The following is a 57,671-nucleotide window of genomic DNA, read 5'->3' on the forward strand; positions in this document are numbered from 1 at the left end:
TCTAGTTAACCTATATTAGGCAAAGCGTACTTTCGTTAATAACCCAAATTTTTATACCTCTTATTAAATTTAGATTCAGGTGTAAGAATGATGTAGTTATGTGAATTTTTATGATTTGCTTGGAAAGATTAAGAAAGAAGATGTCTTATCTGTATATTCAGTCTTAATATCTTATATTCAAACATATTATTATTTAGTTATATGTTTTTCTATTAGGAAAGGTATAGACGCTATGAAAAATTTTAAGATAAAAAGTTTTCTCAAAAAGCAGGTTATAGAAAAAATTATTATTATAGTAGGCTCTATTCTACTTATTTATTTGCTTATTTCTTTGTATTTTTTGAATCATTTCTTTTTTAGAACGGTAATAAACGGAGTAGATGTTTCTTTAAAATCATATGACGATATAGAAAATATATTCGGGGGTTATGTCAAGGATTATGAGTTAGTGATTTTTGAACGGAATAATGAGACAGAGAAGATAAAAGGGATTGATATTGGGTTAAAATTCAGTGAGAAGAATAGTGTGTCTAAAGTTTATTCTATGCAAAGATCGTTTGGGTGGTTTCCTTCTTTATTTAAAGAGCAAAAATATGAGGTAAATGATTTATTTGTTTATAATACAGAAGATTTAAGGAGCAGATTAATGGATTTAAACTGCTTAAATAAAAAAGTAACGGAACCGGAAAACGTTAGCTTTAAGTATATAAATGGCGCCTATGTGATGGCTAAGGAAGTGTATGGAAATAAGATAAATAAGATGAAGTTCATAAAAACGATAAAAACTGCCATATTAAATGGAGAAACAAAATTAGATTTAAATGAAAAGCAATGTTATGTAAACCCAAAGTACACTATTAATTCCCATAAAGCCGTGGAAACAAAGAATCTGTTGAATAAATATGTGAAATCAAAAATAACATATTTATTTGGGAGTGAAAAAGAAATATTGGCCGGAAGCACAATAAACAGATGGTTGACAGTGGATGATGAATTAGAAGCTATAATAGATGAAGAAAGTGTGCTGCAATATGTTCGGGCGTTGGGAAAAAAATATGATACAATTGGTGTAACGAGAGAATTTAAAACGGCTACTGGTAAAGTCATCGAGGTTAAAGGCGGAATTTATGGCTGGAAAATTAATGTGGACAAAGAGACAGAAGCATTGCTAGGACATATAAAACAAGGAGAAATTATTGAAAAAGAACCAATATATGCTCAGAAGGCTTTCTCCAGAGAGAAGAATGACATTGGTAATACATATGTGGAAATCAACATTACAAGACAGCATGTCTGGTTTTATAAAGATGGAAAAATGATAATACAGGGTCCGGTGGTAACGGGAAACCCCAGTAGAGGCAATGCAACAAAACTTGGAACATTCATGTTGAATTATAAAATAAAAGATGCAACATTAAGAGGGCCGGGGTATGAGTCTAAAGTAACTTATTGGATGCCTTTTTATGGAAATATAGGGTTACATGATGCAAGCTGGAGATATTCCTTTGGAGGAACCATCTATAAAAGAAGAGGTTCTCACGGTTGTGTAAATGCTCCGAAATATTTGGCTAAAATTATTTTTGAATATATAGAAGAGGGAACTCCTATTATTTGCTATGAAGAATAGAAGGAGAGTAGTATAATAATCATAAATATTTATTTGGGAGCAGACTAAGGCTAATTACATAGGAGGAATTTTATGGGCAAGAATTTAAAACTACTTTATTTTAGTGCAACCGATACAACAGCAAAGATTGTAAAAGAAATAGCATATGGTATCGGAGCACCGGCAAAGGAGTATGATATTACATTACCCGCAGACAGACAAAAAGAACTTAGCTTTCACAGGGAGGATGTGGTCATTATCGGAGTCCCTGTTTATGCTGGAAGGGTACCGGGATTTTTAACAGAATATTTCACAAAGGTAAAAGGAAATCAGACGAAGGCGGTTTTTATCGTTGTGTATGGTAACCGTGATTATGAAGATGCTCTTTTAGAGTTAAAAGATACTTTGGAACAGAATGGTTTTATTGGTATTGCCGGAGGAGCATTCATTGGTGAACACTCCTATACTACAAAGTTAGCAGCCGGAAGACCGGATAAGGAGGATTTAAATTCAGCCAGAGAGTTTGGCGTGAAAATAAAAGAAATATTGAATAAAGATAATCAGGATACGATAAAAAAACTAATTATAAAAGGAAATTATCCATATAAGGAAAGAAAACCTCAACAGCCTGTTGCACCTGAAACAAATGATAAATGTATTAATTGTGGAATTTGCGCAATGCATTGTCCTATGGGTGCCATTGATCTTTCGGATTTTGAAGTTGTTGATGAAACAAAGTGTATAAAGTGCTGCAGATGTATAAAAAGATGTCCTGTTAATGCAAAAGCTATTAAACAAGAAGCATTTATTCAATTTACCCAAGGTTTAATTGATAAATTTGGTGCAACCAGACGTGAGCCGGAACTATTCTTATGATTTTATTAAATGAACTTTGTTTTTGAAAGGGCTGTTTAAAAGCTGACAGGTTAGCTGATAAACAGCTCTATCTTTGTTTTTTCTGGAAATTAAAAATACAGATTCCGAAGATTAGTTATTAGTGGTATAATTAGTTCTGCAGTGCACGCAATTACAATGAACTGTAAGAAGACTAAAATTGAGAATAGCAAAAGTTCAAGGAGGACTACTTTTGAGAGAAAGACTAAATTATAAGCAAAACATATTAATAGGTTCGTTATTGTTTGGACTGTTTTTTGGCGCCGGTAACTTGATTTTTCCGGTAAAAATGGGACAAGCAGCCGGGAATAATATGCCATTGGCTACTATTGGATTTTTAATTACAGGGGTGGGATTGCCTGTGTTGGGAATTGTTGCCTCAGCCCTTTCGGAAAGTGAAAGTTTATATGATATGGGCAAACCCGTTAGCTCCATATATTCCATTGTTTTTACCTGCCTGTTATATCTGACAATTGGACCACTATTTGCTATTCCACGAACTGCTACAGTTGCATTTGAAGTAGGAATGCATCCATTTATAGGAGAAGAACAATTAAAGTTGGGATTGTTTATTTTTTCATTTATCTTTTTTGCGCTGACACTATATTTTTCGTTGAGGCCGGGGAGGATTTTGGATTGGGTGGGAAGATTCCTTACTCCTGTTTTTTTACTACTTTTATCTATTTTATTAATTGCAACCTTTGTAAAGCCAATGGGACAGATAAGTCCCTATCCGCCACAGGGAAATTATATTACGGAACCATTAGTTACCGGTTTATTAGACGGCTACAATACTATGGATGCGTTAGCCTCTCTAGCCTTTGCGATTATCATTATTTCTAATATAAAAAAGTTTGGTATTAAAGATTCCAATTCTGTTGCGATTGAAACCTGCAAATCAGGACTGGTTGGTGTGATTGGAATGGCAGTTATTTATGCCTCATTGTCATATATGGGAGCTACCAGCTTAGGAAGTTTAAACAGTGCTGAAAACGGAGGAATTATATTATCCATGGTCAGTAATCATTACTTTGGCTCTGTTGGAAAAGTATTACTAGCGGCTATTGTTGGAATCGCATGTTTAAAAACATCCATTGGATTAATAACTTCATGTTCCGAAATGTTTAGTACCATGTTTCCAAGAACGATTTCTTATAAAAAATATGCTGTAGTATTTACACTTTTTTCTTTTACAATTGCTAATTTTGGATTAAACAATATAATTCAGTTATCAATACCGGTACTTATGTTTCTTTATCCGTTAGCAATTACTTTGATTTTATTATCTTTATTGGCTCCATTTATACATAAACAAAGTGATATTTATAAATGGACAACGGGTTTTACAATTATTGCAGCGATACCTGATTTTTGTAAAGCGTTACCTGAAGCTGCGCAAAGTAATATGGTGGTAAAACAGATTGTTAAATTTGCTCATTTATATCTGCCTGGATTTGATTATGGATTTGGATGGATAATACCGGCTTTATGTGGTTTCCTTATTGGATTTATTATTTGGGGATTTCGTGCAAAAAAGCATCGGATCTAATACAAGTAAGAAAATATATAAATATCGGTTTTCTCTAATCAGGTATCCGCACTCGTCTACAGGGAAAACTTGACTGAAAGTAAGTGGACATTTGCTTCTATTTGTCTATTGGAAAAGTACTATTTTGTATGATATGATATTCACAAACAGGAAATTATGGAGGAAAATTAGATGTTAGAATTTAAATATGATACTCAATTATTGATTGAGGGAGATAACCTTGATGAAGATGCTATCAATGATTATTTTACAAACAATTTTAAAGGAGACTGTCTCCTGGCAGTAGGAGATGAAGAACTTATTAAAATTCATTATCATACTAATGAACCGTGGAAAATACTGGAGTACTGTTCATCGTTGGGAGAGATATATGATATAGTAATTGAGGACATGGACAGACAGGCAAGAGGTTTACACGGTTAAATGTATTTTTATCAGCGTGAAGGCTACAATATCAATGTTAAGATTACATCTGATGTAATATGTAAAGAGTATTTATATTAAGCGAGGTGAGTAACATAGCAAATTTAAGAAATGAGATAGCAGAAGCAATTGGAATTAAATATCCTAATGCCACACCTCATATTGAGTATAGATTACTGGATTCCACAAAGGAAGATGGGTATACTAGGCATTTAATTGAGTATGATTCTTATGGAGACAAAGTCATAGCTTTTCTTCTGCTTCCGGAAATACTTGATAAAAATCCAGCTATTCTCATCAATCACCAGCACAACAGGGAACATCATTTAGGAAAGAGCGAAGTTTGCGGTCTAGCTGGAAATCCTTTGCAAGCTTTTGGACCTGAATTGGCGAAAAAGGGATTTGTTGTGTTAGTTCCTGACTCAATATGCTTTGAGGAAAGACGTAAAAATGCACATGGAATAGAACCTCTTAACTGAATGACCTACAAGTGCAAAAAACATACGATAAAAATTTGAAGGTGACATAAAGGCTTCTCTTGCAATATCATTTAAATCAATCAAATTATCAATATTGCTTTCAATGTAATCAATAGATTTTTGTATACGTTCATAATAGTTCAATTTGAGCACTCCTTTAATATCTTAAGATAAAAATATAATACCATGTATTGACTATCAATGTGCGACTTTTTCTACCAAATTTCATATTCCGCTGTTGCATAGATGCAACTATTTATTGTACATTGTCTTAAACTTGTACTTAAGAATATTATCGACATAATCTGAAATAATAAGAAAGTAGTTGAAATCTGAACAAACAAGGAGGTGATGCCCTATGACTAGCAGCAAAGAACCCAATAGATTAATCCATGAGAAATCTCCATACTTATTACAACATGCATATAATCCTGTAAACTGGTTTCCATGGAGCAGTGATGCTTTTGAAAAAGCAAAACAGGAAGATAAACCTATCTTCCTATCTATTGGGTATTCCTAGCAGTTGGAAATGATTGTGTCTACATGTCATTGGTGTCATGTAATGGCTCATGAATCCTTCGAGGATGAAGAAGTAGCCAATTTATTAAATCAATATTTTATTGCTATTAAGGTAGACAAAGAAGAACGACCGGATATTGACAGTATTTATATGTCTGCCTGCATTAAGATAAACGGCAGTGGTGGATGGCCTTTAACAATTATGATGTTTCCAGATCAAAAACCTTTCTTTGCAGGAACATATTTCCCTAAAAGGTCAAGATACAATATGCCTGGGCTTATGGACTTATTAAAAAATGTTCATGGTAAATGGATAAAGGATAGAGAAAGCTTATTAAAATCTAGTGAAACTTTAACCAATGCCATCAAAGAAGAATATGCCATGGACTATTCTGAGAGGGTTACACCAGAAGAATTATTAAAGGATGCAACACAGACATTAATAAGCCATGGGGATAAAAAATTTGGTGGTTTTGGTCATGCTCCTAAATTCCCAACACCTCATAATTTAATGTATTTGTTACGAATAGCATATTTTGATAAAAATAAGAAAGCCTTAGAGTTAGTAGAAAAAACACTTACCATTATGTACCAAGGAGGAATTTTTGATCATATTGGTTATGGCTTTTCCAGGTATTCCACAGATCATCTATGGCTGGTTCCCCATTTTGAAAAAATGCTTTATGATAATGGGTTACTGACCATTGCTTATTTGGAATGTTACCAGCTTACACATAAAAATCAGTACAAAGAAATTGCAGAGATGACCATGGAGTACGTTTTAAGAGAACTTGCTGCTCCGGAAGGAGGATTTTACTGCGCTCAGGATGCTGACAGTGAAGGCGTGGAAGGAAAATATTATGTTTTTACCCCGGATGAAATAATTGAGATTCTAGGCAGGGAAGACGGAGAATATTTCAACCAATATTACGGAATTACGGAACATGGTAATTTCGAAGGAAAAAGTATTCCCAACAGGCTGCACATGGACTATGGCACTTTTAGTGAAGAAAAGGGAAGTTTGGAATCGGATAGAATTACGGGATTAAGAAAGAAAGTTTATGACTACCGCATACATCGTACAAGACTTCATAAAGATGATAAGATTCTAACCTCCTGGAATGGAATTATGATTGCAGCATTTGCAAAGGCTTATATGATTTTACGGGATGAAAAATATTTAGATGCAGCAAAAGCAGCGGAGCAATTTATTCAGGATAAATTAAGTAAGGACGGAAGATTATTTGTTCATTATAGAGAGGGTATATCAACAGGAGTGGGGCATATTGATGATTATGCTTTTTATATCTGGGCATTGCTTAGTTTATATGAAGCTACACTGAATGTAGACTATTTGAAAAAATCTCTTGATTTTACAAAGATAATGACAGAACAGTTTTTTGATTCGGAAAATGGAGGATTTTATTTGTATTCCGAAGAAGGGGAACATTTAATACACAGACCGAAAGAAGTATATGATGGAGCTATCCCGTCCGGTAATTCGGCAGCTGCTTATGTGTTGCTAAAACTTTCTCTTTACACGGGGGATATAGGCATAAGTGAAACAGCGGAAAAGCAAATAGAATTTATAATGAGACAAATTGCTGATTATCCAAGCAGCCATACTTTCTCTATGATGGCAGTTATGCTTCAATATTATTCCACAAAGGAATTAATTTGTGTGGCAGATAAGGATTGTCAACTAAAAGAATTACAAGAATTAATGGCTGAGAATTTTCTTCCCAATATAAGTGTGATTGGAAAAACATTGGAAAATGAAAGAAAATTAAAAACCATTGCTGAATTTACTGGCGGATATAGTATGAAACAAGGTATGCCAACCTATTACCTCTGTGAAAATCATGCCTGCATGGCTCCAACAACGGATATTCATGATTTAGAAAGATTATTAACTGAATAATACTTTTATAAAAATGGTGTTAGAAAAAATTCTGGCACCATTCTTTAATTCTGCACCGGGGCTCCAGTGAAGAAGATGTATGCTCTTTGATTGGAGCAGGTAAAAAAATATTATTTAGAAGTAGAGTGCCAAGAAGTCGATAATGTGACTTTTGACACTCATATAAACCATTTTTTCAAAGACAGCGGTTTTGACCTCTGATCAGGCGATTATAGAGTCTTACCAAGTTATAATAGGTAGCAGAATCTACTACACCCGTTACGGACTCGTTAAAGATTGTCTGATATGACTTTACAGCAGCTTCGGTGGCGGGACCAAAGGTACCATTTGTTTCAGGCGCATGGATAGCGGGGTATACCCGGGATATGGTATTTAACATATTCTGCACAGCGGTTACATTAGCTCCTGTAGAACCAAGGCTTAGCTCTTGATGCTCCCAGGGGGTCTGTATTCCCGCAATATCATTGCTTGACGTGACATATACATCATTTCCAAAATAAGATTGAATGATTGATAAATAGTTAAGTCCTGTATCGGCAAATCTTTTAGAACCCCAAAGAGAAAGCATATCCGGACAGTCGGCTGTGTCGCCTCGGCAGATTTGGGCAAGTAGAGGCTGAGAAATTCCCGGACTAGCTATAAAAAAGTTAAATATATAGTCTACAGCAGTATTCATGTTTAAATAGGTATTTCTTCCATATACCCATAACTGGTCGAAAGCGGTTGATGAAGTAATGTAAAAGGAATATCCCTGATTCATATACCAGTTGGTATAAATTCGATTCAAGGTAAATGATATTACTGATAAAATAATAGAATAAAGGGCTTCCATGGGCCATGTGGGATAGGAAATACTGGAAACAACGTTTTTAATATAATTCTTATACTCTACATAATAGTCATTTGCAGAAGGATCATCGGGAAGACCATCGTGTACAATAACATATTCTGGGATTGTAATCGTGGATATTTCTCCGGTTTCAAATTCATATTTAATGGAATCCTCCTTAACTTTTGGGGGAAAGGAACCATTTAAATAGTTGGGGCTTATATTTATAATTTTAGGTTCCTGCGTGTCGTCGTCTACTGGTGGAAGGACGACTTGCTGTATGGAAACACTATTTGGGAATATCTGTACACCGTCAATGATTACAGTTCTTAGGCCGGGTACCGAAACGACTAAAATGTATTCCGAATATGGTAAGGTGTCTGTTGGTGTCATACTGTACTCTAAAGATGGAGTAGGCAGCTCAAGAGCAGGAATTTTACCTGAGATATTTGTATACTGCCTGGTTAGTAATGTATTTGGATCACTTTTACTATAAATCTCTACGCTTGCGGTATCAATAGGTCTTGATCCAAGTTCACATATAACATGAATATAAAGTTTACCGTAATAACCGGTCTCTGATTGGGCGAGGCGAACCATTTGATTATTAATATCCATTTCATGCTCCCATCTGGATTGTATAATATATCGTGTTAGTTTTATATATGCCTGATTCTATTAAATGATTACCTGTACTTTATAAATAGGTATGGAAGTAATAGAAGGCTGATTGGACTTTTTAAGAATTATTTAGTAATTATTTTAATTTCTGTTCGAATACTGTTGAATATTGTCATTCATTTTCATATAATAAGGTAGACTTAGAATATTATGACATTGATCAGGGGGTAGAAGATTTGTTAAAGAAAAGAATATTATACATAGTAACAATAGTACTGGTGGTAAATATAATGAATCCCACGAAGGCATGGGCAGCCACTTCAGGAAAGAATATAACCTGGAAAAAAACGAATACAGAGTCACAAAGTAATAATTATTATGATGTGACTTTTAATCAGGACAAAATTTATGTTGCTGTAGGAGATGAGGGATCTGTTGTTAGATCAGCGGATGCAAAAGTCTGGAAGACAATATCCCTTAAAACAACGGATAATTTAAGAGCAATTGCAACGAATGGCAAACAATTTGTTGCAGTTGGCAGTAACGGTATGATGCTTCAATCTGTAGATGGAAAGTCCTGGACAAGAGGAAGCCTTAAAGTATCTTATACCTATGAACAAATAGCGCCTAAAATGAAAAATTATTATGAAAAGGTCTATCAGATTAATTGGAAGACGAAGGCAAAACAGTCCCAATTTCAATTTAAGGACATTATCTGGGATGGTAAGAAATATGTGGCCATTGCGCAATGGGAAGTAGATGCAGGCAGTTTGAAAAAAGGGCAGGAATATAACTATTCTTCTAAGAGTCTTCGTTTAAGCGGCAGTTTTGTTGTAACTTCTAAAGACGGGAAGAATTGGGACGCTAAATTTATGGATACGCCGGAGATTGAAAAAATCGTATATACCGGTAAACAATATACGACTATATCGGAAGAAACTGTATCCTCTTCAAAGGACTTAGTGAAATGGAAGACAACTACCCCTAATATTCGGGGTGACTTTAGCAATTTAATATACAGCAATGGGAAGTACCTGGCAATTGGCTGGGATGGCAATATATCAGCTCGTACGGGGACCATTTACACTTCAACAGACGGTGTTAAATGGAAAGCGGTTATTAATAAAGAGATATTGGGTTCGGGCATTGGTGAAGAGGATGATACCTATGGTAAGCCTAACGGTTTTTCAGATCTCATCATGAATAGTGTTATCTGGGACGGAAAACAGTATGTAATAGCAGGACATAAAGGCATGATACTTACTTCTTCTAGCGGGACGAACTGGAAAATGCTTAACGATAGCTGGAATGTGACCTTTGAGCCCTTTGGATTTAATGATAAGCCTGGACCCCAGGCCAATATTAACCAGATTATTTATGACGGGGAGCAGTATGTTTTAGTTGGAAATAATAGTACAATCCTTGTAACCTCAGATTTGAGAACAGGAACAGTAGTTCGCGAACGTCCCTCTGTGAATTTTACAGCGGTTACATATGATGGTGGGAGCCGATACTTAGCCCATGGTGATGAAGATACCATATGGGAATCTTCTAACGAATATAACTGGAAGCAGGTGACATTGCCGGATTTTGGGTATATTAAGGATCTGGTATACTGGCAGGGTATTGCATCCCATGAGGGAAAGGCTATAGCAGTATACCGTGTCAAAGAAGGATGGTTAAGCTATAGTAATGCTATGTATTACTATTCTGATAAGCCTGGTGATTGGAAGAAGATGAATTTCCCTAAAGAAGTAGGGGGTATCTACGGCGTGAATTATATAAAAGATAAATTCTATGTTTTTACGAATAAAGGGGTGATAACCTCTGAAGATGGTGTTAAATGGAGCGGTTTTAGTCTTACAAAAACTATGTTAAGAAATATAACTTTTAACGGTAAAGTATATATTGGACAAAGTGGAATCTCTGACATGACCACAAGTGATAATGCATTGTTTACTTCAAAGGATGGAAAGAAGTGGACTAAAATTGCGGTTAATAAGGGTGGTAAGAAATATTATCTGACGGCTGCCAGCGTTGTCTGGAATGGTAAACAGTTTGTAACCATGGGTGGATCATTATACGAATGGGGAGCAGGTTTTAGTGGTGAAAACGTGGTAGCCTTTTCAAATGATGGTACCACCTGGACGTTAAAAAATGCAGACGATAATTATTATAAAGATGGAACTTACGGAAATAAAACGTATATTGCCGTTGATGGTATCGGAGATATCTATTATTCTACCAACGGAATAGATTATACTAAGTCTGAGAAAGCTACCGGTCAGCCAATAAATAAGGTACTATGGGATGGAAAAAAATTTATTGCTGTTGGTGAGAAGGGTACCATATTAGTTTCTACCAAGGATAAAGACACAGTTTTGCCTTCTCAAGATAAATGGACAGACAGCAGCAGACCCTATTCCATAGTTTATTAAAGGAACTATTATAAACAGCTGTATTAACTATATTGCGGAGTTAGAAGAACTTAAGTCATGGACTGGTAAGCTCTTCTAACTCTTTTAAATATCCCATTGCTTCCTCCTTCGTTGTCCCGCACATTTCTTGTGAGGGTTTAAGACTTAAACATACTTTAGGTCTTTTAGTATCTCCGAATAATCTGCACTTTAAATCCGGTGTTAACTGGATGCAGGGAATGCCGGCAGGTTTACCCTCAGGCATCCCGGGAATAGGAGAGGAAATGGAAGGAGCAATACAGCAGGCAGCACAATTACTTCGACATTCCATAAGTCGGTCCTTTCTTAGTTTATATTTAAATAAGTTATTTTCTAATTATTTCAGGCCCTAGGACCAGTACTTTTGTATCTGGTCCTTTGTTAATGTATCTGCAAACTCTTCTTTAATCAAGAGGAACATCTTAAAATCTTTCAATATCATATAAAGAACCGCGCGGTCTTCAAATTCCACTCTTGAAAGAGGGAGAGAACTTTGTCTATATTCTTCTTCCAGATTATGTTCTAATTCTAATAACCCTTTGGCGTTATTGGATTCTGCTAAGGAATTCGCAATGCTTTCTATAAATTGTGCAATTGGTAAAACTTCCTTTGGTACAGTGTGAAGAGATATGATTTTCTCATAGATTTCTTTAAGTATCTGTAACTGATGTTTTCTCATCTCCATATAACGGATAAAGTATTCGGACTCCTGAAATAGTGTATTGTTCATATTTGTGTATGCGTATGTAATACCCAGATTAATATCTTCTTGTAATGGCACAAAACAATGATCTTTATAAGTACTTTTGTCTGATTCTCTAAGAAAATAAGCCATGCGAAATAATATTTTACGTAAATCGGATTCAATTCGCTCTTGAACTTCCCTAATTTGTTTTACATTACTTGACATAAATAAATTAATGAGTGTTCCAATTCCGGCTCCAATAAAAAGAAGGAGCGCTTCATTTGCAATCATATGAATACTGATACTCTTAGAGAGGATGTAATGAGTTGCAAGTACGGAATTCATAGCAATTCCATCCTGTAACTTTACAATAGAACAGCCACCAACAAACAAAAATAGAAACACACCAAAAGGAATCGTACCAAAGCCGAAGCTTAAAAAAAGAATAAGAGCCAGTATTGTGGCAAATAAAAATGCAATGATACGTTTTATGGAAATAAATATGGTTTCTTTCTTTGTATCCTGTATTGTTAAAAGGGTTATAATCCCCGCTGATATACTATAGTCCAGTCCTATAGAACTGGCAAGCAAGATAGCAAGAGTACTTCCTACAGCAATCTTACTGACTTTATTAAACTGTTTCATTGAATACTCCTTATTTTTAAAAGTTGTAATTTGCTTTAATCATACCATAAACTTTTGTTACCGCCTAGTCTTTATACCTTATAAAAAGCCTTTCAATATAACAAATATTTGAAAGATTTATTAATAAAAATTCCAGAAGATGTATACACTAAATTAGGCAGGTCATGCTATAGATTGGCAATTTGTGCTTGAGCGCAAAGTTGCTGTCGTTATTAAAAGGCGTCAAAGCGCCAGAATCGAGGTATTATGGCAGTTGATTTTAAAAACAGTGAGACCAAAGATAATTTAATGCGGGCATTTGCGGGAGAAAGTCAAGCTAGAAACCGATATACCTTTGGAGCTTCTTTTGCAAAAAAGGAACATCTTTATGTAATTGAGTCTATATTTACATTTACAGCCAATCAGGAAAAAGAACATGCGGAAATATTCTATAATCATTTGCAGGAATTAGTAGGGGAACATATACATGTGGACGGTAATTATCCTGTGGACTTACAGAAGGACATGATTGGTTTATTAAGGGCTGCCCAGCATAACGAATATGAAGAATACGGAGATGTTTATAAACATTTTGGTGACAAGGCAAAAGAAGAAGGTTTCTCAAAGGTAGCTAATTCCTTTTATATGATTGCTGATATTGAAAAAACTCATGGAGACCGGTTTAAAAGGTTTGCGGATATGCTTGAAAGAAATGAGCTGTTTGTATCCAATATAAAAACAGGCTGGATGTGTTTAAACTGCGGACATGTGCATTATGGAAAAACAGCACCGGAGAAATGTCCGGTATGTGACCATGACAGAGGTTATTTTATTCGCCTGGAATTGGCACCATATCAAAAATAAATGCACCAGCCGGTTATTATACAATTGAAAAAATGGATAATATAGAATATCTATCCTATCCCGTGCAATACTATGTAAAGTAGAAGTAATAAAAGAATTAATTAACATGAGTTATACAGTTAACTCTAAATCTTGCATATAGGTTCTTATTTGACTAAAAAATAAAAGTATCGTAAACTTTAAATAACGTTTACGATACTTTTTATTTTTAATTATAATTTAAAAAGGAAAAGAGTTGAAAGAAAGTAAGAATATAGAGAGGATGCCACAAAATGATTCTTTCAACTTGATATTTGTGGCAATATTAAATCTATAAGCAGAGTATAACATCTGTGAATAGATTTGATATGTAATGGGTGTATATATGAAAGTAACCAGAGATTTCTACCAAAGAAGCGCTGTAGAGGTGGCGAAAGATTTATTGGGTCTTGTACTTGTTCATGAAACCAAGGAAGGAATTACAAAAGGAATCATTGTGGAAACAGAAGCTTATATGGGGCCAAAAGATGCGGCTGCCCATTCCTATAAAAATATAAGATCCCAAAGAACAGAGATTCAATACGGAGAAGGCGGATATGCTTATATATATTTAATCTACGGTATGTATTACTGCATGAATATTGTTACCAATAGAGAAGAGATTCCAGAGGTTGTATTGCTGCGGGCTTTGGAACCTGTGGACGGAATCGAACTAATGAAACAGCGCCGTAAAACAGATAAACTTAAGAATCTCTGCAGCGGACCGGGAAAATTATGTGCTGCACTGGGAATAGATAAAAGTAATTATGGAATGGATCTGTGCGGAGACAGCCTGTATCTTGAATATCCAGACAGCATTTCCGGTAAAGAAGCTATTAATATTGTCTCTTCCAAACGGATTAATATTGATTATGCAGGAGAAGCCAGGGATTATCTTTGGAGATATACTATAGAAAATAATGAATATGTGTCTGTAAAGGATAAAAAAGTACTAAAGAAGTGAAAACTTTGAAAAAAATTTAACAAAACTATGGACTAATCAGTTTATTTATGAGAAAATAGGTGCGAATGCGTAATATGCATTATTATGTATATTGAAAGGAGTCTCAATATGATTTATTCACATGAAGTAGAAATGATGTGTCCAGTTGCACAAGGTGTAAACCATGGAGCAGCCCCTATTCCGGAAGAAGCAAAATGGGTAAAGGCAAAGGATGTAACTGATATTTCCGGCTTAACACATGGTGTTGGCTGGTGTGCACCACAACAAGGTGCCTGTAAATTAACACTTAACGTTAAGGATGGTATTATACAGGAAGCATTGGTAGAAACAATCGGATGTTCCGGTATGACTCACTCTGCAGCTATGGCAGCAGAAATTCTTCCTGGAAGAACTATCCTGGAAGCTTTAAATACAGACTTAGTATGTGATGCAATTAACACTGCTATGAGAGAACTTTTCTTACAAATCGTTTATGGAAGAACACAAAGTGCTTTCTCAGAAGATGGTCTGCCTGTTGGTGCAGGACTTGAAGATTTAGGAAAAGGACTTAGAAGCCAGGTTGGTACTATGTATGGTACATTAAAGAAGGGACCTCGTTATCTTGAAATGGCTGAAGGTTATGTAACAGGAATCGCTCTTGATGAAGAAGATCAAATCATCGGTTACCAATTCGTAAGTTTAGGTAAAATGACTGACTTTATTAAGAAGGGCGATGACCCTACTACAGCTTGGGAAAAGGCCAAGGGACAATATGGTCGTGTTGCTGATGCAGTGAAGATTATTGACCCTAGAAAAGAATAATAGAGGAGGATACATAAAATGGCTTTATTTGAATCATATGAAAGAAGAATAGATAAAATTAATGCAGTATTAAACAGCTATGGTATATCTTCTATAGAAGAGGCTGAGAAGATTACAAAAGCAGCCGGACTTGATGTATACAATCAAGTAAAAGGTATTCAGCCTATTTGTTTTGAAAATGCCTGCTGGTCTTACATTGTAGGTGCTGCAATTGCTATTAAGAAAGACTGCAGAAAAGCTTCTGATGCTGCTGCAGCAATTGGTGAAGGACTTCAGGCTTTTTGTATTCCAGGTTCTGTTGCAGACCAAAGAAAAGTTGGTTTAGGACATGGTAACTTAGGAAAGATGTTACTGGAAGAAGAAACTGAATGTTTCTGTTTCTTAGCAGGACATGAATCCTTTGCGGCTGCAGAAGGTGCAATCGGTATTGCTTTATCTGCTAATAAAGTTAGAAAAAATCCTTTAAGAGTTATCTTAAATGGTTTAGGAAAAGATGCGGCACAAGTCATTTCCAGAATAAATGGATTTACATTTGTTGAGACAGAAATGAATTACTATACAGGTGAAGTTAAAGAAGTATTCAAAAAATCCTATTCAAAAGGCGACAGAGCAAAAGTTAACTGTTATGGTGCTAATGATGTAACAGAAGGTGTTGCAATCATGCATAAAGAAGGCGTTGATGTATCTATTACCGGTAACTCAACTAACCCAACAAGATTCCAACATCCAGTTGCTGGTACATACAAGAAAGAATGTATGGAACAAGGCAAGAAATATTTCTCCGTAGCATCCGGTGGTGGTACAGGTAGAACACTTCATCCAGATAACATGGCAGCAGGTCCTGCTTCTTATGGTATGACAGATACTATGGGAAGAATGCACTCTGATGCACAATTTGCAGGATCTTCTTCTGTTCCTGCTCACGTTGAAATGATGGGACTTATTGGAATGGGAAATAATCCAATGGTTGGTGCTACTGTTGCAGTTGCAGTTGCCATTCAACAAGCTGCTGATGCAGGTAAATTCTAAGAAAATGCTTTATTTTGGGGATTTCTTAAATCGTAGAACGGTTTGGGAAGTCCTCTTTTTTTGTCTGTATGATTCGCACAAGACATACAAATAGAAAGACTTCAAATACGAACAACAGGATGCATTGATATCAAGCAATATTCTTTCTAGCGTGTTAAGCATCAAATAAATATAAAAGGAGAAGCCAGCAGGTAATCCCTACTGGCCATTTATGAAAAAGGAAGGTTACTATTAAAACTCTATAAATTTATTATATCGTTCATATATGTACTACGTTTGAATGGTAATTAAAAAGTTTATGAACAGTTAGAGGTGATAAGATGACAAAAGTTATTTTAATGCCGGATTGTGATTTACAGGAGCACTTAGGCTATAATTTAGGTGCTCCTATTATGCTTAAAAATAAAGGATTGAGATAAATTCAGGATGCAAGAAATAACTCTAATTAATTAGCAGAACCAAACAAATAGAATAGAAAAGAAACAAAATTTTACGGAAAAAGAATTAATTTTACGGTTTATACGCATGATATGGACAGAATGGCAATAGACGGGAGATTGTATATGCATTGAGGAGGGAAATGGTAAACTTCCCAAAACAGGAACGCATCATCATAATTAGAGAGTGTGACTTAAAAAAGCTGATACAATTAACCAATCCAAGCCTTATAAAGAATTTTAGAATTGAGTTTATAAAAGGATGATAGCATGAATAAAATTACTGTTTGTTTGATTCTAAATGCTTTTGCTTTATGTGCATATGCGGCTGAACTATGGAAAGATTATGATGTAATACTTGACAATACAGAACTTGTTAAAAGTAGATGTAAATACGCTGTAAGACTTATAACTTCTTCCATAATCTTTATTATTGCACTAAGTTCTATGTATAGCTGGTTCAATATAAACACGACAGATGTATTTCATTATTTTAAATATGGCGGTAGGTGATTGAAACAGATGGATCATATGATGAGGTATCGAAAGGAAATATAAGTTATTTCTACACGAGCAGGACATGGCGGTGAAAAAGAAAATAGATTATTGAGGGTGATTAACAATGAATCCCCGATATACAAGAGGAAACGAAAGGGCAGACCGTTTCAGGTATGCCCTATCTAACATTACATTCTATCTAACATTACATTCTTTTTAACATTGACAATACAGTTGGTAATACCCCTGAGGATAACCGCAGATTGGACAAATTTCAGGTGCGCACAATCCCCCTATAATATTGCCACAGCCTAGGCATATCCATAAATTTTCCGTGGGTTTGCAAAACAATTCTGATCTTTGAATGGCCATAGCTGTATTATGAAAGGCTACATTGTGATTTAACTTTATGTTTCCAATGCCGTTAAATAAAGCAGAAATATCCTGATATCCTTCTTCCAGGGCAATTCGGGAATATTCCCGGTACATATTTTTTTCAGCATTTTCAGCGTCAGCGGAAGCTTCTAATAAATTATCTAAAGTTGACGGATCACCGCCATATACTATTCTTCGAAGTCTTTCCGAAATAAACTCACAATTTCTTGCGGCGGTATCGAAAATATACCGGCATTCCAATAATTCATCCTGTCCGGCTTTTTTTCGGAACAATTGCAATTTGGCATTTGTTTTTAGTTCATTCTCCAATGCATTTAGTAAGTTTATATAAGTTTTACTTTGTTGAAAATCCAATATTACTCCTTTTGAATAAGACATTCATATCGACTTTGTAAAATATATGGCATATTCGGGTTTTTATGTATTCAACTTAATGGTTATTTTTATCGATAAAGAGCGATATACTATAAAAAAGGAGGAGAGGCCAGTAGAAAAATCTACCGCCTCTCAATGGAAAAATATATGTAAACAAGTTGGGGAACTTGATAATTGTTATTGTAAGAATAAACTGTGTTGAATGTTTGTTATTTCTGTGAAGTTATTGTGAACTTTTAATAAAAAAAGGAAACAATTCATGATTATGGAAATCCTGGGACTGTGTAAACCCAGTAACAAAAGGCTATAATAAGAACAACCAAGGACTAACCCTTGGTTGTTTCTTTTGGTTCGTATGCAATTAATACAATGTCTTTATTACAACTATTTTTGATGGATTCTTCTAACTCATATATTTTATCCACATCGTTTGTCGATATATGAGCTATTTTATAATCATCATATAATTGTTTGTCCATGATGGCTCCTTCTCCACAAATTTAAATTTATTTTTCTCCATGTAATTCATCGATACATGCTTTGATATCATTTACAGAGCTTAAATCTTCTACATGTTTTTCTACATAATCTTTTGTATCAGAATCAAGAGTACCAAAGTAGTCATTTTCATTTTGTTCAGAAGTAAAATAATTAATTAAGAATCCAGGATAAAGAGGAGGTATCACAGGTGCAGGTGTTCTATTAGGATCCATAAGCTATCACCTCCGTGTAAAATTATTTAGTAGTAAAAATATATTAAAGGAAAGAATAAGAATATGAAAATTTTTCAATGAAAATTTCTTGAAAGTCATGAAAAATTATGAATCAGTATTTTCATTAAAGAGCTCAATAAAAATTATCATGAAAAATTTCTCTTATAAGAAGTATTATCTTGATATTAAGAAATTATACAAATCGGTGCCTAAAAAAGTGGCTAAAAAGTATCTAAAATGAAAAAAGTTTAATAAATATAAGGAACTTGGCTCTTTTTTTACGACCTTACTAATATAATATAGAAAGTAATAGAATTCATATTGTAATAAAAATACAAAAGATTTAATGGACATTAGAAATATTATAAAAAGGAGGAGTTCTAGTGGAGTTCTTGAACCAATATGTGATTGCGTTAATCGTTGGTATTTGTTTGGCTTTAGGGTACATAATTAAACACAGTTTGGATTTTATCCCCAATAAATACATACCACTTATCATGGGTATTGTGGGAATATTACTGAATGTATGGATGAATGATTGGAAATTTAATGTACAGATTCTTTTAGGTGGTCTTGCAAGTGGTTTGGCCAGTACCGGAGCTTTCGAAATGGTCAGAAATATACGGGATAAAGAATGAGCAGTTAACGGGTTGGGAATTTACTTTTTTATAATTGACGTTTCATTTTTATATCGTTCATACAACAGGTGTCATTCTAAGCAAAGGATTCTTTTATTTTTAGATCCAATTGGTGCTTAGAGTGACACCTGTTTATTATAATTTGTTCTGCTTTTTACAAACTTAACTTAATAAGGTGTCCAATTCGTCTATTAAGCTATTAAATAAAGCTAAAGCATCATTAACCGGTTTTGCAGTAGTCATATCCACTCCTGCATCTTTTAATAGGGAAACCGGATCTTTGGAACAGCCGCCGCTTAAGAATCGTAGATAATCTTTTACGGCAGGTTCTCCCTCTGCAAGGATTTTTCTGGATAAGGCGATGGCAGCGGAATAGCCTGTTGCATATTGGAATACATAATAGTTGTAATAAAAATGAGGAATTCTTGCCCATTCTAAATCAATTTCAGAATCCATTACAATATCCTCTCCATAATATTGTATATTTAGATCTCTATAAAGGCTGCAAACTCTTTCTGCTGTAAGGCTTTCTCCTTCTTCCACAGTTTTGTTAATCAATAATTCGAATTCTGCAAACATAGTCTGGCGGTATAAGGTAGTTCTAAATTGCTCAAGGAAATAATTGATTAAGTAAGCCCGTTGGTATTTATCTTCTGTTTTGTTCAGTAAATATTCCATCAATAATGCTTCATTACAGGTAGAAGCAACTTCAGCAACAAATATTTTATATTTCGTGTATACATATGGCTGTTCCCGATTGGAGAGGTAGGAGTGTATTGCATGCCCCATTTCGTGTGCCAGAGTGAATTCACTATTTAAATTGTCTTTATGGTTTAATAAGACAAATGGGTGAACACGGGCACCGGCAGAATATGCACCGCTTCTCTTACCTACATTCTCATAAACATCTATCCAGCGGTTGTTAAATCCTTTTTGTAAAATTTGCTGATATTCCTCTCCCAAAGGTTTTACCGCTTCCATTACAGTTTTTTTAGCCTCTTCATAGGTTATAGCTATATCTACATCCTTTATCATAGGAGTATATAGATCATACATATGAAGTTCATCCAGTTTTAATAAATTTTTACGCAGTCTTACGTATTTATGCATATAAGAGAAATTACTATGTACTGCGTCAATTAAATTATGGTATACCTCAACCGGTACATTGGTTTCATCTAAAGATGCCTGAAGGGTAGAAGTATATTTTCTTGCTTTGGCATTGAAGATCAATTGTTTAACTTGAGAATTTAAAACTGTAGCCATAGTATTTTTAAAGGTTCCATAGGTATGATAAAGGGACTGGAAAGCAGATTTTCTTAGCATACGGTCTTCACTTTCCATTAAAGATATAAAGCTGCCCTGAGTTACCTGATGAGGGGTACCATCCTTATCGATTGCATCCGGAAATTGCAAATCAGCATCACCAAATATGGAATAAATATTAGCCGGTGCTAAATTCATTTCACCTGCTAAGGCAATGATTTTTTCTTCTTCTGGTGAAAGTATATGCTCTCTTTTTCTGCGTATTTCATCCAGATATTTCTTATAAAGAGTTAACTCTGGTTTTGCTGTATAAAAGGAATCCAACTGTGCATCTGATATCTGTAGTAATTCCGGTGTTTCAAAGGATGATGCACTTTGAACTTCAACTGCTAAGGAATAAAACTTGCCATACATATCCTGATAAACAGATACTTTGGTATCTTCATCATGTTTGCGAGCTGCATAATGACCTAAAGAGTCCAGTAACATATTTATTTTGTCACTTAATTTCAGATATTCATATAGTATCTCTGCTGATTCTCCAAGCTTTCCTTTATAAGAAGCAATTTCTTCAAGGTATGATTTTGCCTTCTCAAACTCGGATTTCCATGCTTCATCAGATGAATATAAATCCTCAGTTGCCCAGGTATATTGTGGGTCTAATTCACTTCTAGCCGGTATTTGTGTTTTTTGTGCCATAATAGAAACCTCCCAATTTTATGTAGTAAATCCAGGTTAATAAAAATGTTAGAAATTAACTTATATGCTAACCAAAGATTTCATAGGAATAATATAATTATAAAAATAGTATTTACCGCTCAAATACTAGCAAATATATTTTTTATATTATACATCAAAATAGAAGAAAGGGCTACCACAATTTACAATTTCAAGAAATATAATGCAGCGATCCAGGTTTATGTTCTCAAATTATACAAGGAATTTCTTCATAGAAACAAGAAATAAACTAGGAATAGTAGGAAAGAAAAAATATTATAAGAATTTATACTATTTTTCTTTTCATTTTAAATATTTATGCTATTATATTTAGAAGACTAAACCAATGAGTAAATTCCTTTATAGGATTTGAACTAAGATATGAGGAGACTTCATGAAAATAAAAGAATACTTATTAAAACATAAATTAATAATGGACGGTGCCATGGGGACTTATTATTCCAGATTAGTGAATAATGATAATGAAATATCAGAATACGCTAATCTGTATACTTCGGACACTATTATAAATATTCATAAAAACTATATTGAAGCAGGTGCCAAACTGATACGAACCAATTCATTTGCGGCTAACCGGGAGGCTCTTTCCATTACCAGTGCTGAACAGGAGAAATTAATCAAAGCTTCCTATGAAATTGCCAAAAAAGCTGTGATGGAAAGCGGAAAAGAAGTTTACATTGCCTGTGACATAGGGCCAATATCAGAAAGTGCCAAAACAGAAGAAGAGATATTAGAAGAGTACGAGTTTATATGTGATATTTTTATAAAAGAAAAACCGGAAGTTATTTTATTTGAAACATTTTCAAGTTTTAAATATATAAGGGAACTTGTTCCGTATATAAAAGAAAAATTACCGGATACTTTTATTATTACAAACTTTTGTCTGGACAAGAACGGATATACTGCGTCAGGCATTAGTATAACCTCTCTGCTGGAAGAATTGTCTGAAACGGATGAAATTGATGCAGGAGGTTTTAACTGTGGAATTGGTTCCGGTCATATGTATCATTTACTAAAGAAGGTTTCTTTACCGGATAATAAATATATTGTAATTACACCCAATGCAGGTTACCCGGAACAGTTTCAGAACCGTATGGTATTCATGGATAATGAAGGATATTTTACGGAAAATATGAAACGAATTGCTGGCCTTGGTGTGGATATTATGGGTGGCTGCTGCGGAACAACTCCTAATTATATAAAGAATATTACCCAGCATATCAATCTTCAGGAATTGAATCGGGGAAAACGGATAACGTATTCAGAAAGGGTTACTCTTCCTTTGAAAGGTGAAGCTTCTATAGAGAAGAATTCAGATGAGGGGAAGAATAGTACGGGTAAAGTAACTGGTAAAAATCATCTTTACGAATTATTTAAGACCGGTAAGAAAGTTGTGGCTGTTGAGCTAGATCCCCCCTTTGATGCAAAGGATGAAAAGATTCTTGAATGTGCCGAAAAATTAAAGAATAGTTCAGTAGATGCAATTACATTGGCAGACTCCCCCATGGGCAGAAGTCGTGTGGATTCCATATTGATGAGTGTTAAGATTGCCGGGAAAACTGGAATGGAAGTGATGCCCCATTTATGCTGCCGGGATAAGAATATGATTGCTATGCGTTCCGGTATTCTGGGTGCGTATGTGAATGGTATCCGCAATATTTTGGTAGTAACAGGGGACCCTATTCCCAGTGAGAACAGACAATCTACCACAGGAGTATTTGATTATAACTCTGTTCAGCTTATGGAATTTGTAAACGAGATGAACCGGGAACATTTTAGTGATAATCCTATTTATTATGGGGGAGCACTTAATTATGCACGGGGAGATATTCCTAAAATTGTAGAACGAATGCAGAAAAAGATAGATGCCGGTGTTAAATATTTTCTTACCCAACCAGTCTTTAGTGAGGAAGATATCCACCGAATCAAGTGTATTAAGGAAATGATAGATACAAGAATACTTTGCGGCATTATGCCTCTTGTTAGTTATCGCAATGCTAACTTTATTAAGAATGAAATTACAGGTATTCATGTGCCTGATGAAATAGTAAACCGTTATCGTTCGGACATGTCAAAAGAAGAAGCGGAATGGACAGGAGCGGAGATTGCCAATGAGATTATAGAGAAGCTTAGTCCATTTGTAGACGGATATTATTTTATGCTGCCTTTTAATCGTGTTAGTTTAATGGACAAGATCCGAATTATCTAAGTGGAGTTAATTATAAATACTGGATGATACCTATGACCGATAACATTAGGAAAGGAATGATTAGATGACAAGTAAAGAATTCTTGGATTTGATAAACAATAAAATAGTTCTTTTAGATGGAGCTACTGGAAGCAACCTTCAAAAGAGGGGAATGCCTGCAGGAGTCTGTCCTGAAAAGTGGATATTAGAACATAGCCGTGTACTCATTGATCTGCAAAAGGAGTATATTGCAGCCGGTTCAGACATTCTTTATGCTCCGACTTTTTCCGGCAATCGCATTAAGCTGCAAGAATATGGCCTGGCAGATGAGATTGAAGAAATAAATCGAGGGTTAGTAAGATTATCAAAGAGAGCAGTTGAAGAGTCCGAGGCAGAGAAAAACGGACGGAGGATTTTTGTAGCCGGGGATTTAACTATGACCGGAGAACAACTATATCCGGTTGGTTCTTTACGATTTGAAGAATTAGTAGATATTTATAAGGAGCAAATTGCCTATATGTTGATGGAAGGGGTAGATTTATTTGTAATTGAGACAATGATGAGTCTGTCTGAATGCAGAGCAGCCCTTCTTGCTGTAAAAGAAACTTGTGATTTACCGGTAATGGTAACATTAACGTTTGAAGAAAGTTTAAGAACACTTAACGGTACAGATCCTGCAACTGCCATTATGGTACTTCAGAATATGGGGGCAGATGCAGTTGGTGTAAATTGTTCTACCGGACCAGAAAAGATGTGTGAAGTAGTGAAACTTATGAAGGAATATGCTACCGTTCCTATTGCCGCAAAACCCAATGCAGGACTTCCGGTTTTAATAGAATCGGAAACCGTATTTGACTGTGGGCCGGAGGAATTCTCCCTGGAGGCAAAGAAATTAGTGGAGGCTGGTGCAAGTATTGTTGGTGGATGTTGCGGAACTACGCCAGAACACATCCAGCTCCTTGACAGAGAAATTCGTAGTTTAAAACCTCATTCCATTAGTAAGAACAAGAAAAGAGCTCTTACATCAGAAAGAAGAACGTTGGATATTGATTTGAATGGAAAGTTTCTGGTTGTAGGTGAGCGGATTAATCCTACTGGTAAGAAAAAGCTTCAGGAAGAGTTAAAGGCGGGAAATCTGGATACGGTAATTACCATGGCCAATGAGCAAATTGAAAATGGTGCAGATATATTGGATATTAATATGGGTATGAATGGTATTGATGAGAAAGAAAGTATGGTAAATGCAGTTCAAGAGGTTGCTGCCATATCCAATGTGCCTTTATGCATCGATTCCAGTTATGTTAGTGTTATAGAAGCAGCTCTACGTATTTATCCGGGCCGGGCTTTAATAAATTCTATCTCACTGGAAAAGAATAAATGTGAGCAATTACTTTCCATAGCTAAAAAATATGGAGCTATGTTTATCTTACTTCCTGTTTCAGAAAAATGTTTACCTAAGGATATAGACGAGAAGAAAGAAATTATTCAGACAATTATAAAGGAAGCTGAGAAAATTGGACTGACAAAAGAAGATATAATAGTGGATGGCCTTGTAAATACCATCGGGGCTAATAAAAATGCTGCAAAAGAAACGGTGGAAACCATTCAGTTTTGTAAAGAAGAATTAAGGGTAGCTACTGTAATCGGTTTATCCAATATCTCTTTTGGACTGCCGGAGAGACAGTTTATTAACAGTACTTTCTTATCCTTTGGGGTACAAGCAGGTCTGACTATGGCTATAGCCAATCCTGCTCAGGATCTGCTCATGAATACTATTTTTGCAGCAGATTTATTAATGGGAAAAGATGAGGCAGATATTCGTTATATTCATCGTGTTACATCCAGACCAATGGTGATTACCGGCGGTAAATCCCTAGTTAAGGAGGAAAAAGAAAACCATAAGAATCCATCTTCTGCTTTAGGTAATAAGAGTTCAATGGAAGGGACTCCAGGGGATTCCTTAGATTCCAATCCGATTTACGAAGCAGTTATAAAAGGAAACAGAAGGAACATAGTCTATTTGGTAAATCAAGCACTGGAAGAAGGGAAAGAACCCTCCTATATTCTTGATCATTTGTTGATTCCTGCCATCAATCAGGTGGGAGTATTATTTGATAAGCAAATTTATTTTCTGCCCCAATTAATTTCTTCCGCCGAAACCATGAAACTGGCTATCGAACTATTGGAGCCTTTATTAAAGAAAGGTGCAAAGGAAAATCACCTTGGCACGATTGTGCTTGCAACCGTATCGGGAGATATTCATGACATTGGAAAGAATCTGGTGGTTTTAATGCTTAAAAATTATGGTTTCCGTGTGATTGACCTTGGTAAAGATGTACCTTCCAAGAAGATAATTGAAGTGGCTGAGAAAGAAAAAGCGGATATTATCGGTTTATCCGCACTAATGACTACTACCATGTTAGAAATGAAAGAAGTAGTACGCCTGAATAGAGAAAAAGGTCTTAATGCCAAGGTGATTATCGGCGGTGCTGTTATTACGCAAAGTTATGCAGATGAAATCGGAGCAGACGGTTATGGAAAGGACGCAGGAGAAACCGTTATGTTGGCAAAAAAAATGATGGGATTGGATTAACAAATCATTAGGAATCAGCTTCTATCATTTACAGAAATACAAATAAAAAGGAATCAAGAAAGGATTTATATGTTTAAACTATTTAAATACTTAAAAAAGTCAATACCATCTATCATTGTGATAGTTGGGTTATTGGTATTACAGGCTTTTTGTGATTTATCCTTACCCACCTATACATCCGATATTGTAAATGTGGGGATTCAGCAGGGCGGTGTTCAGGAAGCTGTTCCTGTAGTAATAAGAGAAAGTCAAATGACTAATCTAAGAAAGCTGATGGAAGCAGACGAGGAAGAAGCGGTTTTAAACGCCTATACTTTTCTGTCAAAAGACAATTTAACAAAAGAAGAATACAAAGATTATCAAAAAAAATATCCGAGTCTGGATAAAGAAAATATATATTTGCTGCAAGAAAGCAGGAAAGAGAATCAAGAAAACTATGACAAATTAAAGGCGATTATGAGTGATGCGCTAATAATAACCAGCATGCTTGGCAGCGATTCCGAAGAAATAAAAGAGATAAGATCACAACTGTTATCACAATTGCCAAAGGAAATGGCGGATAAAAATTTACTTGATATTATCACCGCATTACCAAAAGAACAATCAGACCGGATAATAGGATCCATAGAGGAGAAAACTTCGGCGGTTCCTGCCGCTATGCTGGAACAGGGGGTTATTACAGCTGTAAAACGTGAGTATCAGGCTGTCGGTATAAATGTTAATAACATTCAGAAAAATTATATTCTCCTAACCGGCGCTAAAATGCTTGGGTTAGCTTTAGTTGCCACCTTAGCTTCGGTATCAGTTGGATTTTTATCTTCCAGAGTGGGTGCAGGTTTAGGAAAAGATTTGAGAGAAAAGGTTTTTACTTCAGTAATGCAATTCTCTAATTTAGAATTTGATCAGTTCTCTACGGCATCTTTGATTACAAGAAGCACCAATGACATACAGCAGGTTCAGATGATTATGGTAATGCTTCTTAGAATGGTGTTTTATGCACCGATTCTTGCCATTGGAGGTGTTATAAAAGTATTGCATACCAATACTTCTATGACCTGGATTATTGCTTTAGGTGTCTGTCTGCTTCTTGGCTTAGTGGGTACATTATTTATACTGGCCATGCCTAAGTTTAAGTTTATGCAAAAGTTAGTAGACCGATTGAATCTGGTTACCAGAGAAATCCTTACCGGACTTCCTGTCATTCGTGCCTTTAGTAAAGAGAAGACGGAAGAAAAAAGATTTGATAAAGCCAATACAGATTTAATGAGAACAAACCTATTTGTTAACCGGGTAATGTCATTTATGATGCCGGTTATGTTATTGATTATGAATGGAATTACCATACTTATTATCTGGATAGGTGCTGAAAGTATAGATTTAGGTACCATGCAGGTAGGTGACATTATGGCATTTATATCCTACACTATGCAGATTATTATGTCCTTTTTAATGTTATCCATGTTGTCTATTATATTACCAAGAGCCTCCGTATCTGCAACAAGAATTATGGAGGTACTAAATAAAAAAGTATCAATAGAAGATCCAAAAAATCCCGCTGCTTTTGATAGTTATAAAAAAGGATATGTAGAATTTGAAAATGTATCTTTTCGCTATCCGAAGGCAGAGGATGATGTACTATCCAATATATCATTTACTGCAAAACCGGGAGAAACCACAGCTATTATCGGGAGTACCGGAAGTGGTAAGTCTACGTTGATAAACCTTATTCCCAGATTTTTTGATGTAACAGAAGGAAGTGTAAAGGTAGACGGTGTTGATGTTAGAAAGATAACCCAGCATGATTTAAGAGATAAGCTTGGCTATGTTCCTCAAAAAGGTATTTTATTCTCCGGTACCATTGATTCTAATATCCGATATGGTAAAGAAAATGCAACACAACAAGAAATAGAAGGCGCTGCAAAAATTGCACAGGCCTATAATTTTATTGAAGAAAAGCCGGATAGATATGAGTCCCCTATTGCACAGGGAGGAAGTAATGTTTCGGGGGGACAGAAACAGAGATTGTCCATTGCTAGGGCTATTGCAAAAAATCCGGAAATTTATATTTTTGATGATAGTTTCTCAGCTTTGGATTATAAGACTGATGTTACACTTAGAAAAGCTTTAAAAACTGAAATTGCAGATAGTACTGTAATTATTGTTGCTCAAAGAATCAGTACAATTCTCCATGCTGATCAAATATTAGTATTGGATGAAGGAAGAATAGTGGGAAAAGGTACTCACAAAGAACTTCTTAATAGCTGTGAGGTATACAGTCAAATAGCGCTGTCACAACTTTCACAGGAGGAACTTGGTTAAAAGTAATATTTTTTAACCGGTAATTTGTGTTGAAATCACAAATTTGTATTTATTAGAAGGTGCTAAGCACCAGAAGCGAGGTTAACATGAATAAGGAAAATACTCCTCAAAATAATAATGATACCCCTAAAATGGGAAAGTCCGGAGGACATGGCCCAATGGGTGGATTTTCGGGAGAAAAAGCCAAAGATTTTAAAGGGGCAGTATCAAAATTAGCGGTTTATCTTTCAAAATATAAAATAAGAATAATTATAATGATTATCTTTGCAATCGGAAGTACCATTTTTTCTATCGTAGGACCTAAAATACTTGGTAATGTAACCACCTCTATATTTGATGGTTTAATGGCCAAGATATCCGGTACAGGAGGAATTGACTTTGATAAAATAGGAAGAACATTACTATTTTTACTGGGATTATATATTGCCAGTTCTTTATTCTCCTTAGTACAAGGGTTTATAATGACTAAAATTTCTCAAAAGGTAACTTATCAATTGAGAAAAGAATTATCAGAAAAAATAAATCGCCTGCCAATGAAGTATTTTGATTCAAAAACTCATGGTGAGGTATTATCTATAGTAACCAATGATATAGATATGTTAAGCAACAGCTTGAATCAAAGTTTGATGCAGATTGTTACTTCCATTACCTCAATTATCGGTATATTAATTATGATGTTATCCATCAGTGTATCTATGACTTTGGTAGCTCTATTGGTACTCCCTCTTTCCGGCGTGCTGATTGGTTTTATGGTTAAAAAATCACAGATCTACTTTAAATCACAACAGGAATATTTAGGTCATGTAAATGGCCAGGTAGAAGAAGTGTATGGAGGACATCAGGTGGTTCGGGTATTTAACGGAGAAGAAAAGGTGATTGCAGAATTTAAGAAAAACAATAATGCACTTTATGATTCCGCCTGGAAATCCCAGTTTTATTCCGGATTAATGTTCCCGATTATGTCTTTTGTGGGAAACATTGGTTATGTGGCAGTGGCAGTTTTAGGAGGTTATCTGACTATCCAGAATCGTATTGAAGTAGGAAGCATTCAATCTTTTATACAGTATGTGAGAAACTTTAATCAGCCAATCGGACAGATGGCACAGATATCCAATCAAATACAACAGGCAGCGGCAGCTTCGGAAAGAATATTTGAATTCCTGGATGAAGAAGAGGAAATACAAGGAGTGGAAAATCCCGTTTCCGTGGAAGGAATACAAAGTGAAGTTGAATTCAGACATGTAAAATTTGGTTATACACCAGATAAAATAATAATTAATGATTTCTCATCTAAAATAAAGCCGGGACAAAAGATTGCCATTGTTGGACCTACCGGAGCAGGAAAAACAACCATTGTAAAACTGCTTATGCGTTTTTATGATGTTAATGAAGGTGAAATTCTGGTTGATGGTCATAATATTAATGATTTTAACCGAAGTGAATTACGTAAAATATTCGGTATGGTTTTACAGGATACATGGCTTTTCCATGGTTCCATTATGGAGAATATCCGGTATGGAAAAGAAGATGCCACAGATGAAGAAGTAATAGAAGCAGCAAAAGCTGCTCATGCTCATCATTTTATTTCTACGTTACCGGATGGCTACCAAATGGAATTAAATGAAGAAGCAAATAATGTTTCACAGGGACAGAAACAGCTCCTTACCATTGCAAGAGCTATTCTTGCAGATCCTAAGATTCTTATTCTGGATGAGGCCACCAGTTCTGTTGATACCAGAACGGAAGTTAGAATTCAAAAGGCAATGGATAATTTAATGAAAGGCAGAACCAGTTTTATCATTGCCCACAGGCTTTCTACAATACGAAATGCTGATTTAATCCTGGTTATGAAAGACGGAGATATTGTAGAACAAGGTAACCATGAAGAATTAATCGTAAAGGGCGGATTTTATGCGAACCTTTATAATTCTCAGTTTGAACAGACGGCATAAGGCTTTATTTTGTATGACATAAGGTTGTAGGGATTTGGAGAGGGTCTTCCCGGGTTTTCTTAATTCACTGGAGTATGTTTATAACAAGAGGGTGTACCATATATATGGTACACCCTCTTGTTATGGTAGTCTTTGACAAATCAAGAAAGCATGTTCGATTACTATTGAAGGGAATGGAATTATATGGTATAGTGTTGGTGTCAGAATGAATCTAATTTAGAAAGCTGGTGGGTAGTATGATTGCCGAAATACATAATAAAATAACAAAAAACAACGGTAATCTTTCGGAAATATCGGAAGATGAATTAACCGGAAACTTTTTCGGTCATTTAAGATACATACCGTTTAACGAAGGTTTAAAGCCCATATTGAGAAATGCTGTATTTCCGCCTGACATTGCCGATTCTATTGATGGTATTAATACTGGATTTTGGAATGATAACATCGAATTTTGGCCTTATGACAGCGAGGGCGAGCTTGATGTTTACATTGAATTTGACCGTATTGCCATTGGGATTGAAGTGAAATATACAAGTGGCCTTTCTTCTGACGATGATGTTGACTACTCACTATTTGATGAAAAAGAAATGGCAGAGCAAAGTAGAAACCAACTACAAAGAGAAAGCAGAATAATAACTCGCAGAGCGGGCAGTAAGTCTAAAATACTCCTGCTTGTGGGTGATGCAATGGCATGTGCTGATATATATACGAATATTACTAAGCGGAAATTGTTTTCAGGCTCGGATGTATTATTTGGATATGCAACATGGCAGTCGCTTTTACAAGAGCTTCGCAAACTCAAGTTTGGCAATCCATTTTCTACATTGGTTATTTCAGATTTGATTTCTCTGCTGACACGGAAAGGCTTTGACCAATTCCAAACGATGGAGCTTGATATGCCCTATTCTGTGTCTTGCGACAAATATTATTGGTTTGATTACTCGATGGAAAGTAAGTTTTCCTTTGAGGATGCCGTGCAAATAAAAGTGGAGGTAGATTATTATTATGAGTTCAAGTGAAAATATCCGTAACGCCTTACAGGTTTTATATAAGACATATGACAATGTACAAAAGCTGATGGATTATACGAGGATAGTCGCTCAGGAAAAGACAGATTACCAACTGGCGGCTCCTAAAGCCTTAAGGTGGAAGTCTGATAACGAAGCACATGGCTGGCTGATTAGTGATTTTATCCTGCTGTTCCAAAGCAATACCGACCCTGACTGCGAAAGCCAAAATGGTTGGAAAGATGCACCAGTATATGCTATGGAAATATACTTGGGAGATAAAGACGATGAAGAAGGTTTGCCTTGTATTTATTTATCAAAATTTGAGTACAACGATATGAACAATTGGAATGAAGGCTGCTCTCCTACTAACCATTGGGTGTTTTGGTGGCCGCTGCGAGAAGAAGACAATGTAGACTTTGCTCAGCAGGGCGATTATTGTATTGGAACACCAAAAAATGAAAAGTATTCAAGTAGATATTGGGGCCTGAAAAAAGTAATTTATGAGAGAATTGACTTAATGGAGGTCAACTCCGAAAATCTGAAGCAGATGATTTTTGATAGGTTCGATTTGCTAAGAGAAATGGATTGAGAAAAGTAGCTATCCTCACCCTCAGAGAGTGAGATAGCTACTTAAATGGGATAATCGATTATTTTCGATTACTTGTATTCTGATTATAGCACAGGATTAGGCAATTACAACATAAGTTTAGTATTTGCCTTTACTGTTAAGTTTAGTATTTGCCTTTACTGTAGTTTTTGACCCGTATAGATAAAGATGGCATCTCTTAAGAATTTCGCAGTTCCAGGTTGATCTTTGTCGTAGTGAGCGGTGAATCTTTCATCGTCTACGTACATTTGAGCAAGGCCTGCATGGGCTTCTTTGGAATAGGAGTCCCAGTAATAGCAGAGCCATTTTTTATGGAGGTCAGCTGCTTCTTGGGCTAATTTACCAGAAGGATCATTGGTTTTCATGGCTTCTTTTAATTTTTCCATTAGTGTTTCTGAAAGTCTGTTTGCCTCGTTATATTGTTCTTCGGTCATATTCATGAATTTTTTGTTGGATTTTGCTACGGTGCTTTCTCCATATTTTTCGCGAATCTCTTTGCCGTATTTTTTCTCGTTTTCCTCTAATAAATTCTGTTTAAAGCCTTGGAATTTTTCTTTATCAGACATTGTTACTCTCCCTTCTGTCAGAGCTAATGTTTTTTCAACATTTGCTATTAATTGATTTAATTGTTCTTGCTTTTGGAGAAGCTTTTCATGATGCTCTTTTAGGGCTTTTACACCATCAAAAGAAGGTGCGGTAACTATATTTTTGATGCTGTCTAAGCTGATACCTAGTTCACGATAGAATAAGATTTGCTGTAATTGGTTTATTTCGGATTCTCCATAGATTCTATAACCGGAGGAATTAATCCTTTTGGGTTTTAACAATCCGATTTCATCATAGTATCGTAATGTTCTTGGACTGATGCCGGCCATTCTTCCAAGTTTTTGTACTGTATATTCCATAACAAACCTCTTTTCTGATTCATAGTGCTTCTCACAAGGTTATCATAAACCATTACGTAACGTCAATGTCAATAACTTATTCAATACGTATAGTAAAGTGTATATGTAAATTCTTGATTGCAAAGGTAAATTCATTATAACAACCTCTTATTGAAGTTATAATTATATATTTATTTAATATCTAATTCAAAAATATCCATAAGTGTTTCTTCTACGGAAGTACTATAATAGGAGTACCGTTTTTTTATATCTTCAACAGCATTATTCATAACATAACCGTATTTTGCCATTGATAACATTTCCAAATCATTATAATTATCTCCAAAGGCCATAACTTCTTCAGTAGATAAGGATAGCTTTTCTAACAGGTCATTTAAAGCGGTACCTTTATTAACAGCAGGGGATACAAAATCCAACCAGCCATATCCGGATACCGTACATTTTACTTTATCCTGCCATTTATTTATAAAATAGGTTCCGGAATTCTCCATAATTCCTGCTTCTTCATAGACAGATACTTTTATTATTTCCTCAGTAATATCAGAAGGGTCTTCAATTACTTTATAATTGTTTTTTAATACATTCTTATAATGATTGATATAACTTTCTGATTTTGGTATAAGATAGGTTGTGTTTTCACCGGATATCTGAACTTCACAGCCTTCTCTGTTTCGGATGTCTTCAATGATTTTGAAAGCAATTTCTTTATCCATTGAAGTTTTGGATAATATTTTATTCTGATACATAACCAAAGCACCATTTTCGCATATAAAGGCCATGTTTTTGTTTACCGGTTCAAATAACCGGTATAGGTTGGCATATTGTCTGCCGCTGGCAGCTACAAAAAGTATGCCCTTTTCTTGCAAATTTTCTATGATTTCTAATATTTTAGCAGTGACATTTTGGCTTCCGTTCTGTAATAAAGTTCCATCCATATCACTGGCTATTAATTTAATGTTCATTTAATTTTCCTTCCCTATACTTTTGTTGAAATAATTTTCTGGGTTCGTTACTTCGAATTTTGTAAATCTTTGATGTATTTAGATTTTACCATAGAATAATATATTGTAAATTTAGTTTTCTGAAATTCCTAAACTTTGTATACCTTTTCTACCTTTGAGATTTTATCAGATACTTTTTCGGTAAAAAAGCCAGCAGGATATTTTATCATCACTAAAAGACTGTATTTATCAGTCAATTTATAGGATTTCATTATCTATTTCACTACGTATTTACTACTTATGAGTGAGCTTTAATGTAATAAAGTTCTGCAAAATAATGAATAAACCGTAGCATGTAGATCACAATAATGTGAATTACCGCTACGGTTTTTCTTATTGAATTTGTAACCCTACCCCAGACGATTACAATATATTGTGGACATTTGTGTCATCACTTCACCAATAAACAGGAATTTACTATTCACAATTCTCAAATATCGGTTCAACATAGTCTTTAATAAAATCTATCCTATCCACATAAATCAGCCAGGGAACAGCAAAAAATATAGCCAAAAGGCCCATGGAAATGGACTATGCCCTGGCAGCTTATGAAAGGATAATCATAAAACTGTTAAGTGCTTTGTAAAAAGGGCATTGATATTTTATTTTTTTAAGTGCATAATGTTATCCGTTGGTATAATGATGCGGTAAATTACTTTTGTAATAATGGTATATAGGAATTATCGGTATCAACAACATAAGATTTTTAGCACATATAGTTTTTTACAGATTAGGAGAAGATAAAATGTTTACGAAACAGCAGCTACGCAAATTAATTATTCCACTTATTATTGAACAGCTTCTGGCAGTTGCAGTTGGTATGTCTGATACCATGATGGTATCTTATGCCGGTGAAGTTGCTATGTCCGGTGTATCCTTAGTAGATACCCTAAACATACTGCTTATTAATGTATTCGCTGCTTTGGCAACAGGTGGTGCGGTTGTTGCATCCCAGTTTCTCGGACACAAGGATGAAAAAGAAGCATGTAAATCCGGAAATCAATTATTACTTACAACAGGTGCTATTTCAATAGTTGTTATGGTGATATCTTTTATTGGAAACTACGGTATACTGCATCTGATATATGGTAATGTCGGTCAGGAGATTATGAAGAATGCAAGAATTTATTTTTACATAACAGCCATGTCTTTTCCTTTTATAGCAATATACAATTCCTGTGCTGCGTTATGCCGGGCCATGGGAAATTCCAAAATTTCTATGAAGGTTTCACTTCTAATGAATGCAATTAATATTACAGGCAATGCAATTCTTATTTATGGATTTCATATGTCCGCAGAAGGAGTGGCAATACCTACTTTAATTTCCAGGTTCGTTGCCGCTGTGGTTATGATTGTGGTAATATCTAACAAGAAACATGTTATTCATATAAATAATGTATTTAAAGTGGGTTTTGACTGGAAGATGATTAAGAGAATACTCCGGATTGGAATTCCAAGCGGTTTAGAAAACAGTATGTTTCAAATCGGTAAGATTTTAGTGCAGGGACTAATTGCAAGCTTTGGTTTAACTGCCATTTCAGCTAATGCAGTTGCAGGTAATCTGGCAAACTTTCAGTCTATAACGGGTTCATCAATAGGTTTAGCCATGATTACAGTAATCGGTCAATGTGTTGGTGCCAATAATTTTGAAGAGGCCAAAAAGTATACGAAGAAATTAATGAAAACAACCTATATTGCTATGTTCTTTTTAAACATTGGATTCATTTTAGCGGCAACCCCTATGCTGCAAATATATAACTTATCTTCAGAAACACTACATGTGGCATATAAGTTAGTTGTATACCATGCAGTGTGCGGAATTATCTTTTGGCCTTTATCCTTTACTTTACCTAATGCACTTAGAGCTGCCAATGATGTGAAGTTTACTATGTTAACTTCCATATTGTCCATGTGGTTATGGCGAATAACCTTTAGTTATATATTAGGAAGATATATGGGACTTGGTGTATACGGTGTATGGATTGCCATGACACTTGACTGGGTGTTTAGGGGAAGCTGCTTTGGATGGAGATTTCTTAGCGGTAAATGGAAACATCAGGCTTTTGTAGATTAAATAAAATACCTACCGGTTTAGTCAATAGCCGGTAGGTATTTTTCATTAATATAGAGTTTGTTTTAAAATCTATGGTTTAAGAAAGATTACATACTCATATTTAGGAATATGTCAATGGATTCAGCTACGGATTGTAAACTTTTTCTCCAGAAATCAAGGGAGGTTAAATCAATACCAGCCATGGCTGCAACATCTTCAACGGATTTTACCGTAGTTGCTTTTAATATATCACGGTATTTCGGAACAAAGGAAGCTCCTTCTTCCTGATATTTTGCATATAGCCCTCTGGCGAATAATCCGCCAAATGCATATGGGAAGTTATAGAAGCTTAATGCTTCTGAATAATAATGACCTTTGCAAACCCACATATATGGATGCAGGCAGGAATGGTCTAAGCCGTCACCATAAGCCTCTTTTTGGGATTCAAGCATAATCTTCTCCAGTTCATCTGCAAATAGAAAAGAGTCTTTGCGCTTTTCAAATACAGCACTTTCAAACAGGTAACGTGAGTAAATATCACAAATAATCTGTGTTGTATCCTGTATCTGACTTTCTAAAAGTGCCAGCTTTTCTTTTCCCTCAGACTCATTAATAGCAGCGTTCATGATAATTAATTCGTTAAAATTAGAGGCTGTTTCAGCAACTGGCATGGAATATTCTGTATTTAAAGGCAGATGTTCCTGAATATTGTAGCCGTGGTAAGCATGGCCAAGTTCATGAGCCAATGTAACTACATCACTAAGTGTACCATCGAAGTTTGTAAGGATACGGCTTTCCTTTATATAAGGAAGGTTACAGCAAAATGCGCCTCCCACCTTTCCCTGGTGAGGGAAGAAATCGATCCATTCATTATCAAAGGCAGTTTCAATCAAATCCGCTGCATCATCAGAGAAGCCGCGAAAATGAGTAACAAGATATTCCTTTGCTTCTTCCACGGTAAAAGTCCGACTGGATTCTCCCAATGGTGCAAATAAATCATACCAAGGTAATCCGTTTTTATGTCCTAAAATTTCTGCTTTCTTTCTTAAGTAAGCATGGAACTTAGGCATATATTCATTCATTGCCGTTAACATGGAATCTAAAGTTTCTTTCTTCATTTTTGAATTTTCCAAAGTCATTGCCAATGGAGACTCATATCCTCTTAATTCAGCAATGGTATTTACCTGAGATTTGATATTATTAAGAGAAAATGCAACGGCATCTTTAATCTTATGGTAGGAAGCTATTTCTGCATCATAAGCTGATTTACGAACCTTTTGATCCGGATCATAAGCTTGATTACGGATACCGGAAAGGGTGGTTTCTTCTCCATTATAATCTACTACTACAGTAGAAGTCAGATATTGATGAAGCATAGCCCAGGCAGAGCCGGCTGACAAATTCATTTTTGCGATTACTTCTTCCACATCATCGCTTAAGGTATGTTTGGCTTCTCTTTTTATTTCATGAAGCAGAAAATCATATTCTTTTAACTTTTCATTTTCAGAAATGATTTGATCAAGGTTAGGAACAGCACCAATGTATTTGTGAATCATTGCTCTTTCTTTTGATAAGGTACTGTCTATTTCTTCTAATTTTCCTATTAATGCTGCAGTTTCGCTGTCTGTAGTATTAGTTGATTGACGAAGAGAAGGATATACGGACAACTTATTACAAACCAAGGTATACTCTTCCAAATAATTAATAAGTGAGGGGAGTGCTTCTTCTGGTTTTAAATCAGCCAGTGTCCCCACATAATCTTTTATGGCTGTGATTAGTTCTTTCATCTGTTTGAAATCATTTTGAAAGGCTTCATCCTGGTAGCCTTTGTAAAGTGCATCTAATGACCATTCTTTTTTCATATCTACCTCTTTCTAAGGGCATCGGAGTTTTGTTGGAAGTACAATGAACGCCCTTTTCAGTTTTCCCTATTATCTCGATTATAATGTAAGATTAGTATTACTTCCAATCCTTATAACAGGATATGATACTTATTATACCACCAATTTCTTCAAAAAAGTGCAAATTCTGCATTTCTTTATAGAAAATATAAGTCATTGTAATAGCATATGAAAGTAGTACATAATATAATACTATAGCGTATCTGAGAGGTGCTCATGATTAAAAAAATCAATATAAGACACGGAATTATCGGAGAGTTGGTTATACTTATTATTTTAGCTTCCTTTCTTATTTATCAAAATGTGAAGGAAAATTCTATTGATGCTTTCTTGCCTACTGCCGAGAAAGATTACATAAAATGGGTGGAATTTGATGTTTGCTATGCAGCTATGGATAAAGCCTATAATTATGATGTAGAGTCTCATTTAGAAGATGTGAAGCTGAATTGGATTGAACTGCTTGCGTTCTTGGGAGCAAGATATGGAGGAGATTTTTCAAAATACAGGGAAAAACATATGTCTGATTTGGTGGAAAGACTTAGATCAAAAGAAGAAACCATGGATAGCATAACGAAAGATATGAAATATTATAATTATTATCTGGAAGCTTATACGGCAATTCTGGGAGGTTTCGTGGGGGAATATGAGATTCAGGTACCAAGCGATACCAATCCGGAAGAAAAAGTATGGGTTAAGAAATATGGACTGAAAGCCTTTCTGCCTATTGCCAAGAATTTTCCTTATAGTGATTATGATGATTTTGGTGCTTCCAGAAGTTATGGGTATAAAAGAGTTCATTTGGGACATGACATGATGGGGCAGGTAGGAACACCAATTGTTGCAGTGGAATCCGGCTATGTAGAAGCCATAGGCTGGAATCAATATGGCGGCTGGAGAATCGGAATCAGAAGTTTTGATAAGAAACGTTATTATTACTATGCCCACTTAAGAAAGAATTTTCCTTATAATAAATCTCTGGAAGAAGGCAGTATTGTAAAGGCCGGTGATGTAATTGGATATTTAGGCAGAACAGGATACAGCCCAAAAGAAAATACCAATAATATAGACACTTCTCATTTACATTTTGGACTACAGCTTATATTTGATGAATCTCAAAAAGAAGGGGTCAATGAGATTTGGGTAGATTGTTATGATTTGATACGTTTTCTATACCGCAACCGCTCTGAAACAACTAAGAACACAGAAACTAAGGAATGGCAGCGTATCTACGATATAAAAGATCCTGTGGTGGAGGTATACATGGAGGAAAGTTCCAGAAATACAAGCAAGGATTTTCCAATGACACCACAAGTTGAAGTACCGGTAGATTTGGGAATAGTAAAAAATGATCAGGAAAGTGTAGATCAGGGACATTCACCTTGGATGTTAGATCCGGCTTATGTAGCACAAGTATTTGTCAGCCAGATAATTTCTCCGGAAGGTATTAAAGGAGAATATCCGATCCCTTATGAAGATGTGGAAATCTTGTATAATTCAGATGAGAATACAATTGCGAAGATTAACGGAGCTGTGACTCCTGTGAGAAGAGTATATATGAAACGTCTGATAAGACGGGATAAAACAGGAATATGGACTGTTGTGGGCTATGATCCGGTAGAAAAGAAGTAGAACAAAAAACGCGCACCACTTTAGGGGTGCGTGTTTTATTAAAGCATTAATCTAAATCTCCATCTCCGGCATTAAACTTCTCATGGCAAGAATGGTTTTACTAATTAATTCAGTTAATTCCATTTCTAACATATCGGCACCCGTTTGAATAACTTCTCTGGAACATCCGGCGGCAAAACTGGCAGTTTTAAATTTCTTCATTACGGATTTTACTTCCAGGTCGGATACGCTTTTGGAAGGACGCATGATAGCTACTGCACCAATTAGTCCGGTTAATTCATCTATGGCATAAAGTACTTTTTCCATATATAATTCCGGCTTTATATCTACAGTAATTCCATATCCATGGCTGGCAGTACTGCGGATAATTCCTTCATCCAGATTCAATTCTTTCATTAATTCCTGTCCTTTTATACAGTGCTGCTCCGGATACATTTCAAAATCCAAATCGTGTAATATACCCACTACTTTCCAATAAGCCACATGTTCCGGATCATATTCTTTTGCAAAATAACCCATAACACCGGAAACAATTTTACCATGTTTTAAATGGAATTCATCTTTGTTATATTTTTTTAGAATCTCATATGCTTCTTCTACGGTTGGTATATAACTCATAAGTTCCTCCTATCCGGTTGCCCATTATATGAGCAATCTTTGTATACTGTTTAAATCATTTTTTGAATTAAGTGGTATTGTATCATAAGGGATAAAGCCAGTCAAATATAAAAAATGTTACTTAAAATATTGAGATATGGTATAATACAAACGGAGTAAACAGTTAGAAGTTTGCTTGCAAAGTTTGAGTATAGTACCAATATCATGAATACGTTATGTTCATGATATTATGAAAAAGAGTGAAGCGTTTGTCAGACATTGTATTTCTCAAGTTAAGTTACAAATTATAAAAGGAATTATAAGGGTATTTATTTCTGCTTATAAGTATGCATAAGCTTGTGAATATATTAATAAGTATACATCTATTTGCAATAAAAGGAGGACTTTAGATGTTCTTTATATTTGGAATCAGCAACGGTGAAAAAAGACTTGATTTTAATCAGACACTGATATGTCCCAATTGCGGACATTTTGGAAGACTGGAAGTTTTTGTGAGATATATGTATTTCAGCCTCTTTTTTATACCTTTGTTTAAATGGGGAAAGAGGTATTTTGTGAAAACTTCCTGCTGTAATGGAATTTGTGATATTTCTAATGAATTAGGGAAAAGGATAGAAAAAGGACAAACGGTGGAAATAGACCCTAAGGATTTGCATTTTCCCTATGGACACCGGGTATTCAAGCAATGTACCAATTGTGGATTTAGCACCAGTGAAGAGTTTGAGTATTGCCCCAAATGCGGTAAACCGTTATAAGAATAGGGAGGAAACTTAGAATCCTTTCTTAGATGTTCATATTTACATCTTGTTTGAGAAGGGCATATGAAATATTTTGAATAATTATAAAAGCTATTGACATTAAAAACAGGGTTCATTATAATAATTTAAAGTAAACAAGGGAGTAGTCAAGAGATTACTCCCTATTTTTTTAATATTTACATTTATAAAATGAAAGAGGCGTTTGTTGGGTGAAGGAAAATATATTAAAGCAATTACAGAAGATTCCGGGCAAAGTAGGTTTTTACTATAAGAATCTGGTAACCGGTGAGAAGCTTACCTTTCAGGAGGATATGCCCTTGCAGGCAGCCAGCGTTATTAAGATACCAATTTTAATAGAAGCTTTTTCCAGGCTGGAAACAGGTTCCATACATACAACAGATTTATTTACAATTAAAAGTGAAGATAAATTACCTTCCTGCGGTGCTTTAACCTATATGCACGATGGTTTACAGGTAACTTTAGAAGACTTATATACACTAATGATTATCTTAAGTGATAATACGGCTACCAATCTTCTTATTAAATATTTGGGCATGGACCAAATTAATCACACTATGGGGGAGCTTGGGTGCAGACAGATCAAATTGAACCGCTATTTATTTGATTCACAAAAAGCAGCTTTGGGAATTGAAAATTACATTTCTGCCAGTGACATTGCCGGCTTGTTGGAAAAAATGTACCGTGGAGAGTTGGTTTCGAAAGAAGCTTCTGCTGAAATGCTTCGTATATTAAAGAACCAAAGGCTAAATGGAAAGATACCTTTTTTTATTCATGGAAATGCAGACATTGCTCATAAAACCGGTGAAGATGATGGGATTACTCATGATGTTGGTATTGTTTATGGGAAGGAACCCTTTATTATATGTTTCTGCGGAAATGAAGTGGATGTTCCTGCTTATGAGCGTTTGATGCAGGATATATCCTTGGCGTTATTCAAAGAACAAGAATAATAACAGGATTGTTTAGCGGATAACAGAACATTAAAACTGTTTCTTATTAAAAGTTGCTGAAAATTAAAAGATGCTGAAAAAGGAGAGGGCTATGGTAATTAAGGATGTTGAGCTGGGGGTTATAAGTATACCTCTTGCCAGACCATTTAAGACTGCACTAAGGACTGTGGAATATGTAGAAGATGTAGTAATAAAAATTACTACCGATACGGAACTATCCGGATATGGTGAAGCACCTCCTACCGCGGTTATTACAGGAGAAACGAAAGGTTCTATTATTACGGCAATCAGAGAATTTATAAAACCTGCCTTAGTTGGTATGGACATTGAGAATTTAGACGGAATCTTTTATAAATTACATAGCTGCATGGTGAAAAACACCTCTGCAAAAGCTGCTGTTGATATGGCTGTATACGATTTATATGCTAAAAAATATCAAACACCTTTATATAAGTTACTTGGGGGAAATAAAACTGAATTAGAAACAGACTTAACCATCAGTGTGAATCCAATACCGGAAATGGTTGCGGACAGCTTGGATGCAGTCAGTAAAGGCTATAAGATTCTCAAGATAAAAGTTGGAAAAGAAGGACTTAAGGATGTAGAACGCATAGCAGCCATCAGGGAAGCGGTCGGTCCGGATATTAAGCTTCGTGTAGATGCCAATCAGGGATGGAATGCGAAACAGTCGGTTCAAATCATAACGGCTATGGAAGAAAAGGGACTTAACATTGAACTGGTAGAGCAGCCGGTACCTGCTCATGATTTAAAGGGAATGAAGTTCGTTACAAGTCACGTATATACCCCTATATTAGCAGATGAGAGCGTGTTTTCACCGGAAGATGCAATTAACATTATTCAAGAAGGTGCTGCGGATTTAATCAATATTAAGTTAATGAAAACAGGCGGAATCTATAATGCCTTAAAGATTTGCAGTATTGCCGAAATTTATGGAATAGAATGTATGATTGGATGCATGTTGGAAAGTAAATTGTCCGTCAGTGCAGCTGCTCATCTGGCAGCCGCTAAAAGTATCATAACAAAAGCAGATTTAGATGGCCCTTCTTTATGTAAAGTGGATCCTTTTGAAGGAGGCCCCATTTATGAGGAAAATATAATACGAATGGTGGATAAACCAGGGATAGGAATTGACTCTGTTCCTGCCATGTTAATTAACTAAAAGTCCTTTGAAATTCGTGTATACAATCTTTCATTTACTATTGAATCAAAGAATAAGATAATGTATACTTAACATATTATTTAATCGTAAAATTTTGTCTGTAAACGATACAAAGCAGCCTGTTAAATAACTGTCTTTACATATGAAAAGATAGATTGGATCATGTCCTTTAATTTAAGAAGCAAGATAACACATACATACGTTTTATAATTTTAGACTTTGACGCGTTAATACAATAAGGGGCATGTGAGATTAAAAGATTTTCTTGTTTATTTAATTATTATTAATAGAATGCTGACAAAAGTTCTGCATACAATTACAACAAAAAAGGAGGAGTTTTATGAAGAAAAAAATCATCTCATTACTATTATGCCTGACATTTGTTACAACGGCATTTGCAGCATGCGGTAAGAAAAAAGGGGCATCCGATGAAGTAGTTTACCGTAAACTATACGCAGGAGAAGTTACCACTATGAATTACCTGGTAACCGTTTCTGAAACGGAGTTTGATGTAGGTGCTAATGTAATTGATACCTTAGTGGAATACGATAACTTAGGACAGATTCAACCTTCTTTAGCAGAATCCTGGGAAATGAGTCCGGATGGTCTTACTTACACCTTTAAGATTCGTGAAGGTCAAAAATGGTATGATTACCAAGGAAAAGAAGTAGCCGAAGTTACTGCTGAGGATTTTGTCAGTGCAATGAAATTCGTATTAACACCGGAATATGAAAGCGGTACAGCTCAGCTTTTATTTGGTGTAATTAAAAATGCAGAAGAATATTTTAATAGTCAGGTAGAAGATAATCCGGAAACAGAAGAAGTAGAAGGAAATGATTTAAATATTGATTTTTCTGAGGTTGGTGTGAAAGCATTAGATAAGTATACTTTAGAATATACTCTGACACATCCGGTTCCTTATTTCTTATCCTCCTTAACCTATGTATGCTATATGCCTGCATATGGTCCTTTATTAGAAGAATTAGGTGCTGAATTTGGTTCTGATAATACTAAAATGTATTACAACGGTGCGTATATCTTAAGTGAATTTGCTCCTCAGGAAACAAAGATCTATGTAAAAAATAAGAATAACTGGGATGCGGAACATATCTATATTGATAAAATTGTTGAGAGATATAATGCAGAAGCGAATACCTTAGCTCCCCAGATGGTTCAAACAGGAGAGATGGATTACGCCACCATTGAATCCAATATAGTAGATGATTGGTTAGCAGATCCGGAGAGAGCAAAGTTAATAAGTAAGAGTCGTGTTGAAGTAGATTATTCTTATTTTTATAGTTTTAATTTTAATCCCCAGTTTGATAAACAATATGAACCGGATAACTGGAGAATGGCTGTTAATAATGAGAACTTCCGTCAATCTTTGAAAGCAGGTTTAGACAGAGTGAGAGCTCTTAGCGTTACGGAACCGGAAACGCCGGAAGTTTTATTGATTAATACCATTACACCAGAAACTTTTGTAACAAATGAAGGTAAAGATTACACCAGCTATGGTGATTTAGATGCCATTAATAATGGCAACAGTTTTGATGAAAAAGCAGCTCTTTCTTATAAAGAAGCGGCGGTATCCGAACTTACGGCAGCAGGTGTTACTTTCCCGATTAAAATACTTATGCCCTACAATCCAGGCAACTCAGGTAATGCAGATTGGGGAAATGAATGTGTAGTTATTGAACAACAATTAGAGAACTTACTTGGTAAAGATTATATTGATATCATTGTTGAAGCCGGTCCTTCCACAAACTTCTTATCCGAAGTCCGCCGCTCCGGTAAATATGCATTTATGAAGACCAACTGGGGTGCAGACTATGCTGATCCTCAAACGTTTACAGATCCATTTACCGCTGATAATTCCTATAACTTTATGGATAAAGCTTTGGCGGCTGGTGAAGGGGTAGCTGATACAGCAGCGGAATATTATGCATTAGTGGATGCAGCTAAAGCGATTATGATTGACCTGGAAGCACGTTATGATGCATTTGCAAAGGCAGAAGCTTACCTGATTGAACATGCTCTTGTTGTTCCATATGCAGTTAGCGGTTCCTACTATCAAATAACCAAGAAGGATATATACGAAGGACAATATGCTCCATTTGGTGTATCCGTATTACGACATAAAGGACAACATTTATTGGATAAACCGGTAACTATGGAAGAATTCCAAGCTTCGCAGGATCAATGGAATAAAGACCGTGAAGCACTGGCGAAATAGGCAGGTTGACATATCATTTCTCAGGAAATGAATAGAAATAAAATAGGTTGTCCCAAATGGCGGCAAAGTCCGTCATTGGATAACCTATTTTAGTATTATAAGACTCTGTTAAGCAATGGCATTGATATTTAATACATAGAGTTTATCTCAATACTATTGTTTTGCAGAGTGTTATAGGAAGCCGGGGATATAAATTGACACAATTTATAAAGGAGCAGTAAGATGATAAAATATCTGTTAAAGAGATTTGCAAGATCAATATTGACACTGACGATCATTATATCCGTTGTGTTTATACTACTTCGTATGATGCCAATTGAAGGATATTTTCAAAACTTTGAAAAACTGTCAAATGAGCAGATTCAAGCCGGTATACATAACATGGGACTGGATAAACCTGTACTTATTCAGTTAAAGGATTTTTTAATACAACTTTTACATGGTGATTTGGGAACATCCAGAATCTATCGTGCCAATGTACCTATTACTAAAATCTTAGCGGGTAAAATTCCTATATCTCTACAATTGGGAGGCATTGCCTTAGCTCTTTCCTTAACCGTAGGACTTCCACTAGGTTCCCTTATGGCTCGTTCTAAAGGTAAGTTCTGGGATAAATTTGGTACTGCATTTATTGTATTTGTTCAGGCAGTTCCTGCGGCGGTTTATTTTCTTTTTATTCAAATATTTGGAAATGAATGGTTTGGTTTCTCCATGTTATTCAGTAAAGATGATTATTCTACCTGGATTATGCCTATTATCTCCATGGCAATTGGTAACACAGCCTATTATGCTATGTGGCTGCGCAGGTATATGGTGGATGAAAGTAATAAAGATTATGTAAAATTAGCAAAAGCAAAAGGTGTTCCTGAGAAAAAGATTATGATGAAACATGTCTTTCGTAATGCATTTGTTCCAATGATACAATATCTACCTACTTCATTTTTAAATTCTATTGTGGGATCCATTTATGTAGAATCCCTTTATAGCATACCCGGAATGGGTGGTTTGTTAGTGGATGTTGTGAAACGTCAGGATAACACTATGGTACAAGCAATTGTTATTGTATTTGCCTGCGTGGGTATCCTTGGATTAATGCTGGGAGACCTGCTTATGACATTAATTGACCCTCGTATTAGTTTTAATAAAAAAGGAGGTGCCCGTTAATGGCTAAGTTCGGAAGCAGTAGAATTAGGTTGGAAGAAAGTGTCAGTGAAGTTGTTCGGGCAAAAAGTAATTCTCAGAATGATAGAAATAGGAATAGCTTGCAGGAGGAAGGAAAAAGTTCACAAGACGGAAATTGTTCGCAGGGTGGAAATGGTTCACAGAGCAAAAATAGTTTACAGAACAGAAATAGTTCTCTAAATGGAGATAATGCACAAAACATCAATTTATCAGAAAATGAATTGTTTGAATTTGCAGTGTATGATGAAACCTGTGCAGAAAAAACCGGTTATTCCAACTATTCTTATTGGGGCAGCACGTTGAGAGCATTTTTAAAAAATAAAATGGCAGTAGCTTTGATGGTGATTATTTTCTCCATCTTGTTCTTCACTTTTATACAACCATATTTACCGAAACAATTTGATCCCAATCAAATCAACAACGATGTGAATGGGAATCTGCTTCGTAATGTAAAACCTAACAGTGAGCATTGGTTTGGTACCAACTCAATCGGACAGGATCTATGGAGCAGAGTGTGGTCAGGAACCCGTACTTCCCTGCTTATTGGAGTGTGTGTGGCGGCAATAGAAGCAGTGGTTGGCATTATTGTGGGAGTACTATGGGGATATGTCCGTAAATTGGACTTCTTCTTTACAGAATTATACAATGTGCTGGATAATATTCCGTCCACCCTGGTTCTGGTGCTCTTTTCTTATATCATGAAACCGAGCATTATCAGTTTGGTTATCGGCATGAGTTTAACCAGATGGATAGGCATGTCCAGATTTATTCGTAACCAGATTATTATCATTCGTGACAGAGATTATAATCTTGCTTCCAGATGTCTGGGTAGTCCAACTACAAGAATTATATTCAAGAATTTACTGCCCTATTTGGTATCCGTTATTATGCTGCGTATGGCTATGGCAATACCGGAGGCTATCGGCAGTGAAGTGTTTGTTACTTATATCGGTTTGGGATTGCCTATCGAGATTCCAAGCCTTGGTAATCTAATTACCACAGGACGTGATTTATTAATGAATCCGGGATTACGCTATCAGTTAATATTTCCAACCATTGTAGTATCTGTTGTAACTATATCATTTTATATTATTGGAAATGCATTTGCAGATGCGGCAGATCCCAAAAATCACGTGTAGAAGGAGGTTATCTGAATGGAAAAAGAAATTGCATTATCCGTAAAACATCTAAACGTAAAGTTTAACCTCCGAGGTAAAGTATTACATGCAATCAGAGATATTTCCCTGGATATATACAAAGGGGAAAGCCTTGCAATTGTAGGTGAATCCGGCTCCGGAAAGTCTGTTTTTACAAAAACCTTTATGGGGCTGTTGGATAAAAACGGCTGGATTGATTCCGGTGAAATCTTATATGGTGATAAAGATCTTTCGGCTTTTAAAGATGAAAAAGAATGGCTTACTATTCGGGGGAAAGAGATAGCCATGGTATTGCAGGATCCTATGACCAGTTTAAATCCCCTAAAGACAATCGGTGCCCAAATTAGCGAAGCTATTGAAATGCATCAGGGACTAAAGGGGGAGGCCTGTAAAGCTGCAGTTCTTGAAATATTGCAGGATGTGGGTATTACGGAACCGGAGCGAAGATATAAGCAATATCCTCATGAATTTTCCGGAGGTATGCGTCAAAGGGTTGTAATTGCTATAGCAGTTGCCTGTAAACCCAGAACATTAATCTGTGATGAGCCCACTACGGCTCTAGATGTTACTATTCAAGCTCAAATATTAGATTTATTAAAGAATTTAAAGAAAAAGTATGATTTAACTACCATATATATTACCCATGACTTAGGTGTAGTTGCTAATGTAGCTGACCGGATTGCAGTAATGTATGCAGGGGATATTGTAGAATACGGAACCTGTGAAGAAATATTTTATGATCCGAAACATCCCTATACCTGGGCGTTACTATCCTCTCTGCCGCAGCTGGGGAAAAAAGGTGAAGATTTATATTCCATAAAAGGAACACCCCCTAATCTATTCAATGAGGTTCATGGTGATGCTTTTGCACCAAGAAATCCTAAGGCATTAAAAATTGATTTTATAGAAAGACCGCCTCTTTTTGAGGTGACTCCTACACATAAAGTCCGTTCCTGGTTAATGGACCTAAGAGCTCCTAAAGTAGAACCTCCGGAACATATAAAGGAACTTCGTAAGATAGGAGGTAAGACATCATGGCAGTAGGCAAATCCAAAGAAAAATTATTGGAAGTAAAAAACTTAAAAGTCAGCTTTGGTGAGCACAGACATAAACATGTGGTAGTAAACGATGTAAGCTTTGATATATATAAAGGAGAAACCTTTGGCTTAGTAGGTGAGTCCGGTTCTGGAAAAACTACCATAGGCCGTTCAATTATTCGAATTAATCCAACCATGAGTGGCGATATCTTATTTCATGGACAGAAAATCAATGGTAAAATATCAAAAGAATTGGATCGGGAAATAACCGCTAAGATACAAATGATTTTTCAGGATCCAATGGCATCTCTCAATGAGCGTGCCAAAGTGGATTATATTGTATCCGAAGGTTTGTTAAATAGAAAAGTAAAGATTACGGAAGCAAGAAGAAAGGAAATGGTAGATAAAACCCTACTTGATGTAGGTCTTCTACCTGAATTCTCCAGCCGTTTTCCACATGAATTCTCAGGAGGACAAAGGCAGCGAATTGGTATTGCAAGGGCACTGATTATGGAACCGGAATTTATTATTGCTGACGAACCTATATCTGCACTTGACGTTTCCATCAGGGCTCAGGTTTTAAATCTATTATCCGAATTGCAAAAGAAGAGAAATTTAACTTACCTTTTTATCGCTCACGATTTATCTGTAATGCGGTTTATTGCAGACCGGATAGCTGTGATTCATAAAGGGGTATTTGTGGAAATGGGAGAGACCGAGAAAATATTTACAAATCCATTACACCCATATACAAAAGCCTTATTATCTGCAGTTCCCATGCCGGATCCAATTGCAGAAAAGAAAAAGCAGCTTACCGTATATGACCCTTCCATGCACGACTATTCTGTAAAAAAGCCAAAGTGGGTGGAAATTGAAGAAGATCATTTTATCCTTGGAAATGATCCGGAGATAGAAGAGTATAGGAGAAACCTGAAGTAATTGGTTAGATGTGTTATATGGATTAAATTATTTTGACTGATAGTAAAATGACTGGAAATAGTTTTGTGAGAGAAGTAGAATATAACTATAGTAGAGTATTGCTGATGGTAGAATATGACTGACAGTAGGATATGACTGCCGGTAGGATATGACTGCCGGTAGAATATTGCTGACAGTAGGATATTGCTGACAGTAGGATATGACTGCCGGTAGAATATTGCTGACGGTAGGATATGACTGCCGGTAGAATATTGCTGACAGTAGAATATGGCAAGAAGTAGAATATTGCTGACGGTAGAATATGGCAGAAAGTAGAATATTGCTGACGGTAGGATATGACTGACGGTAGAATATTGCTGATAGTAGAATATGGCAGGAAGTAGAATATTGCTGACGGTAGAATATGCCTGACAATAGGATATGACTGACGGTAGAATATGACTGACGGTAGAATATGACTGACAGGAGAATATGACTGACAGGAGAATATGACTGACAACCGAGTATGGCTGATAGTAGAATATGACTGGAAGTAGAGAATAAGCCTGACGGTAGATTATGATTAGCGGTAGAGTATAGCTGACAGTCGGGTATAACTGGAAGTAGAATATGACTGACAGCCGAGTATGACTTACAGTAGAATACGATTGTTAACAAAATATAACTGGTATAAAATATAACTGGTATAAAATATAACTGGTATAAAATATAACTGGTATAGAATATAGCTGATAATAAAATACAATTAATAATAAAATATAGAAAAGAGAGATGAACAAAATCAAAGCCAAGGGTTATAGAATTGGTCTTGGAATTATATTATGGTCATCTCTCTTGGCTATTTTGACTTAAACACCGAAGCAAATGCAAAAATAGTAACTGTAGATTCATGTATTTAGCAAATGCCAATTATATAACGGAAGGAGATAGGTATGGATAGAAATGGCTTACAGCAAGCAATTAAGAATGAAATAATTTCTGCAACAAAAGACGGAGTAGAAATATCTTTGTTGATAAAAGACTTCAATACACAGGATATTTTATATTCTTATGAGGAAGCAAGAAAAGTAGTTTCAGCCAGTATTATTAAAGTACCCATTATGCTTGCGGCGTTGGAACAGGTGCAAGAAGGAAAAATAGAGTTGGATTCTCCAATAGAACTAAACGATTCCATTATATTAGAGGATACAGAGGTATTTGAATATGGCGGAGGCAAATACACCCTGGAGGAACTCTTGGTATGGATGATTATAGAAAGTGATAATACGGCTACCAATTGCCTGATTGATTTATTTACTATGGAGAAGATAAATGCCTTTTGCAAAAAGCTTTCTCTAAATTCAACAAAGTTAGAGCGGAGAATGTTGGACTTTCAAGCAGTAAAAGAGGGAAGAAATAATTATACTTCTGCTAAAGATATGGCAATTCTGTATGGAAAATTATATAATAGAACCATACTTACTCCGGATTTATGCGACACAGCCCTTAGTATTTTAAAAAGGCAGCGTCATAAACAACTGTCTCTCCGTTACATATATGACGATATTACAGTAGCCCATAAAACAGGTAGTTTAGATAATTTAAATCATGATGGGGGAATATTCTATCTGCCCAATGCTCATTATTACTTTGGTGCATTTGTATGGAATGCTCCTGATAATGAGTATGCAAGCAAATGGATCGGCAGAATATCCAAAGGAATCTATGAATATTATAAAACAAATAATGAAAGGTAAATTCGAATATGAAATATGCATTAGTGAATTGTACCATTCTTTCTCTTATGAAGGAGACAACGAAAGACAGTGAACTTCAAGATGAAGATCTTTATGGATATAAGGTTGAAATCTTATCCCAGCCCGCACCAGGATGGTATGAAATCAGAACACATTATAATTATACAGGTTACGTACAAGCTTCATGCCTGTTATTAGATGAAGAAAAAATACAGGCATGGGACAGAGCTTATAAAATGATTGTAGTTCAGTCCTATGCAGATGTACTTTCTATGCCCAAATATCAAGGACATCATATGATGAGTTTAACCCGTGGTGCTCTCCTTGCAGTGCTTTCTCAGCCAGATGAAAATGGCTGGGTAAAAGTAGGACTTTGTGATGGAAGAGAAGGATATATAAAAGAGAGATTTTTAGGAGAATATATTACTACCTGGGACCCGTCTGAAGAAGAATGGATTCGTTATCAAGTGGTAAATACAGCGCTCTCTTATTTGGGAACCCAGTACCGCTGGGGTGGTAAGAGTCCATTGGGAATTGATTGTTCGGGCTTAACCTCCATAGCGTATATGTTGAATGGGGTAATTATATATCGGGATGCCAAGATTATGGAAGGATTCCCGGTTCATGAAATTGCCTATGAGGATATGAAACCTGGAGACCTATTATTTTTCCCTGGTCATGTTGCAATGTATATCGGTAATGACAAATATGTTCATTCTACCGGTAAAAACGGCAGTGATGGAGTAGTAATTAACAGTTTAAATCCTTTTGATGAGGATTATAGAGAAGACTTACTGAAAAATTTAAAGGCTGTAGGCAGTATATTTTAACTTTTATCAAGGAAGTCCACTTCTGTTAGCAGAGGTAACCCCTACGTCTATAAGGAGAGGTAACCCCCATTTTCATGAGAGGAGATAATCCTTACTTCTATAAGGAGAGGCAACCCCCATTTTCATGAGAGGAGGTAACCCCTACTTCTATAAGGAGAGGCAACCCCCATTTTTATGAGAGGAGGTAACCCTCATTTCTATAAGAGGAGGTAACCCACACTTTTGTAAATGGAGGTAGGGAGTTGCTTGTTTTTGCCGGATTTTAAGTTTCTGCTGAAATGTCACGTAGTGGAAATGAGGTTATTAGCAAGCAACGTAAGCGGATTGTGAATATCCACTTTGACCTTATATTAAATTTTTAAATAAAAACTGCAAAGCATTTTTTGTAAAATTAGAAGAAAGGGAATAATCAGCCACATCGTTTATTTTGTGGTACGGCACATCTGCAAACAGAAAAACTTATTTGTAAGCGGATGTGCAGAGAAAAGGTGTAAATTATGAAAGTCGTTGATATGCACTGCGATACCATAGCAGAAATTTTTTATGCAAATAAAGAGGGCAAAGAAAGTGGCCTTTTGAAAAATAAGCTCCATTTGGATTTGGAGAAAATGAAAAAAGGGGACTATTTGCTTCAAAACTTTGCCATGTTTGTAGATATAAAAAACTATGAAAACCCATTGGAGCATTGCTTAGAATTAATTGATCTATTTTATAGCCAATTGGAAATAAATAAAGATAAGATAGCAATTGCGCTTAATTACGATGATATTATGAAAAATGAAGCAGCAGGTAAAATCTCAGCTGTATTAACCATAGAAGAAGGAGGGGTTACAAAAAACAATTTAGCCCATTTAAGAAACTTCTACCGGCTTGGGGTGAGAATGCTGACACTAACATGGAACTATGAGAATGGTATCGGTTATCCTAATTTTGAATACATAAAAGGGAAAGTACCGAATTTCAAAGCGCCCAATACTACACAGGGGTTAACTGAATTTGGAATAGAATTTATTCATGAAATGGAACGACTGGGAATGATTATAGATGTATCCCATTTATCCGATGCAGGATTCTATCAGGTGTTGGAAAATACTACGAAACCATTTGTGGCAAGCCACTCCAATGCCAGGGCAAAATGCAGCCATGTAAGAAATCTAACCGATGATATGATTCGTAAACTGGGAGAACGAGGCTGCGTAGCGGGAATGAACTACTGTAATAGTTTCCTGGATGATGCAGAAGATGAAAGTAAGGCTGTGGGTACAATCTCAGCAATTGTGGATAACATTCTTCATTTTCGTCAAATCGGTGGATATGAGTGCATTGGTCTTGGCTCAGACTTTGACGGAATACCAACCAATCATGAGCTGCCGGATGCTTCTTATATGCCTTTGCTAGAAAATGCCTTGAAAAAGGCTGGGTTAAGCAACCATGAAATCGAAAGTGTTTTTTATAAAAATGTGCTTCGATTATATAAAGAGGTATTAAAGTAAGCTATTATTTCACAAAAAATCTATATTATAACAGTATCATAGCTTTTTGGTAAGTGGAAATTTAATCATATACATGAAAATGGTGGAAAAGGCTATGGCGTATAGGTGTGGAAAAGTGACTATCCCCTTGAACCCAATAAGATATACAGCGTATTAAGTCCGATAAATATTCTTTCATTCAAAAAATTTATTGGAAAGAGATTGAAAGTTCATTTTAGAAGATTTTCAATAGCAACTATGTTCGTATAGTTTCTGTTACTAAAAAAGTAAAAGCACTGGAATAGAGGTTAATATGAGGGAAATTACATTAGAAGAGAGAATAAAAGCAGAATTGGCCAGTTATAACGGCACTATGGGTATATATGTAAATGATTTTCAGGGAAATAAAGTAGAAATTAATATTGATGAAGAATTCGAAACTGCCAGCTGCGTGAAAACATATATATTAGGGACTTTATTTGATGAGGTTGAAAAGGGCAATAAGAGTCTAAGTGATAAGTTAATATACACAAAAGAAAATGAAATAGAAGGTAGTGGAATATTAAGAAGTCTGGATTATGGAGTGGAATTAACGGTTAAAAATGTTGCAACCTTAATGATTATTGTAAGCGATAACATTGCAACCAATATGATGATTGACTACTTGGGAATTGATACAATCAACAGATTTATGCAAGCTTATGGATTTACACATACAAAGCTTCATAACAAGATTAATTTCGAAATATATGATAAACTTGGTACTACGACACCAAGAGATTACAGTAAAATATTTGAAATGATCTGCAAAGAAGAATTAATCAGTCCGGAAGCATCCAGACAGATGTTAGAGATATTTAAGAAACAACATTATAATTCCATGATAACGAAAAGTTTCCCACAATACTTCTTAGATAGTGAAGATACTGGTGAAGAAGAATTAATTTATGTGGCTTCCAAAAGCGGAAGTATGGATGCCTGTAGAAATGATGGAGGGATTGTATCGACTCCTTATGGCAAATATGTGATTGTGCTATTTAATAAGGATTTTACGGATCCGATCTATTATCCGGAACATCAGGCTACGGTATTTGGTTCAAAAGTCAGCAGGTTAATCTTTGACCAGTACTTAGCTTTGAAGGGAAGAATAAAATAATATTGTGGATTTGTTTAATTAGGAAAGGATACATTATTAAATGAAATTTGAATTTGAATATGTAAATAGTCTATGTTTTGGGCTTGTAGGTACCAATGAAAAGTTTCGGGAAATGTATAATGTATATTTGCATAATCATCCTCAGAGTAAAGAACCTATATTTATTTATAATGAAGAATTTGTAAATTTTATGGTTAAATTACTTAGGGAAGGTAAAGATTATGATTTTACTAACTATGACAAACTAGAAAAATTGTTTGAATATATTAATGTTATTAATTTTTTGCATGATAAAAGAGAAGCAATAAGACTTCAGAAATATTGTAGTAATACCCTATCAGATTATAAGAGAGAAGATGAAATTAAAGAATTATCAAACTATTGTTTTTATGATAGCTATTTAATTAAGTTTGAAATAAATCAACATAGGGATATATGTAAGTTTTACTTCTATAGTGTAATAGTATTTAAAGATGAGGAAAATGCTGAAGGAAGAAATCTTGTTCTTACATTTAAAGATGTTAAAGACATTAAATTTAGAGGAGCTTTTGATTTTGAATTTTTAAAAGGAAGTAAAGTTCTTGAAAGTAATGAATATAAGATTTCTGATGATTTATATTGTTTTGAGTTTTTGAGTATTGCAAATCATGAGCATTTTATTATTGAAATTACTTTTTCTAATATTAGTGTAGAAGATTTTGACTATGATTCAACTCGATTTTTCACTTAATAAATGTACTAGATTCTATTAAAGAAATACTTAAAATAACACCGTTTGCACATCAAGCTAACGGTGTTATTTTATTAAATTTTTGATTCGCTAAATGAGTGAAACAAAAATCTGCCTGCATTTCGTGGGTGGTATGATTACAATAGAAGTTCTTACATAAAACATAAGTGATTTATCTAAATATGAATTTAATAAATGCAGATAATTACTAAAAATAATTATCGATATAGAAATAATCTGCTCTCTATCTGCGATTAATGTTTGTATTATTTTGCTGTCTTACACTTAAAACAGATAATGAACGTCTGAAACGGGAGATTAATAATGACAGTTCCAACTCATCACTCCCACCATCTTCTGACCAGCCACGTGGAAAAGCCGCGAACACATAATGGCAGAGTAAAATCCGGGAAACCAGGTGCCCAAAAAGTGCACAAAGGGACTACCCTAACCCAAAAGAAGTAGAAGAAAAAATAAAATCCGGAAAATACAAGCATACTATCGAAAAAATAGGTTCTGGAAAGGGGGACTATATCACAAAATACATCCTGGATTTAGAAATAATTCCCGTAATCCGTGAGATACAAACACATCCGGTTTTGGAACTATGAACGTTTAAAAGAGTGCACCGATTTATCGGCAGTCGATTTATGCAGTATTGTTGATGCACTTATAGAATTGAGCAGGCATATCCAGTAGCTATGTGATGGCATGCTTGCCTGTCATCATTAATCAAACAAGGCAATGACACGAAAGTGAGCAAGATAGTGTCATTCCAAGAAAGCATTAACATAAATGCATTCATCATATCTCCGTGGATGTCAGGAAGGTAGTGATGAAGAAATTTCTGTATTTTTGTTCCTGGACTGTGAATAGAAGAGTAAAAAATAAAAAAAAGACACTAAAATAAAAAAAGGTTACTTTTAAAAAAACATCAAACTGGTAATATATTCTATGTTGACTAATTACGCTTTTTCGATATGCTGGATTTAGTATCGAATTTCTTTAGGACTAGCTGGGAGGAATATAATGTATAATAAAACTTCAGTCATAATGCCCACATATAACAGAAGTATATATTTAAATTTAACATTGGCTGGCTTTACAATTCAAACAAGTAAAGACTTTAACATAATTATCGTGGATGATGGCAGTGTAGACAATACGAAAGAGGTAGTTGATGCATATAAAGACAAATTAAATATAGTGTATGTGTATCAAGAAAACATGGGGCGTTCTAAAGCAAGAAACACAGGATTGAAATATACGAATGCCAATCATATTATTTTTTGTGATGACGATAGAATCCCGAATAAAAATTTTATTGAGATTCATCAAGCATACAAGAGCCAAATGCTTGTAGTAGTGGGAATGAAAGAAATGATTATGGCTAGGTATCATTCCCAATTGACATGGAAAGAGAAATCTTTAATGATATTAATTCAACAGCTTAAGAAATCAAATAGAGACGTTTTTAAAGAAGATTTTTTTGATGAAAGAGATATAATAATTGACTTTGAAAATATTATTAATACCTTTAGCATAGGGATTTCTACTGATAACTATCGTGATGTTGTTGAAGAATACGGAAACAATCTTGTGGGTTTTCATTTTCCATGGGTTACTGGAACGACAGCTAATATGTCCTATGTACGAGAAAATATCGAGGACTTCCTCTTTGATGAAAACTATGCTTCTTGGGGAATGGAAGATACGGATTACTCCTATATGTTATATCGACGAGGATACCAATTTAAAATGATAGATGATGCAGTTAATTATCACCAGATTCATCCAAGTAATTTTTCTCTGGAAAAGGATAGCCTGAATAAAAATATTAAATATTTCTGCCATAAATATGATGATATATCTTGTTATTTATTTGCAAATATATTTGGAGTAAAACGCATTTCAATGGTAGATTTAAATAAGTTGTGTCAAGTGGTGACTGAGAAAACAGGAGGGCGGAGCCCTATAGAAGAAACTCTAAAGAAGCTGTTAACAAATACGTTATATTAGCTGGACTAGTTAAGCATTGAGAATCATATTACTGTTTGTGTGCTGTTAGGTAACGGAATGGAGATTAATATGAAAATATGTGGGTGTGTAATGGCAAAGAATGAAGAATTACTTCTTCCAGAGTGCTTAAATTCACTAAAGCAATTAACAGA

The 57,671-nt window shown here is 35.3% G+C and carries 45 protein-coding genes and 2 pseudogenes (1 of these 47 running past the window's edge); 36 read left to right on the plus strand and 11 right to left on the minus strand.

The features are described from left to right. Nucleotides 1-232 precede the first annotated feature (232 nt). The 6 genes and pseudogenes from RT261_RS03305 (at nt 233) to RT261_RS03330 (ending at nt 7,391) form a co-directional block, all read left to right on the plus strand. A complete protein-coding gene (locus RT261_RS03305) occupies nt 233-1,627 on the plus strand; it encodes a L,D-transpeptidase family protein (RefSeq protein ID WP_313129339.1) in 1,395 nt (464 codons plus the stop codon). A gap of 72 nt (nt 1,628-1,699) precedes the next feature. After that, nucleotides 1,700-2,482, plus strand: coding sequence for an EFR1 family ferrodoxin (locus RT261_RS03310; protein WP_313129341.1), 783 nt, complete (start codon nt 1,700-1,702; stop codon nt 2,480-2,482). Nucleotides 2,483-2,693: 211 nt separating this feature from the next. Further along, nucleotides 2,694-4,049, plus strand: a complete 1,356-nt coding sequence (gene brnQ, locus RT261_RS03315) for a branched-chain amino acid transport system II carrier protein (RefSeq protein WP_313129343.1) — start codon at nt 2,694-2,696, stop codon at nt 4,047-4,049. Nucleotides 4,050-4,220: 171 nt separating this feature from the next. Then, on the plus strand, nt 4,221-4,472 hold the full coding sequence (locus tag RT261_RS03320) for a kinase to dihydroxyacetone kinase (RefSeq protein WP_313129345.1): 252 nt from the start codon (nt 4,221-4,223) through the stop codon (nt 4,470-4,472). Nucleotides 4,473-4,558: 86 nt separating this feature from the next. Beyond that, a complete protein-coding gene (locus RT261_RS03325; protein WP_313129348.1) occupies nt 4,559-4,951 on the plus strand; it encodes a hypothetical protein in 393 nt (130 codons plus the stop codon). A gap of 358 nt (nt 4,952-5,309) precedes the next feature. Next, nucleotides 5,310-7,391: pseudogene (locus tag RT261_RS03330) on the plus strand (thioredoxin domain-containing protein). Between the two features lie 175 nt (nt 7,392-7,566). Here RT261_RS03330 and RT261_RS03335 read toward each other — a convergent pair. Further along, nucleotides 7,567-8,838, minus strand: coding sequence for a peptidoglycan-binding domain-containing protein (locus tag RT261_RS03335; protein WP_313129350.1), 1,272 nt, complete (start codon nt 8,836-8,838; stop codon nt 7,567-7,569). A gap of 239 nt (nt 8,839-9,077) precedes the next feature. Here RT261_RS03335 and RT261_RS03340 point away from each other — a divergent pair, with 239 nt between their 5' ends. Then, a complete protein-coding gene (locus RT261_RS03340) occupies nt 9,078-11,279 on the plus strand; it encodes a WD40/YVTN/BNR-like repeat-containing protein (protein WP_313129352.1) in 2,202 nt (733 codons plus the stop codon). A 55-nt stretch (nt 11,280-11,334) separates the two neighbouring features. Here the strand turns inward: RT261_RS03340 and RT261_RS03345 are convergent, their stop codons facing one another. Together RT261_RS03345 and RT261_RS03350 are read right to left on the minus strand one after the other, a co-directional pair. Further along, the gene (locus tag RT261_RS03345) at nt 11,335-11,589 is read right to left on the minus strand and encodes a YkgJ family cysteine cluster protein (RefSeq protein WP_313129354.1); all 255 of its coding nucleotides are present in this window, start codon (nt 11,587-11,589) and stop codon (nt 11,335-11,337) included. A gap of 57 nt (nt 11,590-11,646) precedes the next feature. After that, nucleotides 11,647-12,627 (minus strand): aromatic acid exporter family protein, encoded by a 981-nt coding sequence (locus RT261_RS03350; protein ID WP_313129356.1) that lies wholly within the window; start codon nt 12,625-12,627, stop codon nt 11,647-11,649. A gap of 246 nt (nt 12,628-12,873) precedes the next feature. Between RT261_RS03350 and rbr the strand changes: the two genes are divergently transcribed. The 4 genes from rbr (at nt 12,874) to RT261_RS03370 (ending at nt 16,282) form a co-directional block, all read left to right on the plus strand. Continuing rightward, nucleotides 12,874-13,470 carry a rubrerythrin gene (gene rbr, locus RT261_RS03355; protein WP_313129358.1) on the plus strand — a complete coding sequence of 199 codons (597 nt, stop codon included), beginning with the start codon at nt 12,874-12,876 and terminating at the stop codon, nt 13,468-13,470. Nucleotides 13,471-13,822: 352 nt separating this feature from the next. Next, the gene (locus RT261_RS03360) at nt 13,823-14,452 is read left to right on the plus strand and encodes a DNA-3-methyladenine glycosylase (protein WP_331665381.1); all 630 of its coding nucleotides are present in this window, start codon (nt 13,823-13,825) and stop codon (nt 14,450-14,452) included. Nucleotides 14,453-14,560: 108 nt separating this feature from the next. Further along, the gene (locus RT261_RS03365) at nt 14,561-15,253 is read left to right on the plus strand and encodes an iron-sulfur cluster assembly scaffold protein (protein WP_091687136.1); all 693 of its coding nucleotides are present in this window, start codon (nt 14,561-14,563) and stop codon (nt 15,251-15,253) included. Nucleotides 15,254-15,271: 18 nt separating this feature from the next. Further along, nucleotides 15,272-16,282 (plus strand): GGGtGRT protein, encoded by a 1,011-nt coding sequence (locus tag RT261_RS03370; protein ID WP_313129367.1) that lies wholly within the window; start codon nt 15,272-15,274, stop codon nt 16,280-16,282. 1,151 nt (nt 16,283-17,433) lie between these two features. On the opposite strand, the gene RT261_RS03375 is transcribed toward RT261_RS03370, so the two are convergent. The 3 genes from RT261_RS03375 to RT261_RS03385 all read right to left on the minus strand — a co-directional run bounded on the left by RT261_RS03375 (nt 17,434) and on the right by RT261_RS03385 (nt 18,701). Continuing rightward, the gene (locus RT261_RS03375) at nt 17,434-17,967 is read right to left on the minus strand and encodes a rubrerythrin family protein (protein ID WP_313129369.1); all 534 of its coding nucleotides are present in this window, start codon (nt 17,965-17,967) and stop codon (nt 17,434-17,436) included. Between the two features lie 347 nt (nt 17,968-18,314). After that, the gene (locus RT261_RS03380; RefSeq protein ID WP_313129372.1) at nt 18,315-18,467 is read right to left on the minus strand and encodes a hypothetical protein; all 153 of its coding nucleotides are present in this window, start codon (nt 18,465-18,467) and stop codon (nt 18,315-18,317) included. 27 nt (nt 18,468-18,494) lie between these two features. After that, nucleotides 18,495-18,701 carry a hypothetical protein gene (locus tag RT261_RS03385; RefSeq protein WP_313129374.1) on the minus strand — a complete coding sequence of 69 codons (207 nt, stop codon included), beginning with the start codon at nt 18,699-18,701 and terminating at the stop codon, nt 18,495-18,497. A gap of 383 nt (nt 18,702-19,084) precedes the next feature. Between RT261_RS03385 and RT261_RS03390 the strand changes: the two genes are divergently transcribed. Then, nucleotides 19,085-19,339 (plus strand): phage holin family protein, encoded by a 255-nt coding sequence (locus RT261_RS03390; protein WP_313129377.1) that lies wholly within the window; start codon nt 19,085-19,087, stop codon nt 19,337-19,339. A gap of 162 nt (nt 19,340-19,501) precedes the next feature. On the opposite strand, the gene pepF is transcribed toward RT261_RS03390, so the two are convergent. Further along, nucleotides 19,502-21,304, minus strand: coding sequence for an oligoendopeptidase F (pepF, locus tag RT261_RS03395; protein WP_313129380.1), 1,803 nt, complete (start codon nt 21,302-21,304; stop codon nt 19,502-19,504). A gap of 412 nt (nt 21,305-21,716) precedes the next feature. On the opposite strand from pepF, the gene RT261_RS03400 reads away from it, so the two are divergent. The 6 genes from RT261_RS03400 (at nt 21,717) to RT261_RS03425 (ending at nt 31,994) form a co-directional block, all read left to right on the plus strand. Then, on the plus strand, nt 21,717-23,552 hold the full coding sequence (locus tag RT261_RS03400) for a bifunctional homocysteine S-methyltransferase/methylenetetrahydrofolate reductase (protein ID WP_313129382.1): 1,836 nt from the start codon (nt 21,717-21,719) through the stop codon (nt 23,550-23,552). Between the two features lie 64 nt (nt 23,553-23,616). Continuing rightward, nucleotides 23,617-26,124 (plus strand): homocysteine S-methyltransferase family protein, encoded by a 2,508-nt coding sequence (locus tag RT261_RS03405; RefSeq protein ID WP_313129384.1) that lies wholly within the window; start codon nt 23,617-23,619, stop codon nt 26,122-26,124. Between the two features lie 69 nt (nt 26,125-26,193). Further along, nucleotides 26,194-28,443: an ABC transporter ATP-binding protein gene (locus RT261_RS03410; protein ID WP_313129386.1), complete on the plus strand. Its 2,250-nt coding sequence runs from the start codon at nt 26,194-26,196 to the stop codon at nt 28,441-28,443. A 131-nt stretch (nt 28,444-28,574) separates the two neighbouring features. Next, nucleotides 28,575-30,395, plus strand: coding sequence for an ABC transporter ATP-binding protein (locus RT261_RS03415; protein WP_313129901.1), 1,821 nt, complete (start codon nt 28,575-28,577; stop codon nt 30,393-30,395). Nucleotides 30,396-30,631: 236 nt separating this feature from the next. Then, nucleotides 30,632-31,414 carry a hypothetical protein gene (locus RT261_RS03420; RefSeq protein WP_313129390.1) on the plus strand — a complete coding sequence of 261 codons (783 nt, stop codon included), beginning with the start codon at nt 30,632-30,634 and terminating at the stop codon, nt 31,412-31,414. After that, complete coding sequence (locus RT261_RS03425) at nt 31,401-31,994, plus strand: hypothetical protein (protein ID WP_313129393.1); 594 nt, start codon at nt 31,401-31,403, stop codon at nt 31,992-31,994. Before RT261_RS03420 ends, RT261_RS03425 begins: the two co-directional genes overlap by 14 nt. A 155-nt stretch (nt 31,995-32,149) precedes the next feature. Here RT261_RS03425 and RT261_RS03430 read toward each other — a convergent pair whose 3' ends face one another. Next, nucleotides 32,150-32,917 (minus strand): MerR family transcriptional regulator, encoded by a 768-nt coding sequence (locus RT261_RS03430; RefSeq protein ID WP_313129394.1) that lies wholly within the window; start codon nt 32,915-32,917, stop codon nt 32,150-32,152. 170 nt (nt 32,918-33,087) lie between these two features. Continuing rightward, a complete protein-coding gene (locus tag RT261_RS03435) occupies nt 33,088-33,879 on the minus strand; it encodes an HAD family hydrolase (RefSeq protein ID WP_313129397.1) in 792 nt (263 codons plus the stop codon). A 784-nt stretch (nt 33,880-34,663) separates the two neighbouring features. On the opposite strand from RT261_RS03435, the gene RT261_RS03440 reads away from it, so the two are divergent. Further along, entirely contained in the window at nt 34,664-35,992 is a 1,329-nt protein-coding gene (locus tag RT261_RS03440) for an MATE family efflux transporter (RefSeq protein ID WP_313129399.1), read from the plus strand. Nucleotides 35,993-36,078: 86 nt separating this feature from the next. Here the strand turns inward: RT261_RS03440 and RT261_RS03445 are convergent, their stop codons facing one another. Then, nucleotides 36,079-37,833 carry a M3 family oligoendopeptidase gene (locus tag RT261_RS03445; RefSeq protein WP_313129401.1) on the minus strand — a complete coding sequence of 585 codons (1,755 nt, stop codon included), beginning with the start codon at nt 37,831-37,833 and terminating at the stop codon, nt 36,079-36,081. Between the two features lie 255 nt (nt 37,834-38,088). Between RT261_RS03445 and RT261_RS03450 the strand changes: the two are divergent. Further along, nucleotides 38,089-39,123: pseudogene (locus RT261_RS03450) on the plus strand (M23 family metallopeptidase); the annotation flags it as partial. Between the two features lie 429 nt (nt 39,124-39,552). Here RT261_RS03450 and RT261_RS03455 read toward each other — a convergent pair. Then, nucleotides 39,553-40,119 carry a hydrolase gene (locus RT261_RS03455; RefSeq protein ID WP_313129403.1) on the minus strand — a complete coding sequence of 189 codons (567 nt, stop codon included), beginning with the start codon at nt 40,117-40,119 and terminating at the stop codon, nt 39,553-39,555. Nucleotides 40,120-40,508: 389 nt separating this feature from the next. Here RT261_RS03455 and RT261_RS03460 point away from each other — a divergent pair, with 389 nt between their 5' ends. From RT261_RS03460 to RT261_RS03535, 16 genes are all read left to right on the plus strand, one after another. Continuing rightward, nucleotides 40,509-40,874 (plus strand): zinc ribbon domain-containing protein, encoded by a 366-nt coding sequence (locus RT261_RS03460; protein WP_313129405.1) that lies wholly within the window; start codon nt 40,509-40,511, stop codon nt 40,872-40,874. 212 nt (nt 40,875-41,086) lie between these two features. Continuing rightward, nucleotides 41,087-41,848 carry a serine hydrolase gene (locus RT261_RS03465; protein WP_313129407.1) on the plus strand — a complete coding sequence of 254 codons (762 nt, stop codon included), beginning with the start codon at nt 41,087-41,089 and terminating at the stop codon, nt 41,846-41,848. 91 nt (nt 41,849-41,939) lie between these two features. Then, complete coding sequence (locus RT261_RS03470; RefSeq protein ID WP_313129409.1) at nt 41,940-43,028, plus strand: dipeptide epimerase; 1,089 nt, start codon at nt 41,940-41,942, stop codon at nt 43,026-43,028. Nucleotides 43,029-43,368: 340 nt separating this feature from the next. Next, nucleotides 43,369-45,261 carry a peptide ABC transporter substrate-binding protein gene (locus RT261_RS03475; protein ID WP_313129411.1) on the plus strand — a complete coding sequence of 631 codons (1,893 nt, stop codon included), beginning with the start codon at nt 43,369-43,371 and terminating at the stop codon, nt 45,259-45,261. 222 nt (nt 45,262-45,483) lie between these two features. Next, nucleotides 45,484-46,425 carry an ABC transporter permease gene (locus tag RT261_RS03480; protein ID WP_313129413.1) on the plus strand — a complete coding sequence of 314 codons (942 nt, stop codon included), beginning with the start codon at nt 45,484-45,486 and terminating at the stop codon, nt 46,423-46,425. After that, a complete protein-coding gene (locus RT261_RS03485; RefSeq protein ID WP_313129414.1) occupies nt 46,425-47,582 on the plus strand; it encodes an ABC transporter permease in 1,158 nt (385 codons plus the stop codon). Before RT261_RS03480 ends, RT261_RS03485 begins: the two co-directional genes overlap by 1 nt. Nucleotides 47,583-47,597: 15 nt before the next feature. Then, nucleotides 47,598-48,644: an ABC transporter ATP-binding protein gene (locus RT261_RS03490; RefSeq protein WP_313129417.1), complete on the plus strand. Its 1,047-nt coding sequence runs from the start codon at nt 47,598-47,600 to the stop codon at nt 48,642-48,644. Then, nucleotides 48,635-49,576, plus strand: a complete 942-nt coding sequence (locus RT261_RS03495; RefSeq protein WP_313129420.1) for an ATP-binding cassette domain-containing protein — start codon at nt 48,635-48,637, stop codon at nt 49,574-49,576. The genes RT261_RS03490 and RT261_RS03495 overlap by 10 nt, the downstream gene beginning before the upstream one ends. 932 nt (nt 49,577-50,508) lie before the next feature. Continuing rightward, nucleotides 50,509-51,312, plus strand: coding sequence for a serine hydrolase (locus RT261_RS03500; RefSeq protein WP_313129423.1), 804 nt, complete (start codon nt 50,509-50,511; stop codon nt 51,310-51,312). Nucleotides 51,313-51,320: 8 nt separating this feature from the next. Continuing rightward, the gene (locus tag RT261_RS03505) at nt 51,321-52,142 is read left to right on the plus strand and encodes an NlpC/P60 family protein (RefSeq protein WP_313129426.1); all 822 of its coding nucleotides are present in this window, start codon (nt 51,321-51,323) and stop codon (nt 52,140-52,142) included. Between the two features lie 497 nt (nt 52,143-52,639). Further along, nucleotides 52,640-53,635 (plus strand): dipeptidase, encoded by a 996-nt coding sequence (locus tag RT261_RS03510; RefSeq protein WP_313129429.1) that lies wholly within the window; start codon nt 52,640-52,642, stop codon nt 53,633-53,635. A 292-nt stretch (nt 53,636-53,927) separates the two neighbouring features. Further along, complete coding sequence (locus tag RT261_RS03515) at nt 53,928-54,770, plus strand: serine hydrolase (RefSeq protein ID WP_313129432.1); 843 nt, start codon at nt 53,928-53,930, stop codon at nt 54,768-54,770. 40 nt (nt 54,771-54,810) lie between these two features. Beyond that, entirely contained in the window at nt 54,811-55,500 is a 690-nt protein-coding gene (locus RT261_RS03520; RefSeq protein ID WP_313129434.1) for a hypothetical protein, read from the plus strand. 576 nt (nt 55,501-56,076) lie between these two features. Next, the gene (locus RT261_RS03525) at nt 56,077-56,199 is read left to right on the plus strand and encodes a hypothetical protein (protein WP_313129436.1); all 123 of its coding nucleotides are present in this window, start codon (nt 56,077-56,079) and stop codon (nt 56,197-56,199) included. Nucleotides 56,200-56,529: 330 nt separating this feature from the next. Then, the gene (locus tag RT261_RS03530) at nt 56,530-57,519 is read left to right on the plus strand and encodes a glycosyltransferase family 2 protein (protein ID WP_313129438.1); all 990 of its coding nucleotides are present in this window, start codon (nt 56,530-56,532) and stop codon (nt 57,517-57,519) included. A gap of 69 nt (nt 57,520-57,588) precedes the next feature. Then, nucleotides 57,589-57,671: part of a glycosyltransferase coding region (locus tag RT261_RS03535; RefSeq protein WP_313129440.1), annotated on the plus strand (this coding region is incomplete at its 3' end). Its footprint extends 241 nt past the window's final position; the window shows 83 of its 324 annotated nt.

Origin of the sequence: Anaerocolumna sp., assembly GCF_032079385.1 — a bacterium.
Classification (GTDB): domain Bacteria; phylum Bacillota; class Clostridia; order Lachnospirales; family Lachnospiraceae; genus Anaerocolumna.

Bases quoted from the DNA above. Each gene is read 5' to 3' on its own strand.
- RT261_RS03480 (WP_313129413.1), top strand. From the start codon at position 45,484: ATGATAAAATATCTGTTAAAGAGATTTGCAAGATCAATATTGACACTG.
- RT261_RS03445 (WP_313129401.1), bottom strand. From the start codon at position 37,833: ATGAAAAAAGAATGGTCATTAGATGCACTTTACAAAGGCTACCAGGAT.
- RT261_RS03430 (WP_313129394.1), bottom strand. From the start codon at position 32,917: ATGGAATATACAGTACAAAAACTTGGAAGAATGGCCGGCATCAGTCCA.
- RT261_RS03515 (WP_313129432.1), top strand. From the start codon at position 53,928: ATGAGGGAAATTACATTAGAAGAGAGAATAAAAGCAGAATTGGCCAGT.
- RT261_RS03475 (WP_313129411.1), top strand. From the start codon at position 43,369: ATGAAGAAAAAAATCATCTCATTACTATTATGCCTGACATTTGTTACA.
- RT261_RS03370 (WP_313129367.1), top strand. From the start codon at position 15,272: ATGGCTTTATTTGAATCATATGAAAGAAGAATAGATAAAATTAATGCA.
- RT261_RS03410 (WP_313129386.1), top strand. From the start codon at position 26,194: ATGTTTAAACTATTTAAATACTTAAAAAAGTCAATACCATCTATCATT.
- RT261_RS03495 (WP_313129420.1), top strand. From the start codon at position 48,635: ATGGCAGTAGGCAAATCCAAAGAAAAATTATTGGAAGTAAAAAACTTA.
- RT261_RS03520 (WP_313129434.1), top strand. From the start codon at position 54,811: ATGAAATTTGAATTTGAATATGTAAATAGTCTATGTTTTGGGCTTGTA.
- RT261_RS03485 (WP_313129414.1), top strand. From the start codon at position 46,425: ATGGCTAAGTTCGGAAGCAGTAGAATTAGGTTGGAAGAAAGTGTCAGT.
- RT261_RS03505 (WP_313129426.1), top strand. From the start codon at position 51,321: ATGAAATATGCATTAGTGAATTGTACCATTCTTTCTCTTATGAAGGAG.
- pepF (WP_313129380.1), bottom strand. From the start codon at position 21,304: ATGGCACAAAAAACACAAATACCGGCTAGAAGTGAATTAGACCCACAA.
- RT261_RS03460 (WP_313129405.1), top strand. From the start codon at position 40,509: ATGTTCTTTATATTTGGAATCAGCAACGGTGAAAAAAGACTTGATTTT.
- RT261_RS03305 (WP_313129339.1), top strand. From the start codon at position 233: ATGAAAAATTTTAAGATAAAAAGTTTTCTCAAAAAGCAGGTTATAGAA.
- RT261_RS03455 (WP_313129403.1), bottom strand. From the start codon at position 40,119: ATGAGTTATATACCAACCGTAGAAGAAGCATATGAGATTCTAAAAAAA.
- RT261_RS03415 (WP_313129901.1), top strand. From the start codon at position 28,575: ATGGGAAAGTCCGGAGGACATGGCCCAATGGGTGGATTTTCGGGAGAA.
- RT261_RS03530 (WP_313129438.1), top strand. From the start codon at position 56,530: ATGTATAATAAAACTTCAGTCATAATGCCCACATATAACAGAAGTATA.
- RT261_RS03435 (WP_313129397.1), bottom strand. From the start codon at position 33,879: ATGAACATTAAATTAATAGCCAGTGATATGGATGGAACTTTATTACAG.
- RT261_RS03380 (WP_313129372.1), bottom strand. From the start codon at position 18,467: ATGGACAAACAATTATATGATGATTATAAAATAGCTCATATATCGACA.
- rbr (WP_313129358.1), top strand. From the start codon at position 12,874: ATGGCAGTTGATTTTAAAAACAGTGAGACCAAAGATAATTTAATGCGG.
- RT261_RS03510 (WP_313129429.1), top strand. From the start codon at position 52,640: ATGAAAGTCGTTGATATGCACTGCGATACCATAGCAGAAATTTTTTAT.
- RT261_RS03345 (WP_313129354.1), bottom strand. From the start codon at position 11,589: ATGGAATGTCGAAGTAATTGTGCTGCCTGCTGTATTGCTCCTTCCATT.
- RT261_RS03500 (WP_313129423.1), top strand. From the start codon at position 50,509: ATGGATAGAAATGGCTTACAGCAAGCAATTAAGAATGAAATAATTTCT.
- RT261_RS03365 (WP_091687136.1), top strand. From the start codon at position 14,561: ATGATTTATTCACATGAAGTAGAAATGATGTGTCCAGTTGCACAAGGT.
- RT261_RS03310 (WP_313129341.1), top strand. From the start codon at position 1,700: ATGGGCAAGAATTTAAAACTACTTTATTTTAGTGCAACCGATACAACA.
- RT261_RS03350 (WP_313129356.1), bottom strand. From the start codon at position 12,627: ATGAAACAGTTTAATAAAGTCAGTAAGATTGCTGTAGGAAGTACTCTT.
- RT261_RS03420 (WP_313129390.1), top strand. From the start codon at position 30,632: ATGATTGCCGAAATACATAATAAAATAACAAAAAACAACGGTAATCTT.
- RT261_RS03425 (WP_313129393.1), top strand. From the start codon at position 31,401: ATGAGTTCAAGTGAAAATATCCGTAACGCCTTACAGGTTTTATATAAG.
- RT261_RS03440 (WP_313129399.1), top strand. From the start codon at position 34,664: ATGTTTACGAAACAGCAGCTACGCAAATTAATTATTCCACTTATTATT.
- RT261_RS03385 (WP_313129374.1), bottom strand. From the start codon at position 18,701: ATGGATCCTAATAGAACACCTGCACCTGTGATACCTCCTCTTTATCCT.
- RT261_RS03490 (WP_313129417.1), top strand. From the start codon at position 47,598: ATGGAAAAAGAAATTGCATTATCCGTAAAACATCTAAACGTAAAGTTT.
- RT261_RS03400 (WP_313129382.1), top strand. From the start codon at position 21,717: ATGAAAATAAAAGAATACTTATTAAAACATAAATTAATAATGGACGGT.
- RT261_RS03405 (WP_313129384.1), top strand. From the start codon at position 23,617: ATGACAAGTAAAGAATTCTTGGATTTGATAAACAATAAAATAGTTCTT.
- RT261_RS03335 (WP_313129350.1), bottom strand. From the start codon at position 8,838: ATGGATATTAATAATCAAATGGTTCGCCTCGCCCAATCAGAGACCGGT.
- RT261_RS03360 (WP_331665381.1), top strand. From the start codon at position 13,823: ATGGGTGTATATATGAAAGTAACCAGAGATTTCTACCAAAGAAGCGCT.
- RT261_RS03320 (WP_313129345.1), top strand. From the start codon at position 4,221: ATGTTAGAATTTAAATATGATACTCAATTATTGATTGAGGGAGATAAC.
- RT261_RS03470 (WP_313129409.1), top strand. From the start codon at position 41,940: ATGGTAATTAAGGATGTTGAGCTGGGGGTTATAAGTATACCTCTTGCC.